This is a genomic window from Leptolyngbya sp. FACHB-8, from assembly GCF_014695575.1.
Taxonomy (GTDB): domain Bacteria; phylum Cyanobacteriota; class Cyanobacteriia; order Elainellales; family Elainellaceae; genus Vacuolonema.
Genome location: NZ_JACJOO010000074.1, coordinates 1 through 57,671 on the forward strand (window position 1 = coordinate 1; position 57,671 = coordinate 57,671).

The 57,671-nt window shown below is 50.0% G+C and carries 49 protein-coding genes and 2 pseudogenes (1 of these 51 running past the window's edge); 28 read left to right on the top strand and 23 right to left on the bottom strand.

All coding sequences use genetic code 11. The features are described from left to right. From H6F91_RS20095 to H6F91_RS20115, 5 genes and pseudogenes are all read left to right on the top strand, one after another. Positions 1-101 (top strand): transposase (locus H6F91_RS20095; RefSeq protein ID WP_190771277.1); only part of this gene is annotated, 101 nt, incomplete at its 5' end. Between the two features lie 19 nt (positions 102-120). Beyond that, positions 121-1,935, top strand: coding sequence for an ATP-binding protein (locus tag H6F91_RS20100; RefSeq protein ID WP_190789441.1), 1,815 nt, complete (start codon positions 121-123; stop codon positions 1,933-1,935). Between the two features lie 374 nt (positions 1,936-2,309). Further along, positions 2,310-2,519: pseudogene (locus H6F91_RS20105) on the top strand (magnesium chelatase domain-containing protein); the annotation flags it as partial. A gap of 671 nt (positions 2,520-3,190) precedes the next feature. Further along, positions 3,191-4,573: a hypothetical protein gene (locus H6F91_RS20110; protein WP_190789442.1), complete on the top strand. Its 1,383-nt coding sequence runs from the start codon at positions 3,191-3,193 to the stop codon at positions 4,571-4,573. Positions 4,574-4,770: 197 nt separating this feature from the next. Continuing rightward, positions 4,771-6,189 carry an ATP-binding protein gene (locus H6F91_RS20115; protein WP_190789443.1) on the top strand — a complete coding sequence of 473 codons (1,419 nt, stop codon included), beginning with the start codon at positions 4,771-4,773 and terminating at the stop codon, positions 6,187-6,189. 282 nt (positions 6,190-6,471) lie between these two features. Here the strand turns inward: H6F91_RS20115 and H6F91_RS20120 are convergent, their stop codons facing one another. Beyond that, on the bottom strand, positions 6,472-6,627 hold the full coding sequence (locus tag H6F91_RS20120) for a hypothetical protein (RefSeq protein WP_190770838.1): 156 nt from the start codon (positions 6,625-6,627) through the stop codon (positions 6,472-6,474). A gap of 241 nt (positions 6,628-6,868) precedes the next feature. Here H6F91_RS20120 and H6F91_RS20125 point away from each other — a divergent pair, with 241 nt between their 5' ends. From H6F91_RS20125 to H6F91_RS20145, 5 genes are all read left to right on the top strand, one after another. Then, positions 6,869-8,146, top strand: a complete 1,278-nt coding sequence (locus H6F91_RS20125; RefSeq protein ID WP_199307954.1) for an EAL domain-containing protein — start codon at positions 6,869-6,871, stop codon at positions 8,144-8,146. A gap of 275 nt (positions 8,147-8,421) precedes the next feature. Beyond that, positions 8,422-8,697 carry a hypothetical protein gene (locus tag H6F91_RS20130; RefSeq protein ID WP_190770839.1) on the top strand — a complete coding sequence of 92 codons (276 nt, stop codon included), beginning with the start codon at positions 8,422-8,424 and terminating at the stop codon, positions 8,695-8,697. Then, positions 8,694-8,864, top strand: a complete 171-nt coding sequence (locus H6F91_RS20135; RefSeq protein WP_190770840.1) for a hypothetical protein — start codon at positions 8,694-8,696, stop codon at positions 8,862-8,864. Before H6F91_RS20130 ends, H6F91_RS20135 begins: the two co-directional genes overlap by 4 nt. 689 nt (positions 8,865-9,553) lie before the next feature. Further along, the gene (locus tag H6F91_RS20140; protein WP_190770841.1) at positions 9,554-9,772 is read left to right on the top strand and encodes a hypothetical protein; all 219 of its coding nucleotides are present in this window, start codon (positions 9,554-9,556) and stop codon (positions 9,770-9,772) included. 482 nt (positions 9,773-10,254) lie between these two features. After that, the gene (locus H6F91_RS20145) at positions 10,255-10,530 is read left to right on the top strand and encodes a hypothetical protein (RefSeq protein ID WP_190770842.1); all 276 of its coding nucleotides are present in this window, start codon (positions 10,255-10,257) and stop codon (positions 10,528-10,530) included. Positions 10,531-11,102: 572 nt separating this feature from the next. Here the strand turns inward: H6F91_RS20145 and H6F91_RS20150 are convergent. Then, entirely contained in the window at positions 11,103-11,360 is a 258-nt protein-coding gene (locus tag H6F91_RS20150; RefSeq protein ID WP_190770843.1) for a hypothetical protein, read from the bottom strand. A 612-nt stretch (positions 11,361-11,972) separates the two neighbouring features. Beyond that, the gene (locus H6F91_RS28605) at positions 11,973-12,161 is read right to left on the bottom strand and encodes a M23 family metallopeptidase (RefSeq protein ID WP_347280063.1); all 189 of its coding nucleotides are present in this window, start codon (positions 12,159-12,161) and stop codon (positions 11,973-11,975) included. 645 nt (positions 12,162-12,806) lie between these two features. Here H6F91_RS28605 and H6F91_RS20155 point away from each other — a divergent pair. From H6F91_RS20155 to H6F91_RS20170, 3 genes are all read left to right on the top strand, one after another. Beyond that, the gene (locus tag H6F91_RS20155; protein WP_199307955.1) at positions 12,807-14,084 is read left to right on the top strand and encodes an EAL domain-containing protein; all 1,278 of its coding nucleotides are present in this window, start codon (positions 12,807-12,809) and stop codon (positions 14,082-14,084) included. A 499-nt stretch (positions 14,085-14,583) separates the two neighbouring features. Beyond that, positions 14,584-14,874: a hypothetical protein gene (locus H6F91_RS20165; RefSeq protein ID WP_190774328.1), complete on the top strand. Its 291-nt coding sequence runs from the start codon at positions 14,584-14,586 to the stop codon at positions 14,872-14,874. 310 nt (positions 14,875-15,184) lie between these two features. Continuing rightward, entirely contained in the window at positions 15,185-15,619 is a 435-nt protein-coding gene (locus H6F91_RS20170; RefSeq protein WP_190774329.1) for a response regulator, read from the top strand. 102 nt (positions 15,620-15,721) lie between these two features. Here H6F91_RS20170 and H6F91_RS20175 read toward each other — a convergent pair whose 3' ends face one another. Continuing rightward, a complete protein-coding gene (locus H6F91_RS20175; RefSeq protein ID WP_190774330.1) occupies positions 15,722-15,940 on the bottom strand; it encodes a hypothetical protein in 219 nt (72 codons plus the stop codon). A 229-nt stretch (positions 15,941-16,169) separates the two neighbouring features. Between H6F91_RS20175 and H6F91_RS20180 the strand changes: the two genes are divergently transcribed. The 3 genes from H6F91_RS20180 (at position 16,170) to H6F91_RS20190 (ending at position 19,436) form a co-directional block, all read left to right on the top strand. Next, positions 16,170-16,592: a hypothetical protein gene (locus H6F91_RS20180; protein ID WP_190774331.1), complete on the top strand. Its 423-nt coding sequence runs from the start codon at positions 16,170-16,172 to the stop codon at positions 16,590-16,592. An 881-nt stretch (positions 16,593-17,473) separates the two neighbouring features. Then, positions 17,474-17,698 (top strand): hypothetical protein, encoded by a 225-nt coding sequence (locus H6F91_RS20185; protein WP_190789444.1) that lies wholly within the window; start codon positions 17,474-17,476, stop codon positions 17,696-17,698. Positions 17,699-19,154: 1,456 nt separating this feature from the next. Then, complete coding sequence (locus tag H6F91_RS20190; RefSeq protein ID WP_190774333.1) at positions 19,155-19,436, top strand: hypothetical protein; 282 nt, start codon at positions 19,155-19,157, stop codon at positions 19,434-19,436. A gap of 1,007 nt (positions 19,437-20,443) precedes the next feature. Here the strand turns inward: H6F91_RS20190 and H6F91_RS20195 are convergent. The 4 genes from H6F91_RS20195 to H6F91_RS20215 form a co-directional block, all read right to left on the bottom strand. Then, positions 20,444-20,896 carry a hypothetical protein gene (locus tag H6F91_RS20195; RefSeq protein ID WP_190774335.1) on the bottom strand — a complete coding sequence of 151 codons (453 nt, stop codon included), beginning with the start codon at positions 20,894-20,896 and terminating at the stop codon, positions 20,444-20,446. 295 nt (positions 20,897-21,191) lie between these two features. Next, on the bottom strand, positions 21,192-23,063 hold the full coding sequence (locus H6F91_RS20200; RefSeq protein ID WP_190789445.1) for a DUF262 domain-containing protein: 1,872 nt from the start codon (positions 23,061-23,063) through the stop codon (positions 21,192-21,194). A 1,124-nt stretch (positions 23,064-24,187) separates the two neighbouring features. Then, entirely contained in the window at positions 24,188-24,685 is a 498-nt protein-coding gene (locus H6F91_RS20210) for a nucleic acid-binding protein (protein WP_190771655.1), read from the bottom strand. A gap of 19 nt (positions 24,686-24,704) precedes the next feature. Next, positions 24,705-25,388 (bottom strand): hypothetical protein, encoded by a 684-nt coding sequence (locus tag H6F91_RS20215; protein WP_206754955.1) that lies wholly within the window; start codon positions 25,386-25,388, stop codon positions 24,705-24,707. A gap of 199 nt (positions 25,389-25,587) precedes the next feature. Between H6F91_RS20215 and H6F91_RS20220 the strand changes: the two are divergent. Both H6F91_RS20220 and H6F91_RS20225 read left to right on the top strand, forming a co-directional pair. Beyond that, positions 25,588-26,391, top strand: a pseudogene (locus tag H6F91_RS20220) (YifB family Mg chelatase-like AAA ATPase); the annotation flags it as partial. 11 nt (positions 26,392-26,402) lie between these two features. Continuing rightward, positions 26,403-27,041 carry an acyltransferase gene (locus tag H6F91_RS20225; RefSeq protein WP_242035892.1) on the top strand — a complete coding sequence of 213 codons (639 nt, stop codon included), beginning with the start codon at positions 26,403-26,405 and terminating at the stop codon, positions 27,039-27,041. 63 nt (positions 27,042-27,104) lie between these two features. Here the strand turns inward: H6F91_RS20225 and H6F91_RS20230 are convergent, their stop codons facing one another. Next, complete coding sequence (locus H6F91_RS20230) at positions 27,105-27,959, bottom strand: DUF72 domain-containing protein (protein ID WP_190771653.1); 855 nt, start codon at positions 27,957-27,959, stop codon at positions 27,105-27,107. 239 nt (positions 27,960-28,198) lie between these two features. On the opposite strand from H6F91_RS20230, the gene H6F91_RS20235 reads away from it, so the two are divergent. Then, positions 28,199-30,700 carry a U32 family peptidase gene (locus H6F91_RS20235; protein WP_190789446.1) on the top strand — a complete coding sequence of 834 codons (2,502 nt, stop codon included), beginning with the start codon at positions 28,199-28,201 and terminating at the stop codon, positions 30,698-30,700. 407 nt (positions 30,701-31,107) lie between these two features. Here the strand turns inward: H6F91_RS20235 and H6F91_RS20240 are convergent, their stop codons facing one another. Then, positions 31,108-32,748: an ATP-dependent DNA helicase RecQ gene (locus tag H6F91_RS20240; RefSeq protein WP_190771652.1), complete on the bottom strand. Its 1,641-nt coding sequence runs from the start codon at positions 32,746-32,748 to the stop codon at positions 31,108-31,110. 466 nt (positions 32,749-33,214) lie between these two features. Here H6F91_RS20240 and H6F91_RS20245 point away from each other — a divergent pair, with 466 nt between their 5' ends. The 3 genes from H6F91_RS20245 (at position 33,215) to H6F91_RS20255 (ending at position 36,158) form a co-directional block, all read left to right on the top strand. Further along, the gene (locus H6F91_RS20245; RefSeq protein WP_190771651.1) at positions 33,215-34,078 is read left to right on the top strand and encodes a Tab2/Atab2 family RNA-binding protein; all 864 of its coding nucleotides are present in this window, start codon (positions 33,215-33,217) and stop codon (positions 34,076-34,078) included. Between the two features lie 177 nt (positions 34,079-34,255). Then, positions 34,256-35,572 carry a TldD/PmbA family protein gene (locus H6F91_RS20250; protein WP_190771650.1) on the top strand — a complete coding sequence of 439 codons (1,317 nt, stop codon included), beginning with the start codon at positions 34,256-34,258 and terminating at the stop codon, positions 35,570-35,572. Next, positions 35,562-36,158, top strand: a complete 597-nt coding sequence (locus tag H6F91_RS20255; protein WP_190771649.1) for a YiiX/YebB-like N1pC/P60 family cysteine hydrolase — start codon at positions 35,562-35,564, stop codon at positions 36,156-36,158. The genes H6F91_RS20250 and H6F91_RS20255 overlap by 11 nt, the downstream gene beginning before the upstream one ends. A gap of 375 nt (positions 36,159-36,533) precedes the next feature. Here the strand turns inward: H6F91_RS20255 and H6F91_RS20260 are convergent, their stop codons facing one another. The 3 genes from H6F91_RS20260 to ctpA all read right to left on the bottom strand — a co-directional run bounded on the left by H6F91_RS20260 (position 36,534) and on the right by ctpA (position 44,915). Continuing rightward, on the bottom strand, positions 36,534-41,894 hold the full coding sequence (locus tag H6F91_RS20260; RefSeq protein ID WP_190771648.1) for a PAS domain-containing protein: 5,361 nt from the start codon (positions 41,892-41,894) through the stop codon (positions 36,534-36,536). A gap of 336 nt (positions 41,895-42,230) precedes the next feature. Next, entirely contained in the window at positions 42,231-43,496 is a 1,266-nt protein-coding gene (locus tag H6F91_RS20265) for an HD domain-containing protein (protein ID WP_190771647.1), read from the bottom strand. A gap of 189 nt (positions 43,497-43,685) precedes the next feature. Next, positions 43,686-44,915, bottom strand: coding sequence for a carboxyl-terminal processing protease CtpA (gene ctpA, locus H6F91_RS20270; protein ID WP_190771646.1), 1,230 nt, complete (start codon positions 44,913-44,915; stop codon positions 43,686-43,688). Between the two features lie 456 nt (positions 44,916-45,371). Here ctpA and petB point away from each other — a divergent pair, with 456 nt between their 5' ends. From petB to H6F91_RS20290, 4 genes are all read left to right on the top strand, one after another. Beyond that, positions 45,372-46,040, top strand: coding sequence for a cytochrome b6 (gene petB, locus H6F91_RS20275; protein ID WP_190771645.1), 669 nt, complete (start codon positions 45,372-45,374; stop codon positions 46,038-46,040). Positions 46,041-46,145: 105 nt separating this feature from the next. Next, positions 46,146-46,628, top strand: coding sequence for a cytochrome b6-f complex subunit IV (petD, locus tag H6F91_RS20280; RefSeq protein ID WP_190771644.1), 483 nt, complete (start codon positions 46,146-46,148; stop codon positions 46,626-46,628). A gap of 460 nt (positions 46,629-47,088) precedes the next feature. After that, the gene (locus H6F91_RS20285) at positions 47,089-47,517 is read left to right on the top strand and encodes an ATP-binding protein (RefSeq protein ID WP_190771643.1); all 429 of its coding nucleotides are present in this window, start codon (positions 47,089-47,091) and stop codon (positions 47,515-47,517) included. A 231-nt stretch (positions 47,518-47,748) separates the two neighbouring features. Further along, positions 47,749-48,141 carry a hypothetical protein gene (locus H6F91_RS20290; protein WP_199307956.1) on the top strand — a complete coding sequence of 131 codons (393 nt, stop codon included), beginning with the start codon at positions 47,749-47,751 and terminating at the stop codon, positions 48,139-48,141. Between the two features lie 104 nt (positions 48,142-48,245). On the opposite strand, the gene H6F91_RS20295 is transcribed toward H6F91_RS20290, so the two are convergent. The 5 genes from H6F91_RS20295 to H6F91_RS20315 form a co-directional block, all read right to left on the bottom strand. Further along, positions 48,246-48,719, bottom strand: coding sequence for a CYTH domain-containing protein (locus tag H6F91_RS20295; protein WP_190771641.1), 474 nt, complete (start codon positions 48,717-48,719; stop codon positions 48,246-48,248). Positions 48,720-48,803: 84 nt separating this feature from the next. Next, positions 48,804-49,790: a PfkB family carbohydrate kinase gene (locus tag H6F91_RS20300; protein ID WP_190771640.1), complete on the bottom strand. Its 987-nt coding sequence runs from the start codon at positions 49,788-49,790 to the stop codon at positions 48,804-48,806. Positions 49,791-49,987: 197 nt separating this feature from the next. Further along, the gene (locus tag H6F91_RS20305) at positions 49,988-50,344 is read right to left on the bottom strand and encodes a DUF4168 domain-containing protein (RefSeq protein WP_347280064.1); all 357 of its coding nucleotides are present in this window, start codon (positions 50,342-50,344) and stop codon (positions 49,988-49,990) included. Positions 50,345-50,466: 122 nt separating this feature from the next. Then, positions 50,467-50,640 carry a hypothetical protein gene (locus tag H6F91_RS20310; protein ID WP_190771639.1) on the bottom strand — a complete coding sequence of 58 codons (174 nt, stop codon included), beginning with the start codon at positions 50,638-50,640 and terminating at the stop codon, positions 50,467-50,469. A gap of 94 nt (positions 50,641-50,734) precedes the next feature. After that, positions 50,735-50,926: a hypothetical protein gene (locus tag H6F91_RS20315; RefSeq protein ID WP_190771638.1), complete on the bottom strand. Its 192-nt coding sequence runs from the start codon at positions 50,924-50,926 to the stop codon at positions 50,735-50,737. A gap of 300 nt (positions 50,927-51,226) precedes the next feature. On the opposite strand from H6F91_RS20315, the gene H6F91_RS20320 reads away from it, so the two are divergent. Both H6F91_RS20320 and H6F91_RS20325 read left to right on the top strand, forming a co-directional pair. Next, a complete protein-coding gene (locus tag H6F91_RS20320; protein ID WP_190771637.1) occupies positions 51,227-51,817 on the top strand; it encodes an SRPBCC family protein in 591 nt (196 codons plus the stop codon). Between the two features lie 22 nt (positions 51,818-51,839). Beyond that, positions 51,840-52,583, top strand: a complete 744-nt coding sequence (locus H6F91_RS20325; protein WP_190771636.1) for a hypothetical protein — start codon at positions 51,840-51,842, stop codon at positions 52,581-52,583. Positions 52,584-52,652: 69 nt separating this feature from the next. Here H6F91_RS20325 and H6F91_RS20330 read toward each other — a convergent pair whose 3' ends face one another. The 5 genes from H6F91_RS20330 to H6F91_RS20350 form a co-directional block, all read right to left on the bottom strand. Continuing rightward, positions 52,653-53,213, bottom strand: a complete 561-nt coding sequence (locus H6F91_RS20330; protein WP_190771635.1) for a pyridoxamine 5'-phosphate oxidase family protein — start codon at positions 53,211-53,213, stop codon at positions 52,653-52,655. 76 nt (positions 53,214-53,289) lie between these two features. Then, on the bottom strand, positions 53,290-55,011 hold the full coding sequence (locus H6F91_RS20335) for a hypothetical protein (RefSeq protein ID WP_190771634.1): 1,722 nt from the start codon (positions 55,009-55,011) through the stop codon (positions 53,290-53,292). 2 nt (positions 55,012-55,013) lie between these two features. Continuing rightward, positions 55,014-55,862: an SDR family oxidoreductase gene (locus tag H6F91_RS20340; protein WP_242035893.1), complete on the bottom strand. Its 849-nt coding sequence runs from the start codon at positions 55,860-55,862 to the stop codon at positions 55,014-55,016. A gap of 7 nt (positions 55,863-55,869) precedes the next feature. Then, positions 55,870-56,478 (bottom strand): SRPBCC family protein, encoded by a 609-nt coding sequence (locus H6F91_RS20345; RefSeq protein ID WP_190771633.1) that lies wholly within the window; start codon positions 56,476-56,478, stop codon positions 55,870-55,872. A 242-nt stretch (positions 56,479-56,720) separates the two neighbouring features. Next, positions 56,721-57,671, bottom strand: partial view of a polyketide synthase gene (locus H6F91_RS20350; RefSeq protein ID WP_190771632.1) — the 3' portion only. 909 nt of this gene lie beyond the right edge of the window; 951 of the gene's 1,860 nt are visible here — the last part of the coding sequence; its start codon lies off the right edge, out of view; the stop codon is at positions 56,721-56,723.

Below are 57,671 nucleotides of genomic sequence, written 5' to 3' on the forward strand. Positions count from 1 at the left end.
AACTGAAGCAATACCGGGGGATTGCAACCCGGTACGATAAGCTAGCGGAGAGCTTTTTAGGGGGTATCTACCTGGCAGCAACGCTCATCTGGCTTAATTGATGACACGCCCTAGGAAAATATGGACATCTTTGAATTCTCGAAGCAGAAGAAACAGATATCGAGTCGAATAGAAACTTTACAAAATCAGATCGGCCTCACAAGCGATACGAATTCTGAATTATTAGAGCAGTCTCTAGAAGAACTTCAGGTTGCCATGGAGGAACTGCAGGTTGCTGAAGAAGAACTGCACCAGCAAAATGAAGAGTTACTCGCAGCCCATATAGTCATTGAAACGGAGCGGCTACGTTATCAAGAACTTTTTGAGTTTGCATCCGAAGGCTACCTGGTGACCGATGCCTATGGCGCGATCCGAGAAGCCAACAAGAAAGCGGCTGATCTCTTGGGAGTTAGCCCATCCAAACTGCGCGGTAAACCCCTCATCTCTTTCATTGAACTGGAAGCACGAAGTATTTTCCGGAAGAATCTGCTGCATGCACTGCAACTTGATTCGGAATATGACTGGGAAATCAAAATCCAGCCACGCCAGGGCTACGCCTTTGACAGTGCTCTTAAAGTCGCGGTTGTGCGGCAAGAAGAGGGAGAGCCGACCGCTTTGCGATGGATTGTTCGGGACATTACGCCTCAAAAAGAGGCAGAGGCTCAGCTTCAAGCCCTGAATACGCAACTGATGCAGCGTAATGTTGCTGATGAAGCCCTGCGCCAGATTGGCGATCGCCTCCGCGACAACCTCGACGAAGCCCATATCCTGCAAACGACCCTGCAAGAACTTACCCTGGCGCTGAATCTAAAAGCCTGTGACATTGGCCTTTACGACCTGTCAGCCCAGACCTCTACCGTTCATGGCGCATTTACCCAAATACCCGTTTCTCCTTCCAATCGGGGAGTTGTAGCCATGCAAAGCTTCCCAGAAGGGTATCGGCAATTGTTGCAGTGTCAAACGTTCCAGTTTTGCGAATTGAATAACCCAATCCGGGGTGAGGTTTCGATCCTGGCATGTCCGATTGTCGATCACCAGGAGGTGTTAGGCGACATCTGGTGTTTTAGTGCCAAGGAGCAGGCATTAACGCCGAGTGAGGTGTACCTGATTCAACAGGTGGCTAAGCAGTGTGCGACCGCCCTCCGCCAAGCTCGCCTCTATAAGGAGTCGCAAAACCAGGTTGAACAGTTGAAAAAACTCAACTGGTTAAAAAATGACTTTTTAAGCACGATTTCTCATGAATTACGGACGCCATTAACCAACATGAAAATGGCCCTGTATGTAATAGACATCGCTAAATTTGACGAGCAGAGAGAGCGGTGTTTGCACATTTTGCGGGAGGAGTGCGATCGCGAAGCCAATTTAATTACAGATCTCCTCGATTTGCAATATCTAGAAGCAGGAGCCTACCCAGAACTGGCCCTGGATAGCCTGGATGTGAGAGCCTGGCTCCCTAAATTTGTGGAGCCGCTCAAAGCCGCGTTTACGACGTCCCAACAACCCTTCTCCATCCAGCTCTCCCGCAAGTTGCCCCGCCTCCTGACCGTTCGCCAGAAGCTAGAACGCATTCTGCAAGAACTTCTAAAGAACGCCAACAAACATACCCCTTTCGGTGGTGAAATCAAACTGACGGTTGAGCGCGATGTGGAGAGCGATCGCCTGCTCATCATCGTACAAAACCAGGCTGAAATTCCTACCGAAGAGTTGCCCTATGTCTTCGAAAAGTTCTACCGTACCCCCAACTTCAATCCTTCCTTCATTGACGGAACGGGCCTCGGCCTTCCCCTTACTAAACGACTGGTGGAATACCTACAGGGCACCATTACGTTAACCAGCGGCCAGGGTTGGACAAAGGCGACCGTGAGCCTGCCGCTCCACCTGCGCCACAAGTCCTAGGGATTCATCAAACACAACAAGAATGCAGAAGTCCTAAATAGGGAAGTCAGCTTGTGTTTGAAGGTGCAAAGCACTTTCAAACACAAGCTGACTTCCCCTGTTGCCGTGACGCGACAGCATCCGAGAAATACAGTGGTGCTTTCGTACTGTTTTAGGGAACTCTACAGTTTATGGGTTTATAACCACTGCCCTTTAATCTACCTGAGCAGGAGCAGTTAAGCCTCTTCTGCTCATACAGAGCCCTCTATAGAGTAGCCGTATGTTTTTTGCTGGGATGCCCGATACGCAGACATCCCAGCAAAAAAACGTACCGTTCTCATCCGAAGCGGAGCTTGTATTACGTGGGCTGAATGGCGATCGCAATTAGGAATTGTATGCTTTCACGAGTCTGGAGTGCATCACTCATTGGCATTGATGCGGTTAAAGTTGGGGTTGAAACGGACATTGCCGGGGGCTTACCCGGCATCGTTGTCGTGGGCCTCCCGTCTCAGGAAGTGCAGGAATCAAAAGAGCGCGTTAGGGCCGCGGTGAAAAACGCAGGTTACGCCTTTCCCATGCGCAAGATTGTCGTTAACCTCACCCCTGTTAGGTTTACTTGGAGTAAATAAATTGAAAACGGCTGAAAACCCTTCTGTTATGAGAGGTTCAAATTTTTGGTGGGTGTAACGAGTCGATGAGAGGTATGGTCCTGCTCTGGTTGGTTACGATTTCTTATAATCTTTGGCGGAAAGCGGGAACCTGCTTCCCTACATTACTTCTACTTTGTAAACACGTTTGAGGAACCCATTCGCTTTCTTGAGCAAATTGTTCATACTTTTCTCCTGTCGAAGCAATTGGGAATAGTATCATTGAGCGAACGGACAGTTATTATTCATCAAACTTCCTGTGGACAAAGCCATGAAGCTCTAACATGATTAAGCGGTGCTAAGAAAACTGCTGCCGGTTACAGAAAGACAAAGAAGTTGATCCAGCGATGGTGGAGGGAACTAGATCTTGCCCAAGAGGCTTTAGCAGACCGTGGAGGTTTTTACTATACGTTCATCTCTCTTGTTGAGAGGGGAGGGACAAGTCCTACTTGGCTAACGTTGATCGGCTAACTCAAATCCTTGACATTTCAATACAGAGCTTTTTCTTCGATATGAGGTGGAGCTGCCGTCTAATGATTCCACTGAGTAACAGTGATAAATTAGATATCAATTGATGTTTCTCTATATAATTTCAGTTTTTCTTCGTAAAAGTGAGCTGGAAATTGACTATGACGCCTGAAAAAACGATGGGTCAGAAATTAGAGGAGATACTGAAAAAATGGCGTGGCTTTCCGAACCTTACGGCAGACGGTAGATATGAATTCTTGACTCAAACTGTGTTTGCGAACTCAGTTGAAATGAAGGATTTTGTAGAACTTTATAAGGATCCTAAAAATGTAATTCTTATAAGGAAAATCTGGTCAGTAATCATTCATGAAATAACCCATTGGCTGGATCATACAAGCACTCTTTGGGGCCAAAATAATCTTGTCTCTATATATAATGCGTTTAATGCCTTTTACGTCCAGGATGAAGAGGAGTTATGGAGAATAATAAAACTATTTTCTGAGATTTCAAGAAATAATTGCGAGGATTACTATCGTGTAAACGGTCCAGCAATTCATAGTAATTCCTGGCGTAGAGTACCATGGAAATATGAGTACTCTTTTGGCTTGCAGTATGGCAGTGATGGTAGACTCCGGTCAGATCGTCCATTCCTAACTACACGATTTAAGAGCTTTGAGGATTCTCTTATCAGCCGAGTGCCACTTTCTATTGTTTCCTTAATGGAAACAATAGCTACAGCCGCCGAGTTTGAGCTTGAATATACAATTATTTTTCCTGAACTTGAAAAACAACTAGATGCGGATCAATTGCTAGTTGAATCCCAATTGTTTCAGTCTATGTGTATTGAGAAAATTTATAATCCAGAGCTAACTGCTTACTCAGTGGCGACTCATTGTCTCGCCAATTTTATGGAAATTCAGGATATTGGATTAGCTTATCGGCTCTCATCAGCTCTAGCATCATTATGCCTCAATCTTCCCTCTCAAGTATTTAGTCAGCTTAAATTACCTAAAGATTTCAAAGAACAACAGCCTTTATCAATACATAGATTTATAGATGAGAGAGCTTCTCAACTGTTATCTGGAAAAGATAGAAGCTTTGCTTTCTTTGTGCTGGCTCAATATGCTTCAAGTGATAATGTTTCAAATTTATATGAGTGGCTTGAAAGCGTAGTCACTTCTGCTGGCTTGCCTCCCATTCCAGAACTACAAAGTATGGTGGTTAGTGAAATGGAAGTTATAGAGCAGGAGATGTTAAATGGCCCCCTAACAGGTCGTCTGAGAGGAATACTAGAAATCGGTAGGCAAAACTTCATGAAACGAGGTATGAGTGGCAATCATTTAATATGCCTGGAATCACTCTTCTCCAAGAAGAAGGAACTAAAGTTACCTCCAATACTGTTAGGAGATGATCAAGTCATTGATATTGAATCAGCGTCAAATTTAGTGCCATATCCTGTTGATGAGCTTGAAAGCTGGATTTTTGAAGTATGGGATCTTGAAGGTAGATTAAGAGAATTTCAACGAGCATGTATAGCTTATTGATAGAGATACTATTTATAGTTCGTATCTCTTCGTGTTGTCTTATTTTTCTAACACTGATACTTAAACATTGATAGGAATATTAATTGAAGACTTTAAGATTTTCACTCTAAGATCTAAGAGAATCTACATTTATTGTCCCCCCCCGCAGCGGTGTAAGATAAAAGGCTATTGTGTTACTGGATGACCTAGAGATAAACATGGTTACTCTTGAAAGTCTAGAACAATGGCTACTTGCTCCGTCAGAGACGGAGCAGCTTGAATTTAAGGAAGCTAAACAGCAATACGATACAACTAAACTTTTACGGTACTGTGTGGCTTTAGCTAATGAGGGTGGAGGTTATTTAGTCTTAGGCGTCACCAATAAGCCTCCTCGTACCATAGTTGGGACACAGGCATTTCCATCTCCAACGTCTTTGAACAGTGTTAAAGCTCTAATTGTAGAGAAACTTAGATTTCGGGTAGAAGTAACAGAGCTACAGCACCCTAATGGTCGGGTGCTCGTTTTTGAAATACCTACTCGTCCTGTAGGGCAAGCATTCACTTTTGATGGCGCTTACTTGATGCGCGCGGGTGAAGATTTGGTGCCAATGACGCCAGATATGCTCAAGCGCATTTTTGCTGAAGATCATCAAGACTGGTTTTCTCAACCTGCTCGCTCTGATGCTAGCTCTGATAATGTTATTGCCCTTCTCGATACCCAAACATATTTTGAGCTGTTAGATATTCCCTATCCAACAAGCCGCGATGCTGTTTTAGAGCGGTTGCAGAGTCAAGATTTAATTAAACAAACATCTCAAGGTTGGATAATCACAAATCTGGCCGCTATTCTTCTGGCAAAAAAATTAGATGCCTTTTCTTCCAATCTGGCTCGTAAAGCTCCCCGTGTCGTTATATATGAAGGCATAAACAAGCTTCAAACGCGCGATGACAAGACAGGTAATCGCGGTTATGCAGTTGGCTTTGAAGGGCTAGTTGATTTCGTCCACTCAGCAGCCCCCAAAAATCGCTTCATTGAAGAAGTAATGCGGGAAGAAGTAAAAATGTTTCCAAAACAGGCTTTGAGGGAGTTAATTGCTAACGCACTAGTGCATCAAGATTTTCTCGCTACAGGTGCTTCAGTAATGATTGAGATGTACAGTGATCGAATTGAAATTTCTAATCCTGGTATTCCACCTATTCAAGTAGAACGCTTTATTGACGAATATCGTTCACGTAACGAGCAACTCGCTGACCTTATGCGTCGTTTTGGCATTTGCGAGGAAAAGGGTAGCGGTATTGACAAAGTAGTAAGTGCAGCAGAGATTTTTCAGTTACCTGCGCCAGATTTTCGAGTTGGTGAGACACGTACTACATCCGTCTTATTCGCTCATCAAGACTTTTCCGATATGGGTAAATCAGATCGAATTCGCGCTTGCTACCAACATTGCTGCCTAAAATATGTTAGTAATCAACGAATGTCAAACCAGTCTCTACGGGAACGATTTGGTTTTGACGAGTCGAAGAATGTTTTAGTGTCTCAAGTAATTGGTGTGACCAAAGAAGCAGGACTAATCAAAGCAGATGACTCTGCTTCTAGTTCGACTCGCTATGCTCGTTATCTTCCCTTTTGGGCCTAGTAGTGCTTAAAAGCAAATCTATATAATTGAGGCTCAAAGCCTAAAATGCTTACAAATCAAGTACTTGGGTGCTTAAAAGCAAATTATAGCTGACCATGCAATAATTTTTACTCAGAGCTTTATTTCATCCTCTTTATGATTTTATATAGGATCTTGCATAGGACGATTTGAAGGCAAAAGATGAGGCATAACCTGTCTCTATTACATATGGTCTTGGGTTTTGCTCAAAATCTGCTGATGTTTAGAAAACCCTCCGTCTGGTTCAATCCCTATAAATTTCTATCAAGGAATGATAATATTAGGCTGTTGCGGCTGCACCAACTCGATCGCACCCAACTTCTCTCCCAGCTCGGCCAGGTGGTCGGTGAATTGGTTGACATTATCAGCAACAGTGGCAGCTCCAGCCGTTAGCCCAACTACAGCTGTCCTATTAGTCATCAGACGCTTTAGGCGACGACCTACTTTGTTGCGACCGGGTAGCTCTAGGCTTTTCAGATTCTTCTCCAGATCCTCCAGTTCTATAAGATCTCTTTATATGGATTAGTAATTTCTTTTGGAAAAGTTTTAGATTTGTTCTTTCAATAGCTTAACAAGTCAAAACAGTTGGGTAATATTAGCTTAGTGTTCTGCGAATGATGACAGGCGATGCGAGTTAGACTTCTGTTCTTGGAGAACTTTAATGGAAGCCAGAGACTCTTACCTGTCAGGAGAGCCGCCATCGTTAGATTTGACTACCGTCCCGGATATTCTTTTAACCCAAGCCCGAGAAAATAAAGCTTCCATTGCAAAGACCTTGCAGAATGTTTTAAGGCTTATCCGCTCTCATCTAGACATGGAAATCGCCTTTATATCTGAGTTTCGGGATGGAAGGCGTTTCTTTCGGTATATCGATTCAAAACATGAAGAAACTCCAATTCAAGTTGGGGGCTCGGGCCCTTTAGATGAAAGCTATTGCCAGCGAGTTGTCGATGGACGCCTACCTGAGTTAATTACAGATGCCTTGCAATGTCCGGCAGCTCTGGAATTAGAAGTCACGATAGCTCTGCCTGTTGGAGCCCATCTCAGTGTTCCGATCCGTTTAGGCAATGGTCGTCTCTATGGTACCTTCTGTTGCTTTAGCCGTGAGCCTGACCCAACTCTGGTCGAGCGAGATCTTTCCCTAATGCGGGTATTTGCAGAATTTGTCAGCCAGCAAATTGAGCAAGACCTTGTCGCAAATCAAGCCCGCCGTGAAGTAACCGAGAGAATTCTTTCAGTCTTAAACACCTCAAGTATTGGTATTGTCTACCAGCCAATCTACTGTGTCTCCCAGGACCGTTTTATTGGTTTTGAATCCCTCACCCGATTCATAGCTGATCCACCTCAAGCCCCAAACGTTTGGTTTGATGAGGCCCAACAGGTAGGTTTGAGCGAGCAACTTGAAATGCTTGTGATTAGTAAGGTTCTTCAGGACATGCCTCAATTTCCTGACGATGTGTATATTACGCTCAACGTAGCCCCCGAAAATATCCTAAGTGGAGCAATTACCCGGTCTCTAGTCAATGCTCCCCTTGAGCGGATTGTTTTGGAAGTTACAGAGCATGCGCCTATCGATGATTATGAAACCTTTGAACGCACGCTCTTCCCACTCCGAGACCAAGGGACACGATTAGCTGTAGATGACGCAGGGGCGGGATACGCCAGCTTTCGACACATCCTGAACCTGAAGCCCGACATCATCAAACTGGATATGAGCCTTACACGCGGTATACACCTGGATGCTGCCCGCCGTGCACTTGCCACAGCTCTCATTACATTTGCTGGAGAAACAGAGAGTCAAATTGTGGCCGAAGGGGTTGAAACCATAGCTGAATTGGAAGTGTTAAAAAAACTGCGGGTTAACAAAGTGCAGGGGTACTTGATGGGCCGTCCCATGCCGAGTTCTGATGCGACTGCATTAGTGCAGACGTCCAGCTAAATTTCCACCGGCCTGGTAATCATTAGAGCAATTAGCTAGTGGGGTTAAGGCAGAGGGGTGAAGTCCTTCTTAAGACTTGGTAAATTAAGCGTGCCGTATCCTGACGTCAAGCCCGTCCACGGAAAATTCAAGTGGTTGTGACACCCCGCCAAAACCATCTGAGGGGCGGGATTTTTTTTGAACAAGTGGAGGCGAACGCCCTAGGGGACAAATTTCCTGTCTCTCTGCTGCGGTTCAAGGGAATATTCTAGGGAGGGAGCGGGAGGGCGATCGCTATGTTTGAAACGCACTATTTTGTGACGGGCTCTTATGGAGTGCTTTCAAACAAAGGAGAAGTTTCGTTCTCGTTCCGCAAAAAAGTTTCGTTGCAGCACGACGGTACACCCGAAGGCGAGAGCGAGGAATTGCATAGATTGATTGAATCGCTGGAGAAGGAAGCGATCGCACAGCATGGACAACACTGGCGTGCTCAAGGTTTTACAGATTCTGATGCTAGGTGGCAGCTATTAACCATCACACCCCTCGCTACTTCTAGAAGGAGCGAGCCATGACTGAAGCAATCAAGCGGTTGAGTATGGGTGTGGGGTTACTGCTCATTACTGCTCTGCTCATCTATGCAGGGATGAGTGGAAGTCGGGAGCTGCCTGAGAAAATACTCATCATTCTCGTGGCTGCTATAGGTGGATTCGGGGCAGGTTATGTACTTGGGAGAGGGTAGGGGTGATCGCCCCTCGCTGTTGATGGAAAAAGGCCCGGAAGAGGTGCTACCGAGCGCGACTGAATTAGAAAATCTATTCCAAATCCTCTCACCATCCACGGCAACAACCTACAGCAGATCCACCAGTAGGCCGGGGGGAGTGGTCAGGGGGATAGGTGATGATGCGGTAGTGACAGCAGGGTGCTTAACGTTGCCCAGGTTACAGTGAATCGGTTGGGGACGAGGTAAGGCGGCAGCAAAGAAGAACTAGGCACTGCCCCTCTCTCGACTCCATGGGATACTTTTGACAATGATAGAAGACCGATCGCATGCCTAAGACCTACTACCAAGACTGCTTTTACTGTGACGTTAACAACTGCACTTGCGAACATCCTCGGGGCTGCGAGTTTCTGGCTTATATCGTGCGGTGTGCAGGGGCAGGGGTAAGGATGGATGCCTCAGACTGTCCTGGATTTAAATCAGTGGAGGGCACACGGTGATTGAAAGCTGTTGTTATGACTGCATCTTCTGTGACCCATTGAATGAGGAGTGCGGGGGGTGCATTCATCCCTATGGGCCTGAATTTATGGCTTACATGGATAGCTGTCAAATGACAGGAATAGTTGTCAGCCCTCTAGACTGCCCTGTGTTTAAACCAGTAAAGAGTGAATTACTAAAGACCACACCCCAACAGCAAGGGATTCAGAGCCATGACCGACGATGAACTAAAAGCACAGGTTTCCGAACTCGTTCCTTTCATAGAAGCGCTAACGGATGAAGAATTCGTGAATCTGCTACATACAGTCAGCAGAATGCAGATTAGTCGAGGACTGCAAGCGGAAGACGTAACCCTGTACCCTGCAACCCCGGAGGAAATCATAGCCATTCTTGAAGCTATTAAGAACCCAGGCGCTCGCCCCAAGCAATGAACCAACTGCGGAGGGCAGTTCATCCGTGAGTGACAATCGCTCAATGCCTAATTTTTCCCGTCGCTAAACTGCTTATATAGGCCTATATTTTTCCAAAATCACGTCTACCGCCCATGAAAAACCCGCGTCGTCTGCGAGTACGACGCGGGAATCAAAACTTACGTGTTTTGAATTGTGCCACAAGTGGCGATCGCAATGCCTTAAACAAAAATGCCCGACCGCAGAAGGCAGGGCGAAAGTAGATTAATGTTTGAGATCTTTATAGTACACCTGAGCTGAATGCCCACTACAACTCCACCAGCAGAGCGGCGGCAGTCATTGTGGGAAAAAGTGGGGGTGGCTTGGGTGATTGGGTTATGCCAGAATGAGTGCCATTCCATCACCCATCCTTCGGGATAGTCGATGAGGGGTGATATACCTTGCCTAGATCTGGTCATGGAAGGGATTACCCTTGAAAAAGCTGAAAAAGCGAGGCAGTTGCGATGCTTACTAATGAAGCAGAGATCAAATTGCAAGCCCGAATGATAGCAGCTCGTTCCCCTCTGTCAGCCGATGAGGCTGAATGCCTTATCCGCTTCACCGACGAGGACACAAAGCTACTGGAGCAATGCGAGGAATTGGCAAAAAGGAGCGTAAGCTTTGCCTCCATAACTCAGTGGCTTGAGGGCAAGATAGGACGGGTTGAACCTGGTTCTCAGGCCTACACCTTCTGCGAAGCGGTTCTAAACCTCGTCTCCAAACGTGAGCGGCAGCGCTAATAGACCGATGCAGGGCTGTCCAGCTTGAATACCAAGCCGGGAGATAGCGGTGTGAAATTAGAAACCGATGTACAACTGAAACAATGACTGCCATCAGGTCAGTTGGGGCTGAAGCCGGAGACAGGCGATTGCGATGCAAGGTAATGAAGCAGAGATCAAGTTAAAAGCAAGAATGTTAGCAATTCGCCATCCGATCAAGGCAGAGGAAGCCGAGCACCTGGTTCGAACTATATACGGGAACGACGCATTGTTGAATGAGTGCCTAGTGCTCCTGAGTCAAGGGATACGCCTTACTTCCATCAACGAATGGCTTCAGCAAAAGCTGGGGCTGATTGAAAGGGAATCGCAGACGTACAAATTCTGTGAAGCGGTTCTCAATCTCTCGTTAGGAGCCCAGCGCAACTTACTATGAAAAACCCGCGCTGTTTGGGGTCACGCGGGCTATGACTGTAGTTTGCTGAATTGTGACATGGAGAACAGGGCGACAGGTCTACCCAAAGGGCGAACGCCACAAAAAGCCCACCTCAAACAGCAGTAAGGTGGGTCTTAGTCCGTGATTAATTCAATTCAAATTATCCTTCGAAAAGGATAGTAGAAAAGGTTGTCTGGAATACAAAGAGCTCTAGCAGCGCAATCGCCAACAAAACTAGGGATCGCTCTGTGGCCCGCAGAAAAGACCCACGCTTGTTGAATTTGGTGCAGACGCGGGTCGGGTCATGGCACTGAATTGTGCCATAAGCCATAGCAAGTTTTGTCCACCGGGAGGGCGATTTGAGAGCGATCGCTCTAGCCATTAATCCTCGCTTCTCACCAGCCCCAAGAAATCGCAAGCCAGAATTGCGAGGCAGGCTTAGCCATCGGTCCTATTGGAATTCAATTCGCTTTCAATGTTTTCCAAAGCATCCACCATCTTGAATGCAGGCACAATACGCCAACTTAACAACCCTAATTGCTGTCGTGTTTTCCCAGTAGCTGCTTCAATCCGTAGCAATAGACTTTCAAGCCGACTAGAATATGGGCTGCATTATAATTTGACCAACTCAAAAACTTGACAAACAACGGCTTTTAAGTCGTTAGAAGGGGTTGTCAGCTATTTAGAGATTAGACAAGAACAAGTAAGCGGAGCAACTAGCTAGGCGATCGCCTCACAGCGCTCTACCCCTACATTCTGTTTGTGTTGCTTGGGGCTCAATCTGCCCGAATGCTTGAGCACCCCTAAGTACCGGGAACGTGTTACTGGAGGAACTACTCTATAGTTACCTCCGGCACTGAGTTCGATGAGAATACCCAAATAAGAAACTCCGCTGAATAACGGAGGAAACGTTCCTTACTTCTTGAACGCGCTCTAACTTTATTGGATTGGATGTAAAAAATTTGTGCAACCAACGAAAGGGATACGCGTAGCAAGTGGGGAAAAGATTATTCACCCTGCTGTCATTCTCCTATGAGGGAAAGCGATTCACCTTACAGTGCCCTATCCCTACCCTCAGTTTGTGTTGCTTGCAGGTCGATGCTTCCGAAAGTTCGAGCCCCCTGGATGTCGAGGATGTGCTGCTGGGGTCTGCCTTGCCGTTGTCAGAATTTATCTCGAAATGTAGGTGAGGGCCGGTAGAGTTGCCTGTGCTGCCCATCAAGGCGATAAGGTAGCTGATCTGCTAGTAATTGTGAGTATTGCCACTACTCCTCCAATGGGTATCGGTTGTAAATCTCTTGTGCCTCCCGTGGAGTAACCTCCCACGTAGGAAATAGCAGATAACCTGGTCGAACTAGTCGCTTTGCAACAGGAAGGCTAATGCTTCTATACAAAAACCTTTCAGGAGAATTCGGACTCCAAACATCAACTTCGACCCCTGGCTCATTGGGATCAATCACAATCTGAAGGTCAGGTGGCATAAATTTTGAGCAGCAGCAACACAGCAGTGAAATACAACAGCATTCACTGGCGTCACTTTTAATACATGTTGAAAGGTGTTTCCTCTCTATCAATCTGACCTACCCTCTGAAGACTTGAGAGAGTAAGGCCGAATGATAGATTTCACTATTCAGTATAGATTAATACTGTGCTTTATGGATAAATACGTAGATACTGGCATGAAGGGATGGCCTCATGTACCCATAAGCGCCTATGAAGGGTTAGTTGCAGCAGAGGTGTGACAAAGAACCGTCTGAATGAAGACAGCTAAGAAGCTGAGATCCTTGTGTACTATCTACATAGTGTTCTCTAAGTGATGATAGGCAGCCGATGCGAGTCAAACTTCTGTTCTTGGAGATCTTAAATGGAAGCCCCAGACTCTTGCCTGTCAGTAGAGCGGCTATCATCAAACTCGACTGCCGTCCCAGATATCCTTTTAGCCCAAGCCCGAGAAGATGAAGCTTCCATTGCAAAAACCTTGCAAAACGTTTTAAGGCTGATTCGCTCTCATCTAGACATGGAAATCGCCTTCATCTCTGAATTTCGAGATGGAAGGCGTTTCTTTCGATATATCGATTCAGAGCAGGAAGAAACTCCAATTCAAATTGGAGACTCAAATCCTTTAGAGGAGAGTTATTGCCAGCGTGTTGTCGATGGACGTTTACCAGAGTTAATTACGGATGCTTTGCAATGTCCAGCAGCACTGGAATTAGAAGTCACTGTAGCACTGCCCGTTGGCGCACATCTCAGTGTTCCGATCTGTTTAGGAAATGGCTGTCTCTATGGTACCTTCTGCTGCTTTAGCCGTAAGCCAGACCCTACCCTGATGGAGCGCGACCTTTCCCTGATGCGAGCATTTGCAGAATTTGTCAGCCAGCAAATTGAGCAAGACCTTGTTGCAAACCAAACTCGCAATGAAGTCAGAGAGAGAATTCTTTCAATTCTGAATTCGTCAAGTATTGGCATTGTTTACCAACCCATTTACTGTGTCTCCCAGGCCCGTTTTATCGGTTTTGAATCCCTCACTCGATTCATGGCTGACCCACCTCAAGCCCCAAACGTTTGGTTTGATGAGGCCCAACAGGTAGGTCTGAGCGAGCGACTTGAAATGCTTGTGATTCACAAGGTTCTTCAGGATTTGCCTCAATTTCCTGACGATGTGTATATTACGCTCAACGTGTCTCCTGAAAATATCTTAAGTGGAGCAATTACCCGGTCTCTGGTAGACGTCCCACTGGAGCGGATTGTTTTAGAAGTTACAGAGCACGCGCCTATCGATGATTATGGAACCTTTGAACGTATGCTCTCCCCACTACGAGACAAAGGGGTACGATTGGCTGTAGATGATGCAGGGGCGGGATACGCCAGCTTCCGGCACATTCTGAATCTGAAGCCAGACATTATTAAGCTGGATATGAGCCTTACCCGCGATATACATCTAGACGCTGCTCGCCGTGCCCTTGCTACAGCTCTCATTACATTTGCTGGAGAAACGGAGAGTCAAATTGTGGCCGAAGGAGTTGAAACCATAGCTGAATTGGAAGTGTTAAAAAAACTGCGGGTTAACAAAGTGCAGGGGTACTTGATGGGCCGTCCTATGCCGAGTTCCGATGCAACTGTATTAGTGCAGGCGTCCAACTAAATTTCCGCAGTCCTAGTAAGCATTAGAGCAATGAGCTAGTGGGGTTAAGGCACAGGGGTGAACCCCTTCTTAAGACTTGGTAAATTAAGCGTGCCGCATCCTGAAGTTAAGCTCGTCCACGGAAAGTTCAATTGGTTGTGACATCCCGCCAAAACCATCTGAGGGGCGGGATTTTTTCTTTTTAGACAAGTGGTGGCGAACCCAGTAGGAGCGAAGTTTCTGTTCCTCTGCTGCGGTTCTAGGGGACATTCTGTGAGGAGAGGGAAGGGGTAGGAGAGGGCAGCAAACTAACTGAGGAGCATGTGCTAATTCGCTATGGGTCAGATGGAGAGGTTGTTGGACTCACAATCCTGAACGCCAGCAAGCGCTAGAATACCTGGAAATCTCAAGTGCCCCGCCACGACTGTGGATGGAAGCCGAGAAATTTTTCGCTGATAGCATCCAAAACCGATGCTCTCTCGTACAAGAAAAGTACAGCTGTGTCTGGAGTCGTGTTCTCATGAATGCTGACGACCTTCGGCAACGTTTACTTGAGTGCGATCGCTACATTCTTGAATTGCAGTATGAGCTTACAAAAACCTTGGAATATAAACAGGTATTACTGAAGCACCATGCTGCCCTGTCGTCCCATGAACAACCTGGCTCAGAAATTGACGCTAGACTTCGAGGGCTAGAGAAAGAAATAACTCGGGCAAGTACGACCTTGGAAAGGCTCCGCTCCAATATTGCTAGTTGCTCAGATTTACGGGCAAGCATGGAGCGTTCGTGCCCTTCAGATATTGATGGATGAAGCGTGCATGGCGATCGCCTCCATCAGGATGGAACTGACATATATTGGGGCTGGTCAGTGGCAGCAGGACTGCTAGGAATGCACCACTTAGGGGGCATCTGTCAGATTTATGCTCATCGTGTTTAGAGGTTGTAGAGCACGATGAGCATGAATGAATTTTGGGGAATATCTGGGGGGATAAGTTGGGGCGACCGCCTCAGTAGATCTGTCAAAAAAGATACCCCAACTTCCTCTTATTGAGCAATGCCCCTGCTCTAAGGAAACTGTAAACAGGAAGAAGCCCTCAATCCTCCCTTTGAAAGTGGTCCCTATGGTTCAGCAACCCGTTGAGAGTAAACTTGATCTTCAAGGGTTAAGGATTCTACTTGCCGAGCAGGACTGGAACACAGCTGAGCTGCTTCTCCTAATCTTGAAGAGTGCTGAGGCAGAAGTTGTTAAAACAGACTCAGCGTATGCAGCTCTGCATCACTTGCTAAACGAGCCTATAGATCTGGTCGTCTGTAACATTCAACTACCTGACATGCACGGCCATGAGCTAATTCAGCAAATCCGCTCCAGACCCGAGAGGCGCATCAACCAGATACCAGCGATCGCACTTATTCTTACGGTCAATTCGTACTCCTACGCAATTGCTGAGCGCACAACGACAAGCGCAGGTTTTGACCGATTCATTTCTCTACCCGCAGAACCAGAAGAAATTGTAAATACAATTCTTGCTCTAGCCGGAAAGGCCAAGGGGCAGTAGGGGCGTCATGCAATAGTGAATTCACCCCAGTATCATTAGTCAAGCGATGAGACTCAGGCAAGCTTAACTATCTTGTCAAAAGTTAACTCGCTTTCAATGACCTTAAGCATCCACCGTTCCAGATGCAGGTGGAGTACGCCAATCTAGCAGCCCTAATTGTTGTCGCGGCTTTCCAGTTGCGGCTTCAATCCGCTGCAATAAATTTTCGATGCGATTGTACTGGTATGTAAAATTTGCTCCAATCTTGATGCGACGTGATAGGTCACTCAGCGCTTCTACAAGGATTGCAGCATCTTGATCTGTTAGTAACAGGTCATTCATGATTATTTTGTACACAAACAAAGAAACACATCTAACAGTAGTTACAGAAGGCTGGATACAGGAGTTGTATGCACCTATACAACCTGCTGATGGAGGTTTTCTTGCTTAACTAAGAAATTGTGAGAATTCTGTGAGGCGATCGCCATCGTTTTCAAAAAAACACTCCTGGTGGAGTGGGCGGTTCTTGATCTCAGGTGTAACAGTACAGGAGGGGATATAACGACAGAACATGACTGAATTTAAGATGCTGGATGCTATCGCGGCTGAAATTGGTTCTCTTACAGTGGAGAATAGTAAATTTCGCCGAGAAATAGAATTACTTCAGAATGAAGTTGAATTGCTAAAGCAGCGGGCTACTGACGCTGACACAAATTTTGAGGCGATTAGGCAAGATGCCGGAAAACTGAGACAGGCGTTAAGTGAATTGCGTGCTAATGCTGCACAGCTTAGAGCCGATGCCGCGCAAATGAGAGCGAATAGAGCACAAGGTTTGGCTGATGAAAAGCAACAAGCAGCCGACCAAGATTTACAGCAACAAGATTCTTCCCAAATTACGTCTTCTCAGATAGAGGCAGACAAGGCTCAGGATTGGGCAGATCAAGCACAAGCAAGAGCCGATATTGCTCAAAGGAAAGCTGACGAGCCGCAGTGAAGCCCTAAGTTGATAGAACCAAGCCTGCGCAGGCGATCGCAGGGATTGGGCTCTAGGGCAACGACTTATATAGACTTATGTTTTTTGAAATTCTCACTTTCCTCAATGAAAAACCGCATCACTTTTGGGTGCAATGCATGGGGGGGGAACCAAAACTTATGAGGATTGTGCCCTAGGGTGCTGCTGGATGCGGGGCGATTGAACTGTGGTCCCTAGCAAAGGCAGAGAGTCGCGTTCAGCTTTAATTCCCATTTCGGATGCCTCATTCCATCCGCTCATATAAGACGGATCCTCTGGCAGCTGGGGAGATGGATAAAGGTCAAGATAATAGTCCACAAATCCTGTTGCTTCTCGGATTGCAGGTGGCTGAACACACAGACGCAAAAGGTATCTGTCCACATTAGTCATGTATCAATCATGCTCAATTCATCTCACTAAATTCATTGAACAGTAGGATTGTGAGAATCTTGTGTGCGTGGGCTGCGGCTTCATGGCGTTTTCATGTGAGGCGATCGCCTTCTCTGTTGACGATCAAAGCATCCGCCATCTGTGCATCAGACGGTGCATTCTTAGCGGATGAGAAAAGGCCCGCTGGCTTGTCACACTAGAAATGTGGCCCTGTTGATGACATCTACTTTAATGAACAATTCAAGATACCCTGCAACAAGTGTGGCTCTTAAGCTTGGTTATTACTTTTCCGTAAGCCATCGAGGGTATGGTCGGTATTATAATTTGACTAATATAAAAACTTGGCAAACGACGGCTTTCAGGTCATTAGAGGGGGTTGTTAGCTATCTACAGGTTAGACAAGAACAAGTAAACAGAGCAATCAGCTAAGCGATCGCCAAAAGAAAGCTCACCATCGAGGGGTGCGTGGATATTTGACCTGTGCTGCTGGCTTTGTCGAATGGCGGCGATCGCTAACGCCCCCCAATAAAAAAACCGCCCCTAGGAGGGCGGGCGGTTGTTTGTATCAGATTGTATCCGTCCTCATTATTCCACCGATGAAGGTCGCCCTCCACAACAGTTTGGCAGTGGATGAGGTCTTAGGTAGCAATCGCATCCATCAAAGCAAAAGCTTGCATCCTGTAGGCAATGCGGGCTGAAATCAAGACTATTGGGATTGTTGCACGAGTGGCTATCGCAAATACTCTCGCAGCAGCCCAACAAAAAGCCTTGGCAGCAAAGGCCAAGGCTTATCAGGTATGCTTTATTGCTCTATCATCCCACCCACACCGGGCACCGACCGACAGCAGAAACACTAATAGAGCGGCAGAAATTGTTGAGGGTGCTAGGTGGGGGTGCGGAGAATGCGAGTCAGTTGAACGATAGCAAGTTTAACGAGGGCGGCTCTCTGTTTTTAGATTTAACCCCTATTCTGTCAGCATCATCCCATCCACGCATATAGAATTCATCGTCGGGGAACCGAGGGGCTCCAAAGGAATCAAGGCAACGATCCATAAAGCCAGCTGATTTGCGACTGTGAGGAGGAAGGCCAACTGGCCAACCAAAGTTATTACTCATCTCAATATCACTCATCTTGACGACGGCAAAACTCGGTAGGTACTGGCTTAAGATTCCCCATTCGTCACCCATGTATCGGTTCGGTTGATGGGCGATCACCCACATAAAAGAAAACCGCCATCAAATTGACAGCGGCAACCCCTTCAAAGGTCTTGGCTTAGAATTCCCAGCGATCGCCCAGCGCCTAACTGTCAGGAGCGGATGTAGGGTTGATGAGCAGCAATTTATTTATTCTGAGTTCTAGCGCCCATCCCTTGAGCCTCATTCCACCCACACATATAGACTGCGTCATTAGGCAACCGAGGGAATGCAAAAGAATTCAGGTAATGATCTACAAAACCTGCTGATTTGCGGCTCCGAGGAGGAAGATCAGCGAGCCAACTAAAGTCACTCATCTCAACGTTATCCACTAGGAATGTACTCCAGATTACGGTTTTCCGAGTGAGAATATGGAGCGTGTTTCTACTCCTGTTTTGTACCAAAAACCCCCATTTTTTGCGGGGAATGCGGAGCAGAGGTGGAGGCTCCTAGCGATCGCTCAAGGCAAGCAAAACTACACACCACTGAAAGAAGTGCGGGAAGACCCGAAATGTATTTGGAACTATGCCATAAGGGAAAAAGCTAGGGCTGTCAGTAGAGGAGAGCAGCAGAGACACGCCCTTAGTAAAACCCCCAGCAACAGAGCTGGGGGAACCATTCGATTGATCTTGACTATATCTTCCCACTCTATCGAGCAGCAACTCTACAGCAGATCCACGAGGAAATTAGTGACACTGGCTGAGAATATGGGATTGCCTCAAATAAAAGCCGCAGTGCGGTGGAGTGCACGCAGCGTCAGTGCTAATCAATTGGATTGTGTCACAAGGGACGATCGTCAATAAAAAGCCCGCCTTCAATGGTGGGCTGAAATTTGACCTATGCTTACTGCTCGCATTGTTACATGTATGAGGCGAGCGGCCCCCCTGCCTGACCGTAGCAGACATTCGACCTGCTTCTTTTGTGCTAGATGTGAATATAGAGTCGATGGAAGTGATCCCTATGCTGCTCAATGCAACCAGACGCATGATCTTGAAGATTAAGACGGTAGCTCCCCTGATGCAGGGGAAATGGGAATTTCGCCACGGAGAAGAAGTTATCAAAGCTGAAACCCTGGATCCAGGGGTCGCTACCATCAAAGTTCCTCTGGTTCCTGGAGATGCCCTTGATGTAGAGGTACAAGTGGCAACCCAATACGACTACAACCACGAAGTAGTCTCCACGCGCTACACCATAACCAAGGTCAACGCTGTCCTATTGCAAGCAGCATTGGCCAGGGCATAAGAGCGATCGCTCTCACTATCTCACTTTGGAACTCCATAGTCCTTCTCAAAAGCCCCCAGCTTGCAGCATGGGGGCTTTTTACTGTGGTTGCGATCGCAATCGTATTGAAGACCACGTAAGATCCTGGTGAACTAGCAAAACGAAGGGACGTTGCATGAATGAGCAGATGAAAGGGGTAGTTGTAGGAGCCGTTTTTCTCCTTGCTACCACTGCATTTGTCTATGAGGGTATAGCTGAAGACAAGCAGCTATCAGAGCAGGTCATCTTGGTAACTTTGGCTGGCTTGGGTAGTTTTGGCGCTGGCTATGCACTTGGGAGAAGCTTTTAGGGCTGCGATCGCCCATGACCGCCGAGATGGCTAAGAATGCAGACGATTGGCTTTTGCGGGGAGCGATCGTCCCCACCCACACTATTTAGACCACTCCCCTCGGACAGAGATACTTTGGTGCAGAACTAGAGTTAGATGATGGTTATTAATAAATCTTTCGCTGTAAATACATGGATAACCTGCACCTGAATCTTGATGAGCTTGTGCTACTTGAATCAGCACTACTGAGCTATTACCAGGCTTGCAAGGAAGTCCACGGGTACGGTAGCAAAACCCTCGCTGTCTCAGCATTAGTCAAGAAGGTTCAGCAGAGAATTGACTTTGAAAAACAAGCATAGAGCGATCGCCACCGCCCGTAATAAAAAGCCCACCCCATGAGGAGCGGGCTGTTCTCTATACCAGGTGTATCTACCGTCATTCTCCTACCCATGCCCGTCACCTTCCACAGAAGATTCACCAGCACTTCAGCAAATAGGTAAGGGCGATTGGTGGAGGCGCAGAGAGCAGAAGAGATAAAAGAGGTGGTAGCAAAACTGGGCTATATTGCCGATCTCATAGAAGAGGACGATTGCTTACCAGCAGAAACGGTTCAGTAAGTTTCTCGTCTAAAGCTTAACTGATGTGGCTTAGATACATTGTTTTGGGTTTGTTCCTCACCCTGAAAACCCAAGAGACAAGATCAAGCCTCTGAGTCAAGAGCTAGTGAACTCTTTAAGAGGATACCAATGGTAGGGTTTCCCATACCTTTTGTGGGAAACCCTTTCATCTTAGCTGCAAGGATGAAGACTCCATTTGAAACGTAGGGGCAAAATCCTTGAGCCTTTCCCCATTTCTCTGCCCGGTGCTTCCAATGGTAGGACGAACGCTGCTTATCAGTGATCGCTTTGGTAGGTGTTAGTTTTGCCAGGTAACACAACGCAGTAAAAAGCTGTTCCTGTAAACCTACCTCGTCTTTGATAGACAGCATTTGGTTACGAAATTCCTGCCACCTCTCCAAGGTCGCATGTCCAGATAGGCTACTTTCTCCTACGAGCCCGTATCCGGCAGAAGTTAAACGTTCATCACTGCTGAGAATATCCAATGCTTGCTCTATTTCTGTTTTTGTTGGCACTGGATAGCTGGCTTTGCTCATAGTCACCCTTGCAGAACTAAATCTACGTTGCCAATGTAACGCAGCGTTGCCTTATAAGAATGATCGCTCTCAGCCTTCCAGTTCAGTCAACCCTGCAAGCAGTTCCCCTGCTCCAAAGCTTCAGCAAATCGCTGGTTTATACTCCTACTTTGTTTACATGTTCATCAAGTAAAATTGTTGTGAAAGCGTTTTGAGCATTTCGCTAAAGATAAAATCAGGTAGGTGTAGCCCAGGTGATCACGGAACGGCCTGATGACTCGATCTTGGGTTGCTCGTTCCTTTTGGCCGACTGTGCTCATACCAGCACCTCTTTCAGGCGATCGGGAGACCATACGCGCAGCACCAGCTCCCGCAGCACTTTATAGCGTTCTTCATGCTCCGCTTTACCAAAGTGGTCATAGGGCTTGAAATCCAGGTTGTACCGTTCCCGGAACGCTTTGAACTGTGGCTTATTCTGATAGGCCGCAGCGGTAAGGCTCATAGCATAAAGATTTTGGCTGGCATAGTGGGGGAGCTTGTCCTCAAAAATCTTGTCCTGCAAGCTACGATTCACATCTGCTGGGAGGAGCAATAGACTGGCGAAGTGATTCCGCCATTCCTCGAATTCGTTGGTGTTAGCAAAATCACGTCCGCATTTCCTGAAGTTGTTTGCCCATATATGTTCAATATCGAAGGGATTTCTGGGGGTGCGATCGACATAGGAGTCGAACTTGTCAGGCATACCAGACTCCTTCTCAATAAAGGATGTCAGGCGTGCTAGGAGGTGGTAAATATAGCGGCGGCTAAATTGATTCAGATTAAACTCCCAAAGCCCCCCTCTTCCCCTACTAGGGATACCTTCAAAGGACACTTCATCATTGGAAAGCTTTTGTGTCAGGATCTCGACCAGCTCCTCTAAAGGTTTTCGGCGAATATCACGACATAGGAGAAACATTGCGTAAGCTGTGCTGGAGTAGCCAACACGAACGTAGTTGACCACTCGACGCATTAGCCAAATATCGAGATAGGTTGCTGTGGCTGATATCTTGCGACGTACTGTATCGCTGTTATCGGTGTCGCAGAGGGGGGCCAACAGAACCGTATTTTGCCAGGTAAACTCATTATGAGCGTTGTAGAAGATTGCTTCCAACCCTGGCGTGTAGGAACGGCTTGCTGACAGAATGAGTTGGTAGGTTTTGGAAAAGAAGGTGAAGTGATCGGAAATTAACGAAGAGTTAGCCGCCTGGGTACCTAGCTTCAAGTCTGAGCGCTTGTCCCGTACCCAGCGGTGGAAAGCGCTACCGATTAATTCCCAGTCTTTGTCTGCGGCTCCGGCTTTCCGATCGCGAATCGTATCAGCATATTGTGCCCGCAACCAGGCTTTAATGCAGACGGCATCCCGTTCGGGTTCATGGCTCCCGCCCCAGGAAATAAGGTCTAAAACCTGCTGTTTCCAAATTTGGTTTGCGGTGCGCCGTTGGTCGGCATCTTCAATGGGGGCAAGCAGGTAGGCTTTGAGCATATCGACGGGGCTGAGGGGCTTACCCCGGTCATTCATGGTCTCGAAAATGGCGTAGGCATAGTTGTCGTTGTCGGTCGCGATTTCAATGAGACCTACTTTGTTCATTAGCCAGTAAATGAAATTAGGCAAAGCTTCACCTAGTTCACCAGCCAGATCCATTGTTTCAATGTCTTCATAACGGACATATATGTTCTGAACAGATTCATCTTTGCCTTCGGGATTGAAGTCCTTGCCATGAAAAAGTGCATCAATGACAGGCAAACGTTCCTGGATGTCCAGATTGAAGCTGGGTAGCCCCCAGTTATCGCTAAAGATCAGGGGAGCGATTGTCCCAGCAATACCTAAATCCCTTTCCTTGGCAGCATTGTGGAGATAGATAAGCAGCAGAGTCAGCGAGGTAACGCGCTGCTGTCCATCAACCAGGTAGCTCTTACCGTTCCGCTTGCTGACTATGATGGAGCCGAGGAAGTAGTCTTCGTAGGCACTGACCCGTGTGGTGGGATCGCCCTCCCGATAGCAGTTGGAGAATTTATCACGCAGGTCGGAGAGTAGCTCGTCGATGTTCTCCTTCTCCCATTTGTACTCCCGTTGGTACTCGTCGATTGCAAATGATTGGTTTTGCAGAAGCTGTTGAACGGTGCGGTAATGGGGCGTAATTGTACTCATACCAACCTTCTATGGTAAGGAGTTCCTGCCCCTACCTACTGCCAAGCGACCTCTGGAGCAGGAAATTTGTCCTCTCTAATATGCCCTTCAGAAGCTGGAATGTCTCATATTTATTTTTTCTACGAATTTTTGATTTAGGCTTCAGTCGACAGCGGGTTTAGCTGCTCCCATTCCGCTGACGATCGCACCCTGGAAAAGGCTAAACTTTGTACTGCCAATCCATCCGATGGCACGAGTTTTCTGCATAACATGCCCCACATAGGCAAACTTGTCTGGGTTGGAGCGATCGCCCTCACTAGCCTACTCCGGCACTCCGCAGTTTTCCTCAACACAAGTTCCCAAGCTCGCAGCATGGGGGTTTTATGTGGCTGCTTTGTAAAGAGCAAGTGCTTTTTCTAACTTTTGATGAAGGGTATCTACCGGGAAGCGTCTTAGCATAAAACAGAATTTTTTAATGTCCCTGTTTATGTCCGTGGTTATGAGTTATCAAGCACCCAAAAACCTTGATAGAAGCGTAATTCAGCTAGCCCTTACTCTTGTGTATAAGACAGCTAATTTACATCGGCTCATCTATATACAGATGCTCCAAAACCTTGAAAAGTTGAATACCCTGCAACAGACATCCAACAGCATCTTAGGTTTACCTGGAGAAGATGAGGAAATAAATTTTTACATCATGATGCTCCAGCAGCAGTGCGAGAAGCAAAGGAAATATCTGGATGCAGTCTACAAAAGCCAGGATGACCTGCTTCAGCAAATACACAGCATTAACTCTTCAAATGATTGATAAAGTGATGGGCTTGAGAGTAAAGAAGTACTCGTTCTTCATCAGCAAACCGATCCAGAATCCGTAGTTCTTCAAAAGAAATTCTTCCAGCTTACGGTAGATGGGTTTTGGTTTTAGGAGCATCTACCTCGATGCCAGCCACCGCATCAATTAAACTTAGGAGGTTTCTGCATAAGAATTTACCCAGAATGTTGGTGCTTTGCCCGCGGCGCGGGCAAAGCACCAACATTCTGGGGGTAATTTCATTACTGGAAATCTCCTTAGAATCAGTTCTGGCACTTCCTAAATCTATCAAATTCCTAGTAACTACATTTAGTATTATTGACTTGAAATAGTATTACCACAGCTTTCCATAAGCATACCTATATTTTCCCATTTCAAATGCAACACAAAGTTCTAGTGTTATTTTCTCCCAGCTAAGGCTCACCAATCTTCTGTTATTAAAGTTACTCAAATCACTTTCATCAGTAGTTGCGATTATCACCTTCTCTTCTGTTTCTTCTACAATATTTATTGCAGTCGCAATAAGCAGAACATCACCATCGAGGGACTTTTTGTCTGCTAAAACTATTCCTTTATTTCTAGCTTCCCCCCATAGCTGTGCCGCTTTATGTACAATCCCTGTTGTGAGGCGCCAGTATACTAATCTATCAGTCCGTTGTGTTAGTTTATCGAGGCGCTGAATACTAACTATACTCCTGTTCTGAAAGTACTCTCGTCTACACTCGTAATCACAAATCTCTGGTATCCCAAAAAGAAAAGACTCATCCTGCCGAGCCTCAAACCACTGTTTGCACTCTTTCGTTTTTGGGCTATCAGGGTTTGGATTAGACACCTGACTTAATACACCTGTATCAAGTAGGATTATCACGCTCAAACCTATTCCTATAAAACTCCGAAGACTCTCTCATTTCCTCTTCAGAGTATTCTTGCTTCCATTGCTCAACAAGTTCTCTATAGGTAATTTTTCCAGGTTCGCGTGCATTACCACTTGCCCGAATTCTTTTGATTCGCTCAACCCCATCTTCGGAGGATTCAGTCTTTTCTAATTGTTTTTCGATTGCCAATATAATAGTGTCTTTGAATTTCTCAAGAAGGTCATTTCTAACCCCAATACCCGGAAAGAAAATTTGCTCTTTTATTCGAGATTTTGAGAACCGACCAATCCGAGTAGTATATCGGATAATCTTTTTTACATGCTCTTGTGAGGGCTTGCGACGAGCTAAAGCTAGAGCTAAACGTTGATACCTTTGACGTGTTGATGGTAATACAGCGTTCCAATTTTCTGCAACCACTTCCGCTTGTCGAACCATAGCTTCAAAAAGTTCTCGTAAAACCCTCTCCATTAATGGGGCTTCACCATCATCAGGCTGGAACTTCTTATCCTTAAAGTAGGAGTACCACTCTAAGTAAGTTCTGCCCTGCTCATGGGTATGAGCTATAGGGCTAACCGCTGTGGGGGATCCCAATTCTTGATGCAAAAAATCTTGAATCTGATTCTCAAGAAGATCATTGTCAGCCAAGGCGATCTGACTCATACTCCGCCCCATATAAGTAAGTAACTTTTCCCATGCCAATGGTATTGGCAGGAGATAGACTAGGAGCAAAATGATTTGCGCTTTCACTTTCATATTATTCTACCTCTTGCTGTTGTGCTTCTATATCATCTTTGTGGAATTCTTCTACAACGTGAAAGCCTTTACCAGAAGGGGTTTTGGCGTTTTGGCTGTAGATAAATCATTCGACGAAGCTCTGGAAGTCACCCGCATTCATTCCGTGGCCGGGTTGCTGAAGCAACGAGGAACGTTGGTGAGCGATCGCCCCTTCCGCAGCCCCCATCACTCCGCCTCTGGCCCCTCTTTAGTAGGTGGTGGCAGTTTCCCAAAACCCGGCGAAATCTCTCTGGCCCACCGTGGCATCTTGTTTCTGGACGAGCTAACAGAATTTAAACGGGACGTTTTAGAATTCCTTCGTCAGCCGCTTGAGGATGGTTACGTCACCATCTCACGGGCTCGTCAGTCTCTCGGATTTCCTGCCCAATTTACTCTGGTCGCCAGCACCAACCCCTGCCCCTGTGGCTACTTTGGCGATACGGTACAGTCCTGTACCTGTAGCCCTCGCCAGCGCGAACAGTATTGGGCTAAACTTTCCGGACCACTGATGGATCGGATTGATTTACAAGTAGCGGTCAACCGCTTGAAGCCCGAGGAAATGGTGCAGGTATCGGGCGGCGAGAGTTCAGAGGTCGTGCGAGAGCGGGTGGAATTGGCGCGCGATCGCGCTAACCATCGCTTTGTAGACGAAAGCCTGCGCTGCAATGCCGAAATGCAAAGCCGCCACCTGAAAAAATGGTGCCACCTCGACGACAACAGCCGCCTGTTACTGGAAGGAGCCATCCGTAAACTCGGCCTTTCGGCTCGTGCCACCGATCGCGTCCTCAAAGTGGGCCGCACAATCGCAGACCTGGCCGGGGATGAGCAATTGCAAACTCACCACGTTGCCGAAGCAATCCAGTACCGTACCATCGATCGGATGCAATGAGGATATCCACCATGCTGAAACCATTAATTCGAGCGATCGCTATGCGCACAGGGCGACTCAGATGGCTTTACTGCAAAGTCTGTGACCCTTATGGGAATGAATATGCCCAGTATATGCAACGGCATGGCAATTTCTACTCCATGGGGGAAAATTGCAGCATCTTACCATCCACGACATTCACCGATCCGCAATATACCCGCCTCGGAAATAATGTCCACTTCTCGACCTGCACCATTATTGGACATGATGGCAGCATTGCCATGCTGAATCATGCGTTCAATAAAAAGTTGGAAGCCGTTGGAAAAGTCGATATTCGGGACAATGTATTTGTTGGCTATCAAGCCGTCATCTTGCCAGGTGTAACCATTGGCCCGAATGCCATTGTGGCGGCAGGAGCCGTGGTAACGCGCGATGTTTTGGAAGGCCAAATTGTAGCGGGTGTCCCCGCCCGCCCCATTGGTCATGTTGAAGACTTGGTTGAGCGACTAGAACAGCAAGGGCAGAAATTACCCTGGATACACCTGATTCAGCAGCGGCCGGGTGGCTTTGATCCAGCAATGGAACCACTGCTCGTGGAGCTACGCACAGCCTATTTCTTTGCCGATGATGACGTCAATAAGGCAACAGACAGTAGCAGCCAGGATGGTTAGCCCCTCATTAGCCATTTTTGCCGGATGTGCGCTAGACGCGCATCTCACAGAATCTGGATGAGATTAAAACAAACTGAGCTGAGAGGGTGGAGCAGCCAGCGTATTCCAGGGGAGCGCGGGGACAGGCACAGCAGCCGTTTCGAGCAATGCCTGAAAGTGACGGGCAAAGATAACCGATCGCTCCTCCACAGGGCAGTGAACGAAAAAGTAAACCCGTTTGCCAGCCTGGAGCCATTCTGCAACCTGGTGAACCCAGCCCTGCCAATAGGATTCGTTGAAATCCTGGTCGGGATGACTGATGTAGCGCACCAGGCAGAAATCAGTTGTGGAGACAGTGCAGAGGGGGACGCGAGGTTTCTTGCGTTCCGATAGTAACTGAGGGTCATCCTCGCAGTCATAGATTGGGCGGGTATCCAGGCTGACACGTCCCGTTCCCATGTGGGTCAGCAGCTCCGTGAGTCGTTCTTGCTGCGATCGTTGGAACCAGCCGATATGCCGCACCTCTACCGCCAACTCCGCTTCGTCCCGAGGCCACGCTTCCAGAAAAGTGGTGAGGTCAGCGAAGTTCTCAGGGCCGTAGCTGGGCGGCAGTTGGATGAACAGGGGGCCGAGGCGATCGCCCAAACCCTGCATCCGTTTGAGGAAAGCGATCGCCTCCTCAATATGGGGCACCAGTGGCCCTTGATGGGTAATGCCACGATGCAGCTTTGGGCAAAACTGGAACCCTTCAGGCGTCTCATCGGCCCAACGCTTCACCGTATCCGCATCGGGTATCGAGTAAAAAGTGGTGTTCCCCTCAACGGTGGTGAGACGACGGCTGTAGAGGGTGAGAAAATCTCCGGCGCGGGTCTTCGGCGGGAAGAATTCGCCCACCCAGTCTTTGTAGCCCCACAGTGCACACCCAATGCGAAATTCCATAACGTCTACCTTGCTGCCGCAGACCTAAAGCCCTCATTTTACCCAGCCGGATGACAACACGGGGTCAGCGAGAGCTGTTGATCAGCATTGGGGGCCCAACAAGCCATCGGTTATCGAGCTATGATCGCTAAGGATGCCCTTCGGTTCAAGTCACCCCACGTAATAGCGCAGCGCGCATTGATACGGGATGGGGTTGGTTGGTTCGGAGCATGATAAACTCTGCCTTTGCATACCGCTTTATGGATTCTGCTTCGGTTTTACCGCTCGAACATTCGCGTACATTCCAGCGCCCAGAATTGCTCGCTCCAGCCGGTAACTGGGAGTGTGCAAAGGCGGCTGTCGAAAATGGAGCGGATGCCATTTACTTTGGGCTCGATCGCTTCAATGCCCGCATGCGTGCCCAAAACTTCACCGAGGCGGATCTGCCTGATTTGATGGCGTTCCTGCATCTGCGCGGCGTGAAGGGCTATGTCACCGTCAATACACTGGTCTTCCCGGCAGAGCTGCCCGAAGCTGAGCAATACCTGCGCAGCATCATCACCGCTGGAGTGGATGCCATCATTGTGCAAGACGTGGGAATTTGTCGCCTCATCCGTCACCTATCTCCCGACTTTCCCATTCATGCATCCACGCAAATGACCGTCACCAGTAGTGCCGGTGTTGAGTTTGCGAAAAGCCTGGGCTGCAACTTGGTCGTGCTGGCCCGAGAATGCTCCCTGAAAGAAATCCATAAAATCCAATCGCAAGTCGCTGAAACGGGGGCAACCTTACCTCTGGAAGTATTCGTGCATGGAGCACTCTGTGTCGCCTATTCCGGTCAATGCTTGACCAGCGAATCTCTGGGTGGCCGCTCTGCCAATCGGGGCGAATGTGCGCAAGCCTGCCGTATGCCTTACGAATTGATCGCAGACGGCAAGACAGTGGCATTGGGCGATCGCCAATACCTTCTCAGCCCCCAAGACCTTGCCGGATTAGCCGTCCTCCCCGACCTGGTAAAAGCCGGGGTTCACAGCCTCAAAATTGAGGGACGGCTGAAAGCTCCTGAATATGTGGCGAACGTAACCCGCGTGTATCGGCAGGCATTAGATCGCGCCATGGTGGATCTGCCCGTACAGGAACCCTCCGATCGCTACGACCTGGAAATGGCCTTCTCGCGGGGCCTCTATACAGGCTGGTTTGAAGGCATCAACAATCAAGAGTTGGTTCATGCTCGCTTTGGAAAGAAACGGGGCGTGTATCTGGGAGACGTGACGCGAATTCAGGGCGATCGCATCACAATTCGCCAACAAGCTCCACTCAAACCCGGCGACGGTGTCGTATTCGATGCCGGGAAACCCGCCGACCGAGAAGAAGGGGGACGGGTCTACAGCGTTGAGCATCACGGTAAAGACACCATCCTCACCTTTGGGCGGCGCGATCTAGACTGGCGGCGGGTGCAGGTGGGCGATCGCCTCTGGAAAACCAGCGACCCCGAACTCGACAAACACCTGCGTCAAACCTACGCTGGAGACACCCCGCAATTCCAACGCCCTATTTGGATGGAGGTACATGGGGAAGTAGGGATGCCCCTGGTGGCGATCGCTCGTGACGAGATCGGCCACGTAGCCCAGGTGGAATCCGAGATGCCCCTGGTGGAAGCGGAAAAGCAGCCGTTGGGGGGCGATCGCCTCACCGCACAGTTTGGCCGTTTGGGTGGAACACCCTTCCGCCTGGAGACGCTGACAACCCATCTTCACGGCAATGTGATGCTGCCCGTCAGCGAGATGAACCGGATGCGGCGTGACCTGGTCAGCCAGATGGAAAACCTGCGTCGTCAGCCCAAACGCTGGGCACTCAACGCAGACGCATCCTACCGCCAGCTCATGCCTCCCATGGCTCCTGCCGTCGTAGCCCAGAAGCCAGAACTGATCGTGCTGGTGCGCAACCTGGCCCAACTGGATGCCGCCTTACAAGCTGGCATCGAAACCCTTTACTGCGAGTTCGAAGATCCCCGTCGCTATCGAGAAGCGATGCAGCGCGTCCGAGAGTTTCGAGGTGAAAGCGCCACACCGAAGCTGTTCGTCGCGCCTCCACGCATCACCAAACCCGGAGAAAACTGGATTTTGGATCAGGTGCGTAGTAGCCAAGCTGACGGTTATCTCGTTCGTAATTATGATCAGTTGCGCTACTTTGCTGATGCTCCCTGTGTCGGAGATTTTCCCCTCAATGTCGCCAATCCCATCACAGCCAGCCACTTCCACAACCTTGGAATTCCACGGCTAACAGCCTCCTACGACCTCAACATTCATCAACTTGAGAATTTGCTAACAGCGTGTCCGCCTTCCTGGTTAGAGGTCACAATCCATCAACACATGCCGATGTTCCACATGGAGCATTGTGTATTTTGTGCATTCCTTTCCGAAGGCACCGACTTTACAAATTGTGGTCGCCCGTGTGAACAACATGATGTGAAATTGCGCGATCGCACCAACACCGAACACATTCTCCAAGCCGACGCAGGCTGCCGCAACACCGTCTTCAACGGCGTTGCACAAACCGGTGCAGAATATGTACAACGGCTTCTCCAATTAGGTCTACGTCATTTCCGCATAGAATTCCTAAACGAATCACCCGAACAAGTCGGACGAGCGATCGCCCTCTATCATCAACTCCTCAACAGCGAAATCAGCGGAGCCCAACTCTGGAAAACCTTAAAGCTGCAAAACCAGCTCGGCGTAACTCGCGGCCCCATGGGCGTTTAATTACAAAGCTCAGCACACATACAAATAGCAGTGAAACACGCCCAAACCTGGGGGCCCAAAAACTCGGGGTCTGCTTCAAAACCCCAGCAAAGCGAAGCGACCTAACACCTCCCATGCAAGGCCTCCTTGCCGAGGGGGGTCTGGGGGGACGGGCAGCCGTCCCCCCACTCGGGGGGTTTGGGGGGCGACGCGCCCCCAAGCCAAGCGTAGGCAAACACCCCAGCTTACATCAGAGTTATTGCTTGAAAAGCCGTGCGGAGCAAAGCTTTTCAAGCAATAACCCTCCCAGTTCTGAACACGTAACCCTAGGATGCATCCCACTTTTGTAAGTGAAGCGGGCTTCGCCCGCTTCACTTACAAAAGTGGGTTTCCAAATTTGCAGAAGTGGGGTGCACCCTAGCCCTATACTAATCAGCCACAGGCCGAAGTAAATCCCGAAAGAGTACAACATCAATTCCCAAAGTTTTGTACCCAACCTGCTCAAAAAGCACAACAATCTTGTCCCCTTCATAACGCATCACCTCACCTTCACCCCAGCTCTTATGGGCAACCCGACTGGCAATCGGGAACGGTTGGCGATCGCTCTCCTCCACCACGACCCCAGCCCTACAGGAATCACAATAGTCGCAAGGAGCCTCAAACGCTTCACCAAAGTAATTGAGCAAATATTTACGGCGACAATCGCGCACTTCCGCATAACCGCGCATCATTTCCAGACGCGATCGCTCAAAGTTCTGACGCCGCTCCTGAGCCGCGATCGCCGCTTCAGCTGCCGTAGATGTATCTTCCAGGCCACCCGCAACCACTTCTCCCGTAGGGGTCAGTTCGATCGCCTCCGCTTCCGCCAGACGCTGCAACGTTGCTTTCAGCTTGGCTTTAGATAAATCAAGTTGCTCGGCTAAATCCTTGGGGTCAACGGGCTCATCTTGATTTTGCAAAACCTCAGCAACTTGTTCTACATGCTCAGGTTCAATCCGAGTCTTGCTGGCAAAAAAGCGCCGCAATTTCAAATCATCAGTGTTGTAGAACAAAATAGCCTGAGCCGCTTCGCCATCTCGACCAGCACGACCAAACTCCTGATAGTAGGAGTCTACAGAGTCGCTAATGTCGGCATGAAAGACAAACCGCACATTGGGCTTATCCACTCCCATCCCAAAGGCCGTAGTAGCCACCAGCACCTCGATTTCGTCAGTCATAAAGCGAGTTTCAATCGCCCCTCGATCATCATGCTTTAACCCTGCATGATAGTGTTCAGCCTGGATGCCTTGCTCCTGTAGAAGGGTAGCAATCTCCTCAGTACGCTTGCGAGTTGCAGCATAAACAATACCCGGCTTAGCCGACTGCATCACCTGTTTAACCAAAGCTTCCTGCTTTTCAGCTTCATCCTGCACCCGATGAACAGCCAGGAAAATGTTCGGGCGATCGAACCCTTCTACAATGACCTCGGGCTTCTTCATATTCAGCCGTTGCACGATTTCATCTCGCACCGGAGGCGCAGCGGTTGCTGTCAGAGCCAGAATACGGGGATGATCGAGCGCTTCAATCACCTGTCCCAGACGCAAATAATCGGGGCGAAAGTCATGGCCCCAGGCACTAATGCAATGCGCTTCGTCAATCACAAACAGCGAGGGTTTTGCCGATCGCAACCGTTCTAAAGTTTCGCTCTGGTTAAACTGCTCGGGCGCAAGGAAGAGAAATTCGCTCGTCCCTGACTCCCAGGCTGCAAACCCCTCCTCTCGCTCCGCGGCACTTAAAGACGAGTTGATGACAGTGGCTTCGCCGACATCTTGCTGGGCGATCGCCTGAGCCTGGTCCCGCTGCAAGGCCATCAGCGGTGAGACCACCACCGTCGCCCCCGGCATCATGTAGGCCGCCAGCTGATAAATAGCCGACTTGCCGGAGCCCGTAGGCATCACAGCCAGGGTATCGTGCCCTGCTAAGACTGCCTGCACAGCCCGTTCCTGACCGGGGTAAAGTTTGTCATAGCCGAACCGTTCCTGAGCAAGTTGATGGAGGTTGGGTGTTTTTGCTTTGGCTGCTTTGGGCATAGTGGAGCGATCGCCTGCGTTTGAGGGGGCAACACTAAGGCATATCTCAAAACCGTCTGGAGGGACTGATTTCCCGCCACGAAGCGTACGGCAAATCAACGTCTAAAACAGTCCTTAGTATGGGTCAGCATAATGAAGCCCTATACACAAAAAAACCGATACAGGACAGAGATGTGAGGCTCATGAGCTATCCAGAGATGGAAGTTGAAGTCGAGCTCAGGAACAAGTGGGATACCTCCCGCCCTACCCTTCCTCAATAGACCTCCTGCATCAATCGGTTTCTGAGGGCGTGAATCGTTGCACAGCTTTGCCATGCAACGATTCACGCAGCAGGTTTAATCCTTCCTTCCTGAATCTCTATAGTTATGCCTCAGCAGTTGCTATCACTTTCCTGCCGCGAATGCACCCACAACCCCGTATGATCAAGGGCAGCAGCGTTATGCCTTTGGCCTTTATTTAGATCACAATGCCCGTTATTTGGGAATTAGATTTTTACTCACGCCCCCTGGTGGATGAGAACCAGAAGAAACTCTGGGAAGTTTTAATTTGCGAAAGTCCCCTGGACATTACCCAGCCAGTAGACTCTTTATTCCAATTTTCAAAACTTTGCGCCAACACAGAAGTTAACTCGGTCTTTTTGCAAGAAGCCATTAAGGAGGCGATCGCCCAGGCACCCAGGCGCCCTGACAAAATCCGCTTCTTCCGGCGGCAAATGACAAATATGATTCTCAAGGGGTGCGAGGGAGCAGGACTACCCGCCCAAGCCAGCCGCCGCACCATCGCCCTCAACCGTTGGATTGAGCAGCGCATGGCCGAGGTGTATCCCACCTACCCCAACTACAAAGAAAGCCCAAACCCCTCGGTATCGATGGGAATGCCGGTGCCCCAGCCCTTACCCGACCAACTTATCGGCCAGCAATGGGCCTTTGTCACCCTGGCAGCCTCCGCCTTCGCCGAGATGCCCGAGTGGGACATTGACTTCCGAGAATCCTTTCCGCTAGAGCTGGCTGACCTCAGCCCTGATACAGTTGTGCCGGGTCTGCTGATCTTTTCCCCACGAGCGCTGCCCCTGGCCGCATGGATGTCAGGGCTGGAGTTGGCCTGCGTGAAATATTTGCCAGGAGACACACCGCAACTGCTGCTGGAATCAGGCAGCAATGAGGCCTGGATTCTCTCAAATCTCAATACTGCTGATATGCGGCAGGAAGCCGAGAACTTTGAGAAGACCAAGCAACAAGCAAATCAGGTGCATTTTCTCGGGGTGCAGACTGACCCAGACTCCGAAAGTTTTACCGGGTTCTGGCTGTTGCAGGAACTGAATCTAGCGTAATGTCCCCCGATCCCAGAAGATGGGTAAGAGAGAAAAACGGGGAGGCGATTCTCTTTCAGAGAGGCTTCGCCAACGCGCCGATGGTCTAACGGAGTCAAGGCAGCACCGTAGGAGTTGTCTTGCGGGTAGTTCGTGGGTTCGTAGGTTTTAACGTCTGAGGTCTTTCGTGACACAGGTATGGGGTCAGATTATCTCGATTCTTCATCACGAGCGGAAGCATTACTAGAGCTTGCGCTCCGCTCAGGTGCCGAGGCGGCAGAGGTGTATCAATCTCAGTCGCTCTCACGGCCCGTGTTTTTTGAGGGCAATCGGCTTAAGCAACTGGAGGTTTCCCAGGCCGAAGGCATTGCCCTACGGCTTTGGCGTGACAATCGGCCCGGGCTAGCCGTTGCCTATGGCCCAGTCGAACCACAAGATTTAGTGGATCGGGCGATCGCTCTCAGCACCCTAAACGAACCTGAAACCATCGATTTATCAGCCGCAACCCCGAAGGTTTATCCCGATGTGGGAGAGACCGTCCCTGTAGAGCAGCTCGTCGCCTGGGGGAAAGAGGCGATCGCCTATGTGCGCGATCGCGTTCCCGAAATCCTCTGCTCCTCCGAGTGGGAATGCGACATCGAGACGACTCGCCTGCTCAACTCCGAAGGGTTAGATTGCGGTTACACCGACACAACCCTGAGTTGCTACCTGGAAGCAGAACTGATCCGCGGCGACGACTTTCTGAACATTGCGGATGGGCAAACCGAACGGGGTAGCCTCGACCCCATCGGCCTTGCCGAGCAAATTGTGCAGCGCTTGGAGTGGGCCCATACCAACATCAACCCTCCCAGCGGTCGCATGCCCGTGTTATTCACCTCCAAAGCCGCAGATATGCTCTGGGGCACCATTCAGGCCGCTATGAGTGGCAAGCAGGTGATTGAACGGGCATCCCCCTGGAGCGAGCATCTGGGTGAACCCGTCCTTTCTCCCCTCATCACCATTACCCAAGACCCGGATGCAGGCCCCTTCAGTTGTCCGTTTGATGACGAAGGCATACCCACTCAGCCCATTACCTTTATTAAAGAAGGGGTACTCCAGCTCTTCTACACCGATCACAAAATTGGTCGGGCTTTGGGAAGTGGCACAACCGGCAACGGTTTCCGTCCGGGCTTGGGCAGCTATCCGGCTCCCGGTCTGTTTAATCTGCTGGTTCAGGCCGGGGTACAACCCCTACACAATCTGATCGGCAATCTTAAGCACGGCCTCATCATTGATCAAATGCTCGGCGGCGGTGCAGGCATTTCTGGAGATTTTTCGATCAACGTCGATCTAGGCTACTACGTTCGAAATGGCGAGATCTTGGGGCGCGTGAAAGACACGATGGTGGCCGGCAACGTTTACACCGCTCTAAAAAATGTCGTGGATATTGGTGAAGATGCTGTCTGGAATGGAGCCTGCTATACCCCCTCAATCACAGTGGATGGACTATCCGTCATTGGGAGGCATGACGGATAGTTTTACACCCCAACCTGGGGACTTGCTGTTTCAGCAAAAGGATATGTCCCCCATCCATCGCGTCATCAGCCAAGCTTTTCGAGGGTATCGAGGCTACTCCTTCAACCACGTCGCCCTCTGCATCGATGAACAGCGCGTCGTTGAGGCGACTACTCCTACTGTGCAATACACCGACATCTCGGTATTTCTCAACAGTTCGAGCAAAGACACCTATGAAAGACCTCGGGTTTGGGTGTTTCGCCTGACACCCGCCTACCGCTATCTGATCCGGGGAGCGATCGCCCACGCCCAAACGCTCCTGGGTCTGCCTTATAACCGAGATTTTGGCGATCGCAAAGACTCCTACTATTGCAGCGAGCTCATTCTCGACAGCTTCCGCTACGCCAACCAGGGCATCCCCCTGTTTCCAGAGACCCCGATGAACTTCAAAGATCCGGCAACAGGCGAGTTCTTTGAGTACTGGGTGAACCATTACCGCCAACTCAAAAAACCGATCCCTCACGGCAAACCAGGCTCCCACCCATCCCTGCTCACCCTCTCCGACAAATTAGATCCCATCCACCTCTACGGCGAGCTACTCCCATAACCTCATCAAGGTAACCTCAGTTCGGGATAAGCTGAAGTGCTCATTTTGGCGTGCGCAAAGCGCACGCCAAAATGAGCGTTTTCGAGTGCCGCGCAACGCGCGGCACTCGAAAACGCCCTTAACCCGAACTCAGGTAAGGTAAGCTCACGTGCCTGTTTTGGCGTGCTCAAAGCGCCCACCAAAATAAGTTTTGTCAAAGGGCGCGCGAAGCAGCCTCCCGAAAATGCAAAACCTCCTAGGCCGAAGGGGCCTGGGGGACGGGCCGCCGTTTCCCGGTCGGGAGGTTTGGAGGGCGACGCACCTCCGAATTTAGTGCATGTTTTGTGTGTGGTGTTCCGCGCACCACACACAAAACATGCACTAAATTCTGTATTTCTAAGGGTCTAGAAATTGCCGAATAACTTCCAACAAATGTTTCAGACTAACGGGTTTACTCAGATATTGATTCGCACCCGCATTCATACAGTGATCCTGATCGCCTGGCATCACTAAGGCAGTCATCGCGATGATAGGAATGACATCCAATCTTGCATCTGCGCGAATACGGCGAATTGCCTCTAAACCATCTATTCCGGGCATTTGAATATCCATCAAAATCAAATCAGGCCGATGAGTGCGGGCCATCGCAACAGCCTCTGCACCATCCCTAACAACCAACATGCGATAGTTGCGGGCCTCCAGATAAGTTCTGAAGGTCGCCACGTTGGTTTCGTTGTCTTCAGCCAGCAGAATGAGGGGGGCGATCGCCCCCTCCCCCTCTATCTCGGCTTCCATGCACTCTACAAACCCAGCCGCCAGAGGTTGCACCAGTTCGCTCGACACAGGCACACGATATGGAAGCGCCACGGTAAAACAGCTCCCTTGACCCAGGGAACTTTCAACTATCACCTGCCCCCCATGCAGTTCGGTAATCTGCTTAACCATCGCCAGCCCCAGCCCTGTACCTGTTTGTTGACGATTCAGGTTGCTGTCAATCTGCACAAAGGGTTGGAAGAGCCGCCGCAAATCTGTTTCGGTGATGCCAATCCCAGTATCTGTAATTTGAAATAAAACCAGTGGCGAATCTTGAGCCACCAACTGAGGTGGGACCGTTGCCAGGCCATCCCAGGTGTTGCCCCGGCCCACAACCACTGTGAGGCTCACCTGACCGCCCTCCGGCGTAAATTTCACCGCATTCGTTAACAGGTTAATTAGAACCTGCCGCATCCGCCGCTCATCGAGCGTAATAGCCTTGAGGCTCTTTGAAATGTGACTCGTAATTTTAATGCCCTTTTGAAAAGCCTGCTGTTTAACAAACAGCAAGCTGGATTCACAGAGATTCTCGACCAACACCGAATCTAAATACAATTCCATATTGCCAGAGGCAATTTTAGCCAAATCGAGAATATCGTTAATCAGTTCTAACAGGTGTCGCCCACTCTTCTCAACGATGCTCAGTGCCTGTTGCTGCCGTTCATTCAGCGATCCTAAAAGCTCTTCTTGAAGTGCCTCTGACATCCCTAAAATTGCATTCAAGGGAGTCCGTAGTTCGTGGCTCATATTCGCCAGGAATTCATCCTTGAGGCGGGTAGCACGGGCCAACTCTTCGTTGGTTTGCAGCAATTGGACTTCGTATTGTTTACGCTCTGTAATATCACGTGATGTTGCCAAAATTTGAAAGACTTGACCGTTGTCATCAAAAATTGGAGTCACGACGACATCCCACCATCTTAGGTTGCCTCTGGCAGTTGGGCAGCACCCTTGAAAGCGTGCCAGTTCGCCATTAATTGCCTGGATGAGGGCGGCTTCTGCAGATGGGTGGTACTCCGCAGGCCAAAAATCCACCCACTTTGTATTGTGAAAAACGCTTAAATCATCCACTTCTAAGAGGCATTTCCCCCCCTCATTGAGATAGACAAGATAACCATTCAAATCGATCGCTTTAATACAATCACTACTACTTTCAATTAGTCGTTGCTTAAACTCTTCGCTCTGGCGAAGTGAGAGTTCAACTTGTTTGCGATCGCTAATATCAAAATTAATACCAATCATGCTGCGGGGCTTGCCCTCCGCATCCCGTACCACCATGCCGTAGGTTTTAATAAACCGAATCCGACCATCCGGAAGCACAATTCGAAACTCGGTATCATAGTCTGCCTCACCCATCAGTGCTTGCTGAAGGGCGGCTTCTGTAGGGGCCAAATCATCGGGATGAACTCTATTTCGCCAAACTTCATTGTCGAATGGAGCATCCGTTTGGCGTGAAACTTCGTACAACTCACAAATGCGATCATCCCAGATGGTTGTATTGTTTGTAAGATCCCAATCCCAACAGCCAATTGCTGCCGACTTGAGAGCCAGGGTGAGCCGTTCCGAAAGCCGTTTCAGTTCGGCCTCAGCCCGTTTTCGACTGGTAATATCGCGCACAACCACCAGCACATCATCCTTGAGTAAAGGCACGATGCGGGCTTCCTCACAACAGACTTGCCCCTGGTTGAGAAACTGATACTCCTGGCGCTGCAGTTGTCCCGTTTGAAGCGCCTGCTCCGCCAAAGAAATCCGTTCTCGGGCAATATCCAGAGGCAAAATTTCTAAAATAGAATGTCCGTCAACCGCGCCATGCCCCCCCAGATAACGAATTGCTCCTACGTTAGTAGCTCCCATTTGCTGCCCATCTCGGCGCATTCGTACCAGGGCATCCGGAATCGCTTCCATGAGCGCACGATTTGTGGCTTCGCTCTGCTTCAGAGCCTCCTCTACCGTTTTGCGCTGGGTAATGTCAACATTGACTCCCGTCACAACCCAACAGGCTTCAGCAGCGTTGTAGTAAGTCGTGTAGGTAGCGGAAATCCATTTGAGACAGCCATTAGAATGTCGAAATCGGTAATCCAGCAGGCCGGATTCACCTTTAGCTTGAATGTTTTTTAACACCGTCTCGATGACAGGCAAATCCTCAGGAGGCACCCGAGAAAGCCAAAGAGATTTATCGGCTACAAACTCATCTTCGGTATATCCAAAAATGGCTTCGCACCCTTTGGAGTAGTAGTCGTATTCAAACGTCCCGTCTGCCAATAGCCGGTATCCAATAATCCCAGCATCGGCACTATTGAGAATATCGCTGAGTTGCTTTTGAGAGGCCCGGAGTGCGAGTTCCAGTTGTTTGCGATCGCTGATATCGGCAAAGTAGCCAACGATCTCCAGGGGATTTCCGTGGGCATCTCGTACCAGCCGCAGTTCGTTCCGTGCCCACAAGTAATACCCAGCCTTATGGAGAAAGCGGTATTCCTGAATATGCTTCCCCTGTTCCAGCACAAGGGGCATTCCTGCAAGAATCTGGGGAGCATCTTGGGGATGAATATGCTCAACCCAGAAATTTGCATTCGCCAACACCTCGGTTGCCGTGTAGCCACTCAAGTTCAAGATATTGTCGCTGACAAACGTCGCTGCATAGTTTCCAAAGGGCTGACAGGTAAAGATCACAGCAGGGCTAGAAGAAAGCACAAATTGCAACCGTTCCCAAAGCAATTGGGCCTCTAATTCCGCCTCTTTACGTCGGCTGATGTCCATTTCAGAACCGATAATCCGTATCGGGACTCCCGTTTCATCCCAGAGGGCTTGCCCCCGGTCGAGAATCCAAATGTGGCTGCCATCTTTGCGCTGAATCCGGTACTCTTCCTGGTAAAAAGCGGTTTTCTGAGCCAGATGGTCTGCAAGAGCCGACAGGACGCGATCGCGATCATCCAGATGAATGCGCTCAGTCCATTCCTCCGGTGTACTGCCTGACTCATGCTCAGACAGACCTCGTAGTTCCCGCCAGCGTTTTGTACGAAAAGTTTCCCCCGTTTTTATATTCCAATCCCATAGGGAAGCATCGCTGCCTTGCAGTGCCAACTGCCAACGTTCATCACTTTCGCGCAGGGCTGCTGTACGTTGTGCAACTCTGACTTCTAGCTCCTGATTAAGCTGAGCGAGAGCAACCTCAGCCTGCTTGCGCTCGGTTACATCCCGAATCATGATCAGCACAATATTTTGATCAATCGGGCTAACGCGTACCTCCTCCCAGCACATTTCTCCATCCAATTCGAGGTGCTGTTCATAGACCTGCACCATGCCAGTTTTGAAGGCTTGCTCAACGACTTGCGATCGCTGAACCGCTATCGATGTGGGCAGCCAATCATCTCCTGTTGGGAATTCCAGGCCAGCGGGCGGCATCAACACTTTCCGCAGGGAACCACCACTTAACATCTCCAGATACTCGCCCTGCCGATTCATGCGAATGAGCAAATCGGGAATGGCATTGATGATGGCGCGGTTGGTCGCTTCACTGACGATGACCGAATCTGTGACCTGATCCAGGACTTGCGCCTGGTGCCGCAGAGTTGCTTCTAGTTGCTTGGCCGCGCTAATATCGCGACCTTCGGCAATGAGCATAACCACCTGCCCTGCCTCATCCCATACCGGTCGGAGCGAGAAATCGACAGGTACCAACTGCGTCTCAGCCGTTAATATCTCAACCTCATAACGAATGAATTTGCCCTCAGCCGCTTGAGCGATCGCGCCCCTCAACTGCTCGCGCACGACCTGAGAAACGTCCCACCAGGGCGTTTCCCAGAATGAGCAGTTTACAACGTCCTCTAACTGCAAGCCCTTAAAGATCAAGGCCGTTTGATTGGCCTCCAACAGTGTTCCGTCAGGAGCCAGCACTCCCGTCAAATGAAATGTGTTGTCAAAAATGCCTCGAAATTTGCGTTCACTAGCAGCCAGGGCATGAGTACGCTCGGCAACCTTCCGCTCCAGGGAGGCATTTAGGGTTTGAAGGTTTTGATAGAGGGTTGCCTGCTGAATAGCGATCGCCAGATGCACGGACAACTGCTGAAGTAATCGAATATCAGTTGCTTCCCAATCACGGGGTGCAGCGCACTGATGCACAACTAACAATCCCCAAAGCGGCTTGGCTGCGTTTGGCAACAGAATCGGCACCACCAGGTTGGCCCGCACCTGATACCGTTCCAAAAGCTGGATATGACAAGCTGTCAGATTGGCTGCGTAAATATCAGAGACCGCCGAATAATGGCCATCCCGATAATTTCCACCCAGATTTTCTTGGAAGCACGTATCCATAACGGATATCAGCAAGCACGATTGCCAGGGAGGAATCACATCCTCCGCGACAATCGTTCCACTCATATCCGGGTTAAATTGGTAAATAACGACGCGATCGGCATTGACGAATGCCCGAACTTCTTCAACAATCGCCTGAAAGATTTCATCCAGAGACAAATATTTTCGAATGCGAAGTGCCATTTCAGCAATGACGGCTTCCTGCTGGTGCGATCGGGTGAGTTGGCGGGTGAGGAGGGCGCGATCGCATACCTGATGGCAATAGGCCTGCAGTGAAACCGACGTAATCTCTTCTTTCAGCAGGTACTCCGCGGCTCCTAGCTTCATAGCCTGAACCACAACCCGTGGATCTCCCTGATCCGCTACGATAATGACCGGCAACTGACTGGCTGGCTCGGTACGGATTGCTTTGAGAAATTCCAAGCCATCCCCATCAGGCAACTGCAAATCCAACAACACCAGGTCAGGGCTCTGTGCGTGCCATACCTGCACAGCACCCTCCAAACTCTCAGCTTCGAGAAAGTAGTAGGACTGCTTCGGTTGAGATTTCAAATATTGAATGTAAATTGCCCGGTTGCCTGGCGAATTATCTACGATCAGGAGCTTCGGCAGGCAGGGGATATGCTGGGCAATCATAGGATGCAAGCATTTTTGGAAGGGGGTAATCTTTAGGCCATTCTATGGTGCAGCAATTTGTCAGGAATCCGAGATCCTTCGTAGAAAGTAAATACCCCTTCATAAAAGCCAACAACAGTTCTTACAGAAGAACATAAAATCTTCAACTCATCGACGCCAAGTAATTATGGAATAAAGGTTCCAGGCATTAATTGAGAAGCTTTATGTAGGAACATCCTATTTTCTATACGACTGTTTTGAACGGCATTTCGGCATTATTTAGAGCACCATCTTCCCCTACATTGTGCATTATCCCCGAGGATTCCCTTAATCTAAACTGACGTTTTTTTACATGCGTTATGCGATCGCCATTTCCACTTTCGGATCGATCTCCCGAGGATACACTAACCAAATCTTTTGCAGGGGCTGTGTCAAAGTACGAAGCAACGGTGACACATCGCTAATTTCCTGCAAACCATCCTCCGTTTGCAGTTTAATCCCTCGCTGATAAAGGGTATAACCGCGATTCCAGGCCACGCGAATGCCACAGTAATAATTGGGGACAAAACCGGCCTGTTGCAAGCGTGGTTGGAGAGCCTCCAGCAGGGCTTGCTGGGCCTTAGAACTATAGGGGCTAATATCAAGCGTCTTCGGTAAATCGCGGTTCATAAAGCGGCGGCAGAGATCTGCAAGAATCGGGTCAGCATGCCGTTGCCACCGTTGCAGATGGTAGACGAAAAGGTTGTCATCAGCCGCTAAATAGTGTTTCAGGGGGAGGCGATCGCCGTCGCCCCGCAACCAACCTGCCATTACCTCATCAGCATCCAGATTACCCTCGGCAAAATGTTCTTTCGCCCGCCGAAATGCCTGTTCTAAAACCCAGGTCGCCGCAATATTTTTCGGATGGTGATAAATCTGGGCATACATAAAAAACCGCACGATGAGATAGTGTTCAATCGCAGTGATGCCTTTGCGAGCCACCACCAACTGCTGGCTCGCTGGATCAAACTTCATAGCCATCAGAATCCGGTCTAAATCCAACCGCCCATAGGAAGCCCCTGTGAAGTAGCTGTCACGCATTAAATAATCGAGGCGATCGCAATCCAACTGGCTCGACACCAACTGCCACACCAGCGGAACGTTATGCTGCTTGGCATACACCTGTCGCAGTTGCCCCAGCAGTTCCGGGTCGTAGCTATCCAACACCTCTCGAATAGCGTGGGATTCTCCTAAAATGCGACCTGTCCAGACTTCGTGATGGGTTCCAAAAATGTCTTCACAGGTATGGCTAAATGGCCCATGTCCTAAATCATGCAATAACGCTGCGCAGAGGACAGTGGCCCGGTAGGGCTGTAGCTCCGGGTTATCTTGCGCCAGTAGATCAAAGGCGCGACGGGCGATCGCCATCACCCCCAGCGAATGGGTAAACCGAGAGGATTCAGCCCCATGAAACGTAAGGCTAGCGGCTCCCAGTTGACGAATGCGGCGTAGTCGTTGAAACTCAGGCGTATCAATCAAGTGAACCAGTAGGGCTTCATCCGGTCGTTGGCGGTTCAATGTAATTGCACCATGCAACGGGTCGTGATAGGTGCGGCTAGACGACCGGGACGGGGAGGCAGTCATGGGAATAGTACCAACGCTCTAGTCACATTAAAGCCCACCCATTTTGGTTCTGACGTCCTCCAAGAGCTAGGGCCTGTTTTATAGCAATGGCAATGTGCTGTACTTAATCGACGCAGTACTCAGCATCCAACTAAAGAGCGGGGGAACTAAGTTCCCCCGCTCTTCAGTTGGATGGATTTTGTAATCGCTTCAGGATGCTTGAGCTACGGTAACCTGCTTCGTTAAACACTCAACTGCCGCCTGAAACTGTGGGTCAACATCGGTGCCCAACTGGTTCCGATTCAGGGGGTCTGCCTCAATCACGACGTCAGGCATAATACCCTGACGGTTAATGTCGTGGTGGTCGGGTGTTTCATAGCGGGCAATGGTCACCGCCAATCCGGAGCCGTCTGACAGGCTAAATAGAGATTGAATCAGCCCCTTACCAAAGGTGCGATCGCCAACCAATTGCGCCCGATGGTTGTCTTGCAGTGCCCCCGCCAAAATCTCACTCGCACTTGCAGTTCCCTGGTTGACCAGCACGACCAAGGGTTTGTCCGTTAATGCCTGACCATGGGCAAAAAAGCTGTCTTGAATGCCGTCGCGGTTAACCGTGTAAACAACCGTCGCATCATCCAACCACAGCCGCGCAATATCAATCCCCGCTTGCAATAGGCCACCAGGGTTGTTGCGTAAGTCCAGGATGTACGACACCGCTCCCTGCTGATCCAACTTGCCGACGGCATGGGCCACTTCACTGGCAGCATTGGCATTGAATTGGCTGAGACGAATGTAACCAATCTTTAAGTCTTTCTCATTTCGCAACTCGGCGACCACGGGGTTAAGGGTGATGCGATCGCGCACCAACTGCACATCCTCAGGGCTACCCTCGTCCCGCCCTAGGGTCAGCTCTACAATGGTCCCAACAGGACCGCGCATACGCTCGGCTGCCTCGTCCAAAGTCAGATTTTTGGCAGGAACACCATTGATTTTGAGAATGCGATCGTTCGGCTGAATCCCAGCCCGATCAGCTGGAGAGCCTTCAATAGGCGCAATTACGCGCAAATCACCCGTTTCTAACTCTTGAGTAATCTGAAGGCCAATACCATTCAACTCGCCCGATGTATTGGTCTGCAAGCTCCGATACTGGTCAGGCTTGAGCAGACGTGTGTAGGGGTCATCCAGGGATGCCAACATTTTTTGAATGGCGCTATAGGCATCGTCCCGGGTATCGAGACGCTGTTGCAGAGCTTTTTGCCGCACCATCCACCAGTTCTGATGGTTGAAGGTGCTATCAACATAAGCCCGGTCCACAATCCGCCAGACTTCGCTGAGTAATTTTTGTTCATCCGTGAAGGCAGAGGATGCCGGAGTCCAGAGGCTCAAACTGGCCACCAGCACAAGCAGGAGCAATCCGAATCGCAAAATCCATCTTTTCATAAGCTCATCTTAAACCAACACTTTTCAATCCTCTGGACAGTTTTTCTAGAACCCTATGATTTTGTTCAGTGCACAGGATTTGCAAATTAGGGGTTTCAAAAGACCTGACTAAACTTTCTCAGCATTTAATAAGGCTTCGGAGAAGTTGATTACTTCTGACTTATAAGACTTAAGACATCACCGGCCAAACAATCATTTAGAAGTTCCAGCCTTAGGAGGACTGCAGAATCTTCCATATAGATACCGATTGGCAACAGGAGCTGTTCAAAAGGAGTACCGCTTGCCTACCCCTGGTTCTCATATGTTGCCCGTCTCTATGCTCAAAATGGCACAGTTTGCTCAGCGGATTCCCATTTTTTTTCGGCGGAAAGCCGCAAGGGGCAACGGATCAAAACCCTGATAGACTGTGTTACATTTTTAAGAAATCGCAGTATTTTATATCCCCCCTCTTGCTTCATGTTTACAAAGCAGGTAACTGACTCCAAAGCCTACCAGTGGTTTGAGGAACGACTGGAAATTCAGGCGCTCGCTGATGACATTAGCAGTAAATACGTTCCTCCTCACGTCAACATCTTTTACTGCCTGGGTGGGATCACACTGGTGTGCTTCCTGATCCAGTTTGCTACCGGCTTTGCCATGACCTTCTACTACAAGCCCACCGTTACTGATGCGTTTGCCTCTGTGCAATACCTCATGACTGACGTGAGCTTTGGTTGGTTGATCCGCTCCATCCATCGCTGGTCTGCCAGCATGATGGTGCTGATGATGATTCTGCACGTCTTCCGCGTGTATCTGACAGGTGGCTTCAAGAAGCCCCGTGAGCTGACCTGGATCACGGGCGTAACTCTCGCTGTGATTACGGTTTCCTTTGGGGTAACGGGCTACTCCCTTCCCTGGGACCAGGTTGGCTACTGGGCAGTGAAAATCGTTTCTGGCGTTCCTGAAGCTATTCCGGTTGTCGGTTCTCTGATGGTAGAACTGCTGCGGGGTGGTCAGAGCGTTGGTCAAGCGACTCTCACTCGTTTCTATAGCCTTCACACCTTCGTGCTGCCCTGGCTGATTGCTGTGTTCATGCTGGCCCACTTCCTGATGATCCGGAAGCAAGGGATCTCTGGGCCGTTGTAAATAACGATTCGCAGGGGCAGGGTAGAATAACTATCCTTCCCCTTTGGTCGCTACTTCCCTTTTTTCAACTCCCTGCAAGCCTTGTTAAAGGAGAACATTTGAGACATGGCCACGATTAAAAAGCCGGATCTGAGCGATCCCGCATTGCGCGAGAAGCTTAAGAAAGGGATGGGTCACAACTACTATGGTGAACCTGCCTGGCCAAATGACTTGCTGTACATCTTCCCCGTGGTAATTCTGGGGACGATCGCTTGCGTCGTTTGCCTTGCGGTTCTAGATCCCGCAGTAGTCGGTGAGCCTGCTAACCCCTTCGCAACTCCTCTGGAAATTTTGCCAGAGTGGTACCTGTACCCTGCCTTCCAAATCCTGCGCGTTGTTCCTAACAAACTGCTAGGAATTTCGCTACAAACTGCGATTCCTCTCGGTCTGATGCTGATTCCTTTCATCGAGAGCGTTAACAAGTTCCAGAACCCGTTCCGTCGCCCTGTTGCGACCACGCTGTTCTTGTTTGGAACTGCGTTCACCCTCTACCTAGGTATCGGCGCAACCATGCCCATCGATAAGTCTCTGACGCTGGGCCTGTTCTAGAGTCGGCTTTAAAAGTTGATGATTCGTGCGCTTCACGTACAAACAATCAACGCTTTCAGCGATTAAACGCGCTCTAGACTCATCTTCAAACATTAACTGCTCGTGCGCTTGCGTACGAGCAGTTCTTCGTTGAACCAGAGCCTTAATACTGCCATCATTTTGCGACGGCAGTATTAAGGCTTTAATGCGAGATGGGGAAATTACTATAACCTTTGTTACTAAAGGTAGTACGTCTCAAGAGGTACTTTTTAGAATAGAATGGGCTTAAAGGCAGGGGTTATCTCTCCGGAAACTTCAGCCTTTAGTATGAGGTGGTGGTCAGGCGCTCCAAAAACCACGTGTTATCAATCAATGACAAAACCCTTGGAGAATCATAGCCTTTTGGCTATATTCGCTACAACAGACGTTAAACTGTGCCTAGTGTGTTCTTAGCTACTTAATTAGGGGATCTGTTAGAGGCGTGTTTCGGCGAACTCATATTACCGTCAGTAGCGATCTTTCTGTAATAAATGATGTGCAAGACTGGTTTCGGCAGTTTTGCAATCCCTACGTCCGCGATTTCAACTGGCTCAAACAGCAATTCTATCCCTTACACCTGGCACTAACGGAAGGCTTTTCCAATGCCGTTCGTCATGCTCACCAGGAATTGCCTTCAGAGACGGAAATCGACCTGGATCTTGCTCTGTGGAACGATCGCATCGAAATTCGTATTTGGGACCGTGGTGAACCCTTCGACCCCAATAGCATCGAAGAACCCGAACTGGGTGTACCTCGCTTAGGCGGCTACGGATGGTTTTTGATCCGTCGTCTTGCTGATAAAGCCGTTTATGAACGAAGCCAGGATGGCCGAAACTGTCTGGTTATTGTGAAGCAAGGTGAAGAAAATTAATCCTCTTTTAATCCAGCAGAGAGGGGGGTAGGGCTTTGTTCCACCTCCCTCTTTGCTCAATTGGAAGATCAGGTATAGGGAAATGACCCTAGCAATGAGTGTGGAAATCTTTCCAATACCCGACCCATCGAAGCAGATTATGCTGGTACTATACAATCCACAACCGGAAGAGCATGTCCCCTCGACGTCGGTTGCCCCGTGCAATAGGAGTCTGCGATGAACCCCAACAATATGACCAGGCTATCTTTTAACCTGTCTGGGATTGGCCTCTGGCTGACCATTTTTGCGGTGATCTGGCTCCTGGGCGCCGTTGGTTTGGGATGGTTAGTCAAGTCAGTGGCCATCCTCCTGGTTTTGCTAGCGGTTGCTCCTGTGATTGCATTTATAGGATTCCGCTGGTGGTTGCGCCGTAACCTGGTAGAAGACGCTTGCCCAGTTTGCAACTACACAAGCGTTGGTCTCAACGGAACCCAATTGCGCTGCCCCAATTGCAGTGAACCCTTGCAAGTTGAGCAAAAGCATTTCATCCGGCTCACGCCTCCGGGAACGGTGGACGTGCAGGCCGTCGAGGTTTCAGCACAGGTGGTCGAGGATACGAGCGATCGCCAGATTACCGGAGCCTAATCATTTCAGTAGGGAAAGGTATCCACACCTATCCCCCTCTTTACTGAGTTGCTCAGATTCTCAGCATTCCCAGTAAAGGAGGGTGTACCCTTAGCGCACACCCTCTACTGCGTGGCCCAAGTTTTGTAAGGATGCCGCATCAGGTAAGCATTGAAATAGCGCAGATCATCTGAAACTTCTTTGCCGATCCAATCAGGAATTTCAACGGCTTGCTCAGGGCTGGTTAGCTCAACCTCTGCCATAATTAGCCCTTCATTCTCTCCAAAGAATTCATCCACCTCCCAGAGACGATCGCCCCAGTGAATTCGGTAGCGTACCTTCTCAATGAGAGGGCGATCGCAAAGATGATCCAGCAATTCCTCCGCCTCAGATGGGGGAATGGAATACTCATACTCACGCCTGCAAATGCCGTCCGTTGCTCCTTTGATGGTGAGATACCCCTGGTCCCCCGCCAATCGAACTCGGACTGTGCGCTCGGGTTGGGTCGTTAAGTACCCTTGTCGGTAGGGGACACCTTCCCCCAAGGTTCGCCACTGGTCACCCACCACCAAAAACTTGCGTTCAATCTCAAAAGGCATAAGCTTACCCTCAAAACTGGGTTCTCTTGGGTTTCATCAATCGGCTGCACATGATTTCGTAGGTTGGCCCACGAAATCACAGCTTCACACCTCCTCGAGTGAGTGCATATATAGGAAGGCTTCGACTTCCCGCGGGTCCGGTTGGGCTGCGATTGCTCCTGCCCGCATGGTAGTCAAGGCTCCTACTGCACTGGCATAAGTGATACATTCCCGAGTCTGTTCCGGGGTTTGAAACAATGTTTCCCCCTGCTGACACAATTGATGCAGGAACCCCGCTAAAAATGCATCACCAGCCCCGGTGGTATCTTCCACATCTACGGGAAAAGCAGGGACAGCTCCCATATGACCTGCGATCGAGTAGGTGCAGCCCCGTTCTCCATCGGTAATCAAAACACCTCTCGCCTGGGGAAGTTGGGCCGCGATCGCCCCCGGATTACGGCTTTCAAACAGCCAATCTGCTTCCTCCGCTGACAATTTAAGATACTGCACCCGATCCAGCAAGCCGCGAATAATCTCGGGCGCGGTATCCGGCGCATCCCAGAACATAGGCCGCCAGTTGACATCCATTAAGACCTGCAGGGAGTGTTGCTCGGCTAGATCGAGCGATCGCCGCACGGCTTCCGCTGTCTCAGGATAGGCCAATTCCAGCGTGCCCATGACGAGAAATTGGGCATGGGTAAAGAGCTCGGCAGGTAAGGTATCAGCACTGAGGAAGGCATCGGCAAATTCAGATGTCGGGTATTTGCCAAAGCCAGCGAAGTGGCGATCGCCCCCTTCCGTACGGGTAACAAACACCGCTCGGGTAGGAGCCGTTGGATGCCGCTGGAGGCCCCGGAGATCTACTCCAATGGTTTCTAATAGCTCGACTAAGGTATCCCCAGTTTGATCGGAACCAACGCAGCCAACAAAAGCAGCAGGGGTACCCAACTTTACTAGCGCACAGGCCACATTTGCTGGGGCTCCGCCCGGATAATCCGTCCAAGACTTCACCTGGTCCAGTGGCAACCCTGGTTGATCTGCCAACTTATCAAACAACACTTCGCCTAAACACAACACCTGAGGATCAGCCACAGTGCTCCCTCAACTCACAATAATTGAATAGTTTTTTAGAGGTGGTTTGAAAGCCCTAAAAGGACCATTTTTCTTGCGCGCTTAGTACACACAAAATCAACATTTCAACTACCCTCTCAACAGGCAATGACAGCCACTTCAAGACAGGCTAAAAGGGGCTGCCCTTCCTATTAAAACGCACTCATTTAATCCCGGTGTTAATCCAAAGGAATTTCCTGAAGTAGAGTTGCAACTCGCTCACCAAATTCTGGGTCGGTATTAGCTAGACCCAACAATTGCAAGTACTCCTGGAGAGTCAACCCCGACGCTTCAATTAAGTGAAAGGCTTCTATTTCAACTTCCTGTTGTAACCGGAGCGATTCCAGTTCGGTTTCGGCGGCTTGCAGGTCGCCCTCACGACGGTCAAGCAGGGCCAGCACTTGCAAGTAAGCCCGGACAAACTGACTGACCTTCTCAAAAGAAATATCCTCTGCCTGAGGATTGGTTGCTGGGGGAAGGGGCTGGGCAACATCTGGCAACGGGGATAGCTCATCCGCAGCCCAGGCAGGAGACACGATTCCGCATAAGATTATTCCGCCCCAGCAAATCCCCAGGAACAGGCGGCATATACGAAGAACCGAGTGGATGAGGCTACTCCGGAGGGGGGAGGGGATGAAATGAGCCGAGCGATTCATCATTACCAGCGCCGCGTCCGCTGCACGATGTCGACAATGCCTGACCCAATCGTCGTGAACATCAACAGCCAGATGACCAACCCGGGAACAAAGGTCAGTATCCCAAAGCCCCGCAGTGCCCAGACTGCAATCAAAATACCAAGGGATGCCAGAAATAGGGTGGTTTCGAGTCTCATAAATCAAGCAGCCATCTAAAAGGGTATTTATACAGCTGATGCCGTGCCTTATCGGCGCGAACAATCAACCGTTTCCCAAACTCCTCAACCCTACTCAACGGGCATTGCGGATACCGGCCAAAATCCCAGAGCCGATCGCCAGCATAACCAGCGCCCAGAGCGCTTCACGGGGAACTTCGCGCAGCCAACCGAAGGACTGAAACAGCAACAGCAGAGCCATCATGACCAGGAGGATGCCGGTGACATAGAGAAAAATAGTAATGGCCAGGTTGGGATTACGTCCCACAATCCTCACTCCACATGATGTCGAACATTGAAAACGGGTACTGAGCTGACCCACTTCAGCAATTTTACGGTACGGCTTCCGGCTTAGAACATCCGTCTCCAATACAGTTACGGATGTTACTGAGACGTTAACATGGGCTATTGTGGCACGAGAGTTGTTGGGTGTGCGACAGGCGTAGACAATTGCAATTTCTTCAACTCTTTATCAAACCTTGAGCCATTCTATGCAAAGTCTGGTGCATAGTGTGAGCAGATGGGCATAAGGGTGCTGGAAGGGTTGGAAATACTTGGAGTACAGGCCATGGTTGGTGGAATTGCATCTCACGGATTTGATGTTCCTGCAGAAGAGCCGAGCGCGATCGCCACGCTACACCCCGGCGAAGGAGCCCGGCTCACCCAGGGAGAAATTTTAGTCGATACCCAGACCCATACAGCCTGGGGAGCTGCTGTTACCGCCCGCATGTTTCTACCGATGCACTTGACCGCTGCCTGGGAACAGCTCACGGATTACCCCCGTTGGGTGCAGTTTTTTCCTGATATTACCCGTAGTGAAGTGGTGTTGGAGCGGAGCGATCGCAGTTGGAAGCGCCTCTACCAGGCAGCCACAAAAAACTTCTTCATATTTCAGGCTCAGGTAGATATTCACCTCAAAGTTTTTGAACAATATTTGAAAGGTCAGCGCAGCCGCATCCAGTTTCGGATGGAGCGGGGCAGCTTCCATGACTTCTCGGCAGATTTACACCTGGAGCAGTACGAGAACGGCACCTTGCTCACCTATCAAGTCAAAGCCACGCCAGCCATTCCTGTCCCTTCGGTCTTTATCCAGCAGGCCATCCGTATGGATTTGCCGGCTAACATGGAACAGATGCGGCGGGTGCTGCTACGAGGCTAGTTTATTACCTCTGGAGATATTTATGGGATTGCGTTCGTTCTTCACAGTGGCTCTTGCAGGGCTAGGTTTGGGCTTACCCGTTTCTGTAGCTATCCCTTCTGGGCTTGCCGTTCCGGCATCCACACCGGACGTGCAAGCCCCTGCAGGTGGCCCCGCAGTTTCGCAAGATAGCCTGCAGCGTTTGAGCTCAATGTTCTCACCCCAAATTCAGACAACGGTGGCTGCTTGTTGGGAACAGGGGAAAGTGAACCTGCAGACCACCCCGGTTAATGGTTGGGTGGTCTGTCAGGACGGCAGTGTTGTTGAAGGCGTGACCTACAATAACTACCTCTCAACAGTCGCGGATGTCATGGCAGCCAGTACCCTGGTGGGCCTCCGAACCGCGATGGATGCTGACCCTCGTCTCACACCTCAGGTATTGGCCACGTTTGTTAACACTGACCAGGGTAGTCAGCTCCTTCAAAATATTGTGCAGTCGGCTATTGTGCAGGGAGGATTGCAGCCCGGCGATAGGCTAGAGTCAGCAGCAGTCCTGACCGATGCGGTCGTATTACGCCTAGTCGATAATTTGCAAGACCCAACCCGCCTCAACAGCCTGCTAGGAACACCTGAACAGTACACTCAGACGGTGGGCCAGTTCTGTGCCTCGCCAGGGATGGACATCGCTGCCGCTCAACAACAAATTGGGTTGGATGCTATTCAGCTCTATGCGGTGTGCATTGAAGAATCGGGTACTATGCAGGAAGCCGTCCGACAGTTGTACTAGATAGCTCAACGCAATTAACCATAAAATCCAAAATGCTGTGTCCCTCGCTTCGCAAGAGACACAGCATTATTATTCTGAGATGGCAGCCCCCAGCGGTGTTGGCATCTGGTCGATGCTGATGACATTCTTTTGTTTCCAGTAGTCCAGTAACCCCTGTTCGCCCTTTTTGTCGGCCCATCGTAGCAGGTCATCCCGCTGCTCATTCAGTGTCATGAGCGGCACACCCATACCGCAGGAGGTCTGAACCCGATCGATGGTAGCTACAATGATTTGGCGGGTGCCTGGGATTTCGGGTAAACAAGCAGCAAGGGTTTGCCACTCGGGCATGGTCGGCAACACAGTTTTGCCGTAGCCATAAAGACGAAGTATCAACGGAGCCCGCTCAAAAGCACAAAACATAAACGTAATGCGCCCATTCTCCTGAAGGTGAGCCGAGGTTTCATTGCCACTTCCGGTGAGATCGCAGTAGGCGACTTGATTGGGTGACAAGACACGCAAGCAATCTAACCCTTTGGGAGACATATTAACGTGGCCAGTTTCGCTGAGGGGAGCTGTGGCCACAAAAAACATGGGCTGCTGGGCAATAAAAGCCTGAAGCTCATCGGTAATACTGTCAAATACTTTAGCCATGGAACGGAGCAGAGGTAGAGGAAAGTGGAGTGTTCGTATCCTGCCAGTTTTTAAGGGTTTGGAAGCGATACTAAAATTAAGGATTTTTTTGCTGAACGCTAGCGGTCGATGCCAGCAGGCAGCGGGCATCGAGCAACGTTAGATCGGGGGTTTGCAGAACCGTGCAGGTTGGAATGTATGGGACGATCGCAGGCAGTTGCTTAGACTTAAGCTGGGCGATCGCGGCCTCCACCGTAGCATTAAACGAGCTGTGATAGAGCCAATCCTGCGAGGGTTGCAGGAAGTAACCGGGGTCGAAGGCATTCGCATCCAGCAACCAGTAGTCAATGCCATAGGTCTCAATCGCCTGCCGCAGAGCAGCCGGGTCGGGGGAGTACTGGCCCTGGATCACAGCCGTAGCTCGTTTCTGGATTTCGGCATAGTAGCGAATGTGGTGGGGCAGGGTCAGTTCGCGACCTACGAGGAGCGATCGCCCCGCAAAGGCTGGAATGTTATTGGCCTCCAGAGCCAGGGACGCAACCTGGATATCCTTGGGTTGCTGGGCCAGGTACTCGTACAGAACAGGAGCTTTGCCCACAATCCAGATTTGAAAAACCCGCAGTAGGGGAGGGTAGAGAGGCACGAACAGGATCGTTGCCAGCCCCAGGGCGACCAATCCTGCCTGAACGTTGTGCCTTATAGAACGAGCAATACGGCGATGGTTCCACCCATGTAGAAACCGCTCCAACAGAACCACCAGGAAAATCGCAGCGGCAATGGACAGCACAAAGCGCCAGGTGTGATACGTGTAGCGATTTGGGAAGTGCAGCCGCAGCAGCAGCAGATGGGCCAGCCCAAATAAGCCGAGTGAGGCAACGACCAGATCGAAGAGCAGCCGACTTTGGGGTTGAATGCGAGACGTTAGCGGAAAGCGCGATTTAGGAAGGAAGGGTAACGCAAAGCCCAACAGAACGACGGTTGGGAAGTAAGGCAACCCAGGCCCAATAGAGCCTTTAAAGAGAAGGCGCAACGCAAGTGGCTCAAAATAAACATTGCGTGCCCCAGGATAATACTCTGCCATAGACCGCATTTGGTCTGCGGTGATCACCGGGCCATACTCTGATACATTTACATCCAACGCAAAAGGGATGAGAACGGCGATCGCGACCCCCAGTCCCAACGCCCACAACCGATAATCTGCCCGGTTGGAGGACAACTGCAGCGTTCGCTTCGACACTTTGATCAGACGCACCGTCAGCACTGCCACTGCGAGAATAGCGAGTTGGGGAAAAACCAGACCCTGGAGAGCGATCGCTCCAATACAGGGCCACACCGCTCCGGCCGCCAGAAAATCTAAAAAAGCACCAAAGATGGGATAAACGAAGGCCCGAGGTGAGGCGGACACCAGGTCATCGTTGAGCCAAATTTGCTGATTGAACAATAACACCGCCAGCACCGCGCCTACGGTGACTGGAAACAGTCGCAGAGTGAGGCGATAAATAAAAAAGGATGCGACAAGAGCTAACAGGGTCGGCAGAACTTTGGCAAAAGCTAGCGGTGCGATGCCAAGAAGAAACGCAAAACGATAAACAGCCTTAAATCCTAGCGGCGCAACGGAATGGAAATAGTTGATACTCCAGTCATTCGGGAACAACTCCGGATCAGCCCAACGTTGCATCCAAACAATGTGATGGCGTACGTCATCCTGAATCACATAGGGTTGATTCAGCCAGAAGATAGCGGAGAGCGCACCGTAAATCAGGGGAATTAGCAGGCTAATTAGCAATCCCTGACGGCGAGTCAGAGCAAAAGAGCGCATGGTTATTGAGGAGAGCGAGGACCAGATTGAGCAGCGACCTCAGCCACTAGCCGGTCAAAATACCAGTTCAGCCCTGGGGCCAGAAGGCTGTGGAGACGGTTGAGGACACTCATTTCCGTGCCAGGAGTAATGGCGAAGACCCGCCGCTCTACCCCACGCAGAATCTCCTGGGCAACGCCATCCGCACTCCAGGTTTCGGCGGTGGCGGTGATACGCTTAGTTTCCTCAGGCTTGGTCCGATTTTCAGCCTCCAATTGAGGGGTATCGGTATCGGGGGGGTAGACGATGGAAACGCCAATGCCAGAAGGTTTCACTTCTCCCCGCAAGGCTTCCGCCAACCCCCGCAACGCAAATTTGGTTGGGCTGTAGGGTGTGTAGCCATACAGCCCAACCAACCCAGCTCCGGACGATACCAGCACCAGATGACCGCGCTGCCGTACCTCCATAGCAGGCAGCACAGCGCGGATGCAATAGAGGGTGCCGAAGTAATTGATCGCCATGGTCTGCTCAAAGATATCGATAGGCAGTTCCCGAAAATATCCGGGATGGGCAATGCCAGCACAGGTAATCAGCAGATCAGGGGTACCCAGAGCCGCGATCGCTCCTGCCATCGCCGCTTCTGCCTGGGTCCGATCGCTAACATCCGCTGAAAACACCTGTACCTGGGTTGAACTTGGGGTGAGGGCGGATTGGGCGATCGCCAACTTGCCGGGGTCACGGGCCACCAGTGACACATTCATACCTGCCTGCACCAAACGATGGGCTGTTGCTAAGCCAATACCGCTCGAGCCCCCCGTAATAATGGCGTGTCCCCCGGCAACGATGCTCCCTGAATTCTGCATTTTAGCCATACTTGCCTTAGCCTTCTGCTCTACGTTCCATCTCTTGCTTCAAGGCACCCAGGGTATCCCGCAAGCTATTGCGGTAGATATTAAAGAAGAGGCCTCGGTTATCTGGCCCTGGATCCACATTAACCCGATGGGTCACCACGACCTGATTTGGGTTGTTCGGTACAGGGTCAATCTGCCAGCTGCCAGCGACACTTTCGACATCGCCCTCGACCAGTTGAAAGTCAATCGCCCGGGGGAAGTTCTCAGTGGTTGCAAGCCGGACCCGAGTCCGGCGATTGAAAAAGGCCACTCGCACTTCATTGACCTGCTCAAATACCCGGCGGTTACCTTCACTGGCCAACAACTGGCTGGAGGCCACACCTGGTAGGAAGTTCTCAAAGTTGTCGTAGTCGGTCAGAACCTGCCAGGCCATTTCTGCTGGAACATTGACCAGCACTTGGCCTACAAATTGCCCCTCATCTCCTGATACCACTGGCCGGCCCGATTGCAAATCTCGATTCTGAGCCGTTTGAGCCACTAATGTGCCGGTTTGAGCCTGACTAGCAGACAGATAGGTGAGAGGGAGGATCAGGGCGATCGCCACAACCGAAAGAAAACGAAGGGGAAACAATTTCACAGTTCAAACGTTGACGAAAGGTTTACAGGAAAGAGACGGCAGTCTTTGTCTCTTTGTTCGCGAAAACGCCCGGATAGAAGTTATGGACAATTGTATAGCGATAGTCGCGGCGCCTCAGCCGTAAAAGAAATGCACGAACTAAGGAGATTTCTACATAAGAATTTATCTGGGATGTGGGTGCTTTGCCCGCTTCGCAGGGAAAGCACCCACATCCCGGAGGTAATTTTATTACTGGAAATCTCCTAAGCATTCCTTTTAGGAACAATGCGATAGGTTTGACGCTGAAACGGGTAAGTCGGCAGTGGAATTCGACGGTTCCCACGGGACGGATGAACCTTCGACCACTCCAACCCATATCCCACGATGTAACGCTCCGCCAGTTGGTGACAGGCTTCGAGAGACGGCTTTGCCTCCCACTCTGTCAACTCAGACGTTGCAGCACGCCCTTGATAGACAAAAGCGTCTGATTCGCCGCGCAGATAGGCGGAAATGCGATCGCTCAACTCTGCCATAGACTGCGCCACAATTGCGAGCCGTTGGGGGAAGTGCGATCGCCCTACGGCGGCTGTCCAACACACATCTCCCAACCGTAGCTCAGGGTGTTTCTGAATATAAGCCTGGTAGCGCTCAGCAAGTTGCCGCAAGGCCGTTTCATCACGGGCAGAAAGGCACAGCACATTCCATCCGGGCAAATCTTGATCAACAGCAATGGGCACCGCTTCGTCAGGGGCATCGGCCAGCACCACATGGGCATTGGTACCGTTGAATCCAAAAGCGCTGACGCCAGCAATTCGGCGATCGCTCCCCTGCGGCCATGCGACCGGAGTTGTAGGCACCTGAATCGGCAATTCAGCCCAGGGTACATGTGGATTCGGCGTCTGATAATGCAGGTTGGGCGGAATTTGCTGATGTTTCAGAGCCAGCACTACCTTTAACAATCCAGCAATCCCGGAGGCTGCTTCCAGATGCCCAATGGTTGGCTTGACAGAGCCCAGGATGAGAGGCTTACCACTGGCGCGATCGCCTCCAAACACGGCCCCCAAGGCATTCACCTCAATCGGGTCTCCCAGTGCTGTGCCCGTACCGTGGGCCTCCAGATAACTCACCTGCTCCGGCTGCACCCGGCTATTGTCAAGCGCCTGCCGCACCAGGGCTTGCTGAGAAGGGCCATTGGGCACGGTCAGGCCACTGGT

Excerpts from the sequence above, each read along its gene's own strand:
- H6F91_RS20155 (WP_199307955.1), top strand. The coding sequence starts at position 12,807 with ATGGAAGCCCCAGACTCTTGCCTGTCAGTAGAGCGGCTATCATCAAAC.
- H6F91_RS20245 (WP_190771651.1), top strand. The coding sequence starts at position 33,215 with ATGCCCGTTATTTGGGAATTAGATTTTTACTCACGCCCCCTGGTGGAT.
- H6F91_RS20335 (WP_190771634.1), bottom strand. The coding sequence starts at position 55,011 with ATGCGCTCTTTTGCTCTGACTCGCCGTCAGGGATTGCTAATTAGCCTG.
- H6F91_RS20310 (WP_190771639.1), bottom strand. The coding sequence starts at position 50,640 with ATGAGACTCGAAACCACCCTATTTCTGGCATCCCTTGGTATTTTGATT.
- ctpA (WP_190771646.1), bottom strand. The coding sequence starts at position 44,915 with ATGAAAAGATGGATTTTGCGATTCGGATTGCTCCTGCTTGTGCTGGTG.
- H6F91_RS20135 (WP_190770840.1), top strand. The coding sequence starts at position 8,694 with ATGACTGAAGCAATCAAGCGGTTGAGTATGGGTGTGGGGTTACTGCTC.
- H6F91_RS20165 (WP_190774328.1), top strand. The coding sequence starts at position 14,584 with ATGAATGCTGACGACCTTCGGCAACGTTTACTTGAGTGCGATCGCTAC.
- H6F91_RS20145 (WP_190770842.1), top strand. The coding sequence starts at position 10,255 with ATGCTTACTAATGAAGCAGAGATCAAATTGCAAGCCCGAATGATAGCA.
- H6F91_RS20230 (WP_190771653.1), bottom strand. The coding sequence starts at position 27,959 with ATGGAATTTCGCATTGGGTGTGCACTGTGGGGCTACAAAGACTGGGTG.
- H6F91_RS20250 (WP_190771650.1), top strand. The coding sequence starts at position 34,256 with ATGGGGTCAGATTATCTCGATTCTTCATCACGAGCGGAAGCATTACTA.
- petB (WP_190771645.1), top strand. The coding sequence starts at position 45,372 with ATGTTTACAAAGCAGGTAACTGACTCCAAAGCCTACCAGTGGTTTGAG.
- H6F91_RS20330 (WP_190771635.1), bottom strand. The coding sequence starts at position 53,213 with ATGGCTAAAGTATTTGACAGTATTACCGATGAGCTTCAGGCTTTTATT.
- H6F91_RS20115 (WP_190789443.1), top strand. The coding sequence starts at position 4,771 with ATGGTTACTCTTGAAAGTCTAGAACAATGGCTACTTGCTCCGTCAGAG.
- petD (WP_190771644.1), top strand. The coding sequence starts at position 46,146 with ATGGCCACGATTAAAAAGCCGGATCTGAGCGATCCCGCATTGCGCGAG.
- H6F91_RS20130 (WP_190770839.1), top strand. The coding sequence starts at position 8,422 with ATGTTTGAAACGCACTATTTTGTGACGGGCTCTTATGGAGTGCTTTCA.
- H6F91_RS20200 (WP_190789445.1), bottom strand. The coding sequence starts at position 23,063 with ATGAGTACAATTACGCCCCATTACCGCACCGTTCAACAGCTTCTGCAA.
- H6F91_RS20170 (WP_190774329.1), top strand. The coding sequence starts at position 15,185 with ATGGTTCAGCAACCCGTTGAGAGTAAACTTGATCTTCAAGGGTTAAGG.
- H6F91_RS20195 (WP_190774335.1), bottom strand. The coding sequence starts at position 20,896 with ATGAGCAAAGCCAGCTATCCAGTGCCAACAAAAACAGAAATAGAGCAA.
- H6F91_RS20290 (WP_199307956.1), top strand. The coding sequence starts at position 47,749 with ATGACCAGGCTATCTTTTAACCTGTCTGGGATTGGCCTCTGGCTGACC.
- H6F91_RS20235 (WP_190789446.1), top strand. The coding sequence starts at position 28,199 with ATGGATTCTGCTTCGGTTTTACCGCTCGAACATTCGCGTACATTCCAG.
- H6F91_RS20265 (WP_190771647.1), bottom strand. The coding sequence starts at position 43,496 with ATGACTGCCTCCCCGTCCCGGTCGTCTAGCCGCACCTATCACGACCCG.
- H6F91_RS20260 (WP_190771648.1), bottom strand. The coding sequence starts at position 41,894 with ATGATTGCCCAGCATATCCCCTGCCTGCCGAAGCTCCTGATCGTAGAT.
- H6F91_RS20120 (WP_190770838.1), bottom strand. The coding sequence starts at position 6,627 with ATGACTAATAGGACAGCTGTAGTTGGGCTAACGGCTGGAGCTGCCACT.
- H6F91_RS20340 (WP_242035893.1), bottom strand. The coding sequence starts at position 55,862 with ATGGCTAAAATGCAGAATTCAGGGAGCATCGTTGCCGGGGGACACGCC.
- H6F91_RS20225 (WP_242035892.1), top strand. The coding sequence starts at position 26,403 with ATGCTGAAACCATTAATTCGAGCGATCGCTATGCGCACAGGGCGACTC.
- H6F91_RS20100 (WP_190789441.1), top strand. The coding sequence starts at position 121 with ATGGACATCTTTGAATTCTCGAAGCAGAAGAAACAGATATCGAGTCGA.
- H6F91_RS20215 (WP_206754955.1), bottom strand. The coding sequence starts at position 25,388 with ATGAGTCAGATCGCCTTGGCTGACAATGATCTTCTTGAGAATCAGATT.
- H6F91_RS20125 (WP_199307954.1), top strand. The coding sequence starts at position 6,869 with ATGGAAGCCAGAGACTCTTACCTGTCAGGAGAGCCGCCATCGTTAGAT.
- H6F91_RS20180 (WP_190774331.1), top strand. The coding sequence starts at position 16,170 with ATGACTGAATTTAAGATGCTGGATGCTATCGCGGCTGAAATTGGTTCT.
- H6F91_RS20110 (WP_190789442.1), top strand. The coding sequence starts at position 3,191 with ATGACGCCTGAAAAAACGATGGGTCAGAAATTAGAGGAGATACTGAAA.
- H6F91_RS20140 (WP_190770841.1), top strand. The coding sequence starts at position 9,554 with ATGACCGACGATGAACTAAAAGCACAGGTTTCCGAACTCGTTCCTTTC.
- H6F91_RS20325 (WP_190771636.1), top strand. The coding sequence starts at position 51,840 with ATGGGATTGCGTTCGTTCTTCACAGTGGCTCTTGCAGGGCTAGGTTTG.
- H6F91_RS20320 (WP_190771637.1), top strand. The coding sequence starts at position 51,227 with ATGGTTGGTGGAATTGCATCTCACGGATTTGATGTTCCTGCAGAAGAG.
- H6F91_RS20295 (WP_190771641.1), bottom strand. The coding sequence starts at position 48,719 with ATGCCTTTTGAGATTGAACGCAAGTTTTTGGTGGTGGGTGACCAGTGG.
- H6F91_RS20190 (WP_190774333.1), top strand. The coding sequence starts at position 19,155 with ATGCTGCTCAATGCAACCAGACGCATGATCTTGAAGATTAAGACGGTA.
- H6F91_RS20175 (WP_190774330.1), bottom strand. The coding sequence starts at position 15,940 with ATGAATGACCTGTTACTAACAGATCAAGATGCTGCAATCCTTGTAGAA.
- H6F91_RS20240 (WP_190771652.1), bottom strand. The coding sequence starts at position 32,748 with ATGCCCAAAGCAGCCAAAGCAAAAACACCCAACCTCCATCAACTTGCT.
- H6F91_RS28605 (WP_347280063.1), bottom strand. The coding sequence starts at position 12,161 with ATGGGCAGCACAGGCAACTCTACCGGCCCTCACCTACATTTCGAGATA.
- H6F91_RS20255 (WP_190771649.1), top strand. The coding sequence starts at position 35,562 with ATGACGGATAGTTTTACACCCCAACCTGGGGACTTGCTGTTTCAGCAA.